Raw genomic sequence first — 55,652 nt, forward strand, 5'->3', positions numbered from 1 at the left:
CGACGCCAAGGGCCAGCACATCGCGAACCTGCTCGCGCTCGAGCCGGGGGAGCAGATCGCGCAGATCCTCGACATCCGCGACTACGAGGCGGCCCGCTACCTGGTGCTCGCCACGCGCGACGGCCTCGTGAAGAAGACGGCCCTCTCGGAGTACGACACGAACCGCTCCGGCGGCATCATCGCGATCAAGCTGCGCGACGGCGACGAGCTCGTCTCGGCGCTCCTGGTCGAGGAGGACAGCGACGTGCTGCTGGTCTCCCGCAAGGGCATGTCGATCCGCTTCACCGCGTCCGACGAGGCGCTGCGCCCGATGGGCCGCTCGACCTCCGGAGTCCGCGGCATGTCGTTCCGCGGGGAGGACCGCCTCCTCGACGCCAACGTCGTCAGCGACGAGGGCTTCGTCTTCGTGGTCACCGAGGGCGGCTACGCCAAGCGCACCGCGGTCGACCAGTACCGCCTCCAGGGACGCGGCGGGCTGGGCATCAAGGTGGCCAAGCTCGAGGAGAAGCGCGGCGACCTCGTGGGCGCCATCATCACCGGAGAGGACGACGAGGTGCTCGTCGTGCTCGCCAGCGGCAAGGTGGTACGCTCTGCGGTGGCCGAGGTACCGGCCAAGGGTCGCGACACCATGGGAGTCGTCTTCGCACGATTCGCTGAGGACGACCGCATCATCGCACTCGCCAAGAACACCGAACGCAATCTCGACGCCCAGGACGAGGATCCCGACGCCGCGGCGCCGGCCGAGTCCGCCCCGGTGTCGGAGGAGGATGGGTCCGTAGATGAGTAGCACCGTCGCCGAGAAGCTCGCCAGGAAGTCCGCGAAGAGCCCGGCGGCGAAGCAGGTCCGCCTGAAGCTCGTCTACGTCGACTTCTGGTCGGCCGTGAAGCTCTCGTTCCTGCTGGGCCTGACGCTCGCGATCATCACGATCGTCGTCGTCTACCTGGTCTACACGGTCCTGGCTCAGACGGGAGTGTTCGACGAGGTCAACGGCCTCGTGCAGGACATCGCCGGCGCGGAGGCGTTCGACCTCAACACGATCATCTCGCTGCCGCAGGTCATGGGCTTCGCGATCGTCGTCGCGGTGCTGAACACCATCGTCACCACCGCGCTCGGCGCGATCGTGGCGCTGCTGTACAACCTCAGCGTCAAGATCACCGGCGGCCTCCTGGTGGGCTTCACCAACCAGTAGGGCGCACGGTCCGGCCGATTGGGATTCCTGCTCGATGTCGGGTAGAGTCTCCTCTGGCCATTCCGGGGGTATAGCTCAGGCGGTTAGAGCGCTTCACTGATAATGAAGAGGTCCCAGGTTCAAGTCCTGGTACCCCCACCCGGTCCGAACGGCCCGTCACCTCGCGGTGGCGGGCCGTTCGACTCTCGGAGACGGATCGTCCCGTCTCCGGCCCGGGGCCTTAGCTCAGTTGGTAGAGCGCCTGCTTTGCAAGCAGGATGTCAGGAGTTCGAATCTCCTAGGCTCCACACTTCCTCCCCTCTCGCGGGTGCTCCCCTCACAGGCCCTTCTGGTCTCCGGGCCCACGGCACTCCGGGTCCTCCGCCGTCGCGGGGTCACCGTGTCGAGGTCTTCGGCGGCCTCTCCTGTCGCCCGCCGCGCGGCCGTGCGATCGAGGTCGCCACTCGGACGGCCGAGCCGCCCGCTCAGCGGTCCACGCAGGCGAGGCCGAGGAACTGCTGGACCGAGAGGGTCTCGGACGTGCCGTCGCGGATGTCGCCGACGATGATCTCGCCGACGGAGAGCGTGTCGAACTGCTCGGCCGTGAAGACGACCGGGCGGGCGAGCACGGAGCGGTCGGTCGCGTAGGCGCCCAGCGAGAGGTCGACGCCGAGCGGGAACCGCTCGATCACCGTGTCGGCCGGCCAGACCGTGGATCCGGAGAGGTCGGTCGCGCCCAGTTGCGTGACCGGTGACGGGGAGACCCAGCGGGTGACCCTCCGCAGCCCGTCGCCGATGGTCAGGGGGGCGGAGTCGGAGGCGGCGAGGTCGAGGCCGTCGACGGATCCCGAGCACACGACGACGACGCCGAGGACCTCGCCGCGCTCGCCGCCCCGTCCGAGCCCGACCGCGGCCGTGGTCACCGGCTCCTCGGAGGCGCATCCCGAGAGCGCGAGGGCGCCGAGCAGAACGACGGTGCTCGCGAGCGCAGCGCGACGGTGCATGGGTCCTCCCGCGGCCACCCTACGCGGGCAGGGCGAGGGCCAGAGCGGCGAGAGCCTGCGGAAGGGAGGGAGCGCCCTCCGCTCGGAAGACCACCTCTCCGGCCGTGTCCCGCACGACGACCGTGGGGGTCGAGCGGATGCCGGCGGCCTCGGCCTCGACGGGGTGGAAGGCCACGTCGCGCTCGCGGATCTCGGCGGCGGGGACGAGCTCCGCGGCGCGCTCCAGCACCGAGCGCGCGGCATGGCAGGCGCCGCAGAAGGCGGAGGTGTAGAGCTCGACGATCACGACGAAGGGAACGCCGGGGCGCGGCCGGGGATTCCCGGGCACCGTCAGCGGAGGAGCCAGGCCTCGTTCATGGTGAGGGCCGCGTCGACGAGCTCGACGCGCTCCAGCTCCTCGACGTCGCTCAGGGGGAACCAGGCGGCGGCGTCCGTGGAGCCGTCCACCTCGTGCGTGAGCTCGCCGCCCACGATGCGGGCGCGGTAGACGACGCGGATGGCGTGCAGGGGGCCGGCCTCGGGATCGCTGCGCCGGTGCGCGGGGATCACGTGCGAGTCCACGCCGATGAGGGCCTCGAGCTCGGCACGGTAGCCCGTCTCCTCGAAGATCTCGCGGACCGCGGCGTCGGCGGGCGACTCGCCCTCGTCGATCCCGCCGCCCGGAAGCGTCCAGGCCGACCAGGGGCCCTGGCTCCAGTGCGCGAGCAGCATCCGCTCACCGTCGATGATCACGCCGTACGCGGCGACCCGGATGTCCACCGCAGAAGCTTAACCCGGGCATGCGAAGGGGCCGGACCCCCTGAGGGGCCCGGCTCCAGCGACGAGAACGTCAGGAAGCGGTCGAGGCCGCGTTCTGCGCGGCGCTCTGCGGCTCGTCCTCGGCGACCCACAGCTCGTCGTCGGCGCGGAACGTCTGCCAGACGGCGTAGCCGATGCCGCCGACGGCGACCAGCGCGGCGCCGATCGCGAAGACCGTGCCGACCTTGCTCTTCTTCTTCGGGGGAGTGGTGAGCTCCTCCCAGCGCGCCTTCGAGATCTCGGCGAGCTTCGCGCGGTTCTTCGAGTCCTTGGCAGCCTCGAAGGCGGCGGCGGCCGTGCCGCCGACAGCGGCGAAGGTCGGGACGACCTTGTGCTTGTAGGCGTGGCGGGCCGAGGAGTACGTGCCCTCGACGGCCGAGACGCCGTTGTCGTAGACCGGCTTGACGCGCGAGTCGTACGTGTCCTTCACGAAGGGGACGAGCTCCTTCTTGGCGTACTTCGACGCGTGGCGGCGGCTCTTCTCGAGCACGGAGGCCGCGTGCGCCAGCACCTCCTGCTGCTCGCCCCAGACCGCCTCGGCGTTCTTGCGAAGACGCTTGAGGTCCTTCTTGTGCTTACGTGACAGACCCATGTTGGTCCTCCATCGGCTACGAGCAGCGAACGCCTCAATACTGCCACTCATCGATCGGCGTCCGCATCGCGCACCCAGCGCATTGACACCGGGCGTTGCAGGGGCCTACAGACGCGCTGTGCGAGAATCCGAGCATGCCTTTGCACACCGCAGTCGCGACGTTCCACACCAACAAGGGCGACATCGTCGTCAACCTCTACGGGAACCACGCTCCCAAGACGGTCCGCAACTTCGTCGGTCTCGCGACCGGCGACATCGAGTGGACCCACCCCGCCACAGGTGCGAAGACGAAGGAGCCGCTCTACAACGGCACCGTCTTCCACCGCATCATCCCCGACTTCATGCTCCAGGGCGGCGACCCGCTCGGGCAGGGCATCGGCGGCCCGGGCTACCAGTTCGACGACGAGATCAACTCGGAGCTCGACTTCACCCAGCCCTACATCCTCGCGATGGCGAACGCCGGCAAGCAGGCGGGCCGCGGCACCAACGGCTCGCAGTTCTTCATCACCGTGGCGCCGACGACCTGGCTCCAGGGCAAGCACACCATCTTCGGCGCCGTCGCCGACGAGGAGTCGAAGAAGCTCGTGCAGTCGCTCTCGGCGGTCCCCACCGACGGCCGTGACAAGCCGCTCGAGGACGTCGTGATCGAGAGCGTCGAGATCACCGAGGTCTGATCGCCTCATCCACCACTCATTCGAGGGCCGGGTCCGTCAGGGCCCGGCCCTCGTTCTCCCCGGAGGCACGTCCGTGACCCAGGTCCCGCCGAGCAGCACCTACTCCTGCTACCGACACCCCGACCGGCAGAGCTTCGTGCGCTGCCAGCGGTGCGGCCGCACCATCTGCGGCGAGTGCCAGACGCCGGCTCCGGTCGGCGTGATCTGCCCGGACGACATGGCGCAGCAGCGCGCCACCGCACCGCGCACCCGCGGTCCCCTCCTCTCCCGCGTGCGGGCCATGACCCGTGCCGACCAGCCGACGGTGACCTACGCGATCATCGCGCTCTGCATCGTGCTGTGGATCGTCGAGATCCTTCCCTTCGTCGGCGGGCCGGCGGTCAACGCGCTCCTGTACGCCCCCGCCTACACGCTCCCCGGCTTCGGCGCCGGCTTCGAGCCGTGGCGGATGCTCACCTCGGTGTTCCTCCACAGCACGTCGCTCTTCATCGTCATTCCGTTCCACCTGGTGCTGAACATGTACACGCTGTGGGTGTTCGGCATGGTGCTCGAGCGCATGCTGGGCCGCGGGCGCTACCTCACCCTCTTCCTCCTGAGCGGTTTCGCCGGATCGGTGGGCGTCCTGCTCCTCGCGAACCCGTTGACCCCGGTGATCGGCGCCTCCGGTGCGATCTTCGGGCTGATGGGCGCGTACCTGGTGATCCTCCGGCACCTGGGCGGTCAGGCGTCGCAGCTGCTGGTGCTGGTCGGACTGAACCTCGTCATCGGCTTCCTGCCCGGGATGAACGTGGCGTGGCAGGCGCACGTCGGCGGTCTGGTGGCCGGCGCGCTCATCGGGCTGGTCTTCACGAAGACCCGGCAGCGCGCCCAGCGGCGCACGCAGAACCTCCTCGTCGGGCTCATCGGAGTCGGACTGGTGGCGATCACCGCGGGCGCCTACGTCCTCGGCTGATCCCGTCCCCTCCCGCAGCGGCGGGTCCGGCAGTGCCTCGCGCACTCCCGGGCCCGCCGCTTCGTCGTTCCCGCGGTGACCGTCTCCACCGCTGTCCACAGGTGCTCTCAACAGGTGGGGAGGAAGTTATCCACAGAGTTGTTAACACTGGGGAGAACGTCCCGGGTGTCCTCCTCGGGAGGAGGATCCGGGGACGGCGGCGCGTCCGAGAACCGGCGGGCTGGTGCCGATCGGGGCCCTCCGCGCCTCGAGCAGGCCAGCGCGTCGGAGACCGCGGAGTTCTCCACAGGAGATTCCACAGCTGGGGATAATTACAGCGGTGTAGTTCTCCGGCGGACGGCCACCAGGGCCGTCGCCTCACGGTCGTCGTCGCGGTGCAGCGAGGTGGCGAACCCGGCCGCCTGGAACGCCGAGGCACTCGCAGCGGCCTGATCCGCGCCGACCTCGATCACGACGACGCCGTGGGGTGCGAGCCACGCTCCCGCCTCCTGAGCGATGCGGCGGTGCAGGGCGAGCCCGTCCGACCCGCCGTCGAGCGTGAGCATCGGCTCGTGCACCCGGGCCTCCGGCGGCATGAGCGCGATCGCGGCGGTGGGGACGTAGGGGGCGTTGACGACGACGACGTCGATCCGCCCGCGCTCGCTCCCGGGGAGCGCGTCGAAGAGGTCGCCCTCGTGGACGTCGGCGCGGCCTGCGAGCGTGCGGCGCGCGCAGGCGACGGCGGCGGGGGAGAGGTCGGCCGCGAGCAGGCGGACGTCCGGCCGCTCCTCGGAGATCGACCGGGCGAGGGCGCCGGATCCGCAGCAGAGGTCGAGCAACACCGCGCCGTCCGGGAGGACCTCCAGGGCGCAGTCGACCAGCCACTCGGTGCGCACGCGGGGCACGAAGACGCCGGGTGCGACGGGGACGCGCAGGCCGCGGAAGGCGACCCAGCCGAGGATCTGCTCGAGGGGCTCGCCCGTCTCGCGGCGACGGAGCAGCAGCTCGAGGTCGGAGGGGGAGTCGGCGGCCTCCTCGAGCAGGCCCGCCTCCTCCTCGGCGAAGACGCAGCCGGCGGTGCGCAGACGCTCCACCGACGACGAACGCCCCGTCGGCGGACCGGACGGGGCGTCGTTCACGACTGGGGGAGGCTCAGCGCCAGCGCGTCGTCATCAGGAAGCCGATGAACGCGATGCCGAAGCCGATCAGGATGTTGAGGTTGCCGAGATCGGGGATCGGCAGGGTGCCCTGGCTCACGTAGAAGACGATGATCCAGGCGAGTCCGAGCAGCATGAAGCCGAACATCACCGGCTTGAACCAGACCGGATTCGGTGCGTTCTCGCCGGTCCGGGCCTCGTCGCGCTCGGGCTTCGGGCTCTTCGTCGCTCGTGCCATGCCGACCACTGTACCTGGCGGAGGCTCCGGGCCGGGAGCACCGGGGCTGCGCGGGTGCTGTGCGGACTCGCGGAGCGGCCGGTGCAGGCGCTCGAGTGGTCCCATCGGCCCTCCTCAGGCGGCGACTCGGGAGGGCTCTCCACAGGTCCGGATCATGCGCCACAGCCGGTCACGGCTCGCGCCTAGACTCGTCGCATGACCGCCCAGAACCCCGACGGGGCGGCTCTGCGGCCGCGAGCGAAGCGACGGAGGGCCCGCCCGGTCCGACGACTCTCGTTCTTCGGAGTCGTCGGCGAGCTCCTGATGACCGCCGGCGTCCTGGTCCTGCTCTTCCTGGCCTGGCAGCTCTGGTGGAACGACGCGGTGATCGCGGGCCGGCAGACGACGCAGGCGGCGGAGCTCCGCGAGACCTGGGGCGACTCCTCGCCGGCCCCGCAGCCGACCGAGGCCGCCCCGGCGGAGCCGGTCGTCGCGTCGGTCGCCGCCCTCGACACCTCCTTCGGCAACCTCTACATCCCCCGCTACGGCGAGGGGTGGGTGCGCACGATCGCCGAGGGCATCGACGCCGGGAACGTGCTCGACGAGGGGAGCATCGGCCACTACCCCGGGACGCAGATGCCCGGCCAGGCCGGCAACTTCGCGCTCGCCGCGCACCGCAGCGCGTACGGCGGAGGCATGCACTTGATCGACGAGCTCCAGCTCGGCGACCCGATCTACATCGAGACGGCGGACGGCTGGTACACCTACCGCTTCCGCAACCTCGAGTACGTCCAGCCCTCCGACGTCCAGGTGATCGACCCGGTCCCGTGGACTCCGGACGCGGCTCCGACCGACCGCCTGATCACGCTGACGAGCTGCAACCCGCTCTACTCGACGGCCGAGCGGATCATCGCGTACGGCGTCTTCGACTCGTTCCAGCCGCGGTCCGCGGGGGCCCCCGCCGAGATCGCCGCCTCGCTGGCTGAGGAGGGCTGACCGTGTACGCAGCGCTGTGGCGGCTCCTTCCCGGGCCGTGGTGGGTCCGCCTCCTGATCGTCCTCGTCCTCGTCGCGGCGGTCCTGGTGGCGCTCGACGAGTGGGTGTTCCCCTGGGTGCAGTCGCTCGTGCTCGACCGGAACGTGACCGTCGGCTCGTGACCGCCGGCGCGGCCCCGCGGATCCTGGTCGTCGACCACCACGACAGCTTCGTCTTCACGCTCGTCTCGTATCTCCGCGAGCTCGGTGCCGAGGTCGACGTGGTCGAGGGCGACGACCTCGGGACCACGGCGCTCCTGGCTCGCGCGGAGGAGGCGGACGGGGTCCTGGTCTCTCCCGGGCCGGGCCGTCCTGAGGACGTCCCCGCGTCGACGGCGCTCGTGCAGCGGGCGGAGGCGACCGGGCGGCCGCTGCTCGGAGTCTGCCTCGGCCACCAGGTGCTCGCCCATGCTCTCGGCGCCCGCGTCACGGAGGCGCCGGAGCTGCTGCACGGCCGGACGTCCGCGGTCCTCCACGACGGAGATCCGCTCTTCGACGGCCTGCCCTCCGGATTCGCCGCGATGCGGTACCACTCGCTCGCGGTCGACGGTGAGAGCCTTCCCGAGGAGCTGCGGGTGACGGCGCGGACACCGGAGGGAGTGGTCATGGCCGTCCGGCACCGGAGTGCTCCGCTCGTGGGCGTGCAGTTCCATCCGGAGTCGGTCCTCACCGAGGGCGGGCGGCGCCTTCTCGAGAACTGGCTGCGCGAGGTGAGGCCGGGCGGAGCGTCCGTATCGGCCGACGACACGCCCGGACTCTCGATCCCGGCTCGATGAATTGGAATTCGCCGGGCTTATCGGGCTCGTTATCGAGTCGAGAGCATTGAGAATGATCAGTGTCGGTCGTCCCCCGAACGGGGATGAAGCCCTGAGCGCGTTCTCACGCAGAAAACCGCCATGTGACGGCTAACTGGTCGTGCGCCGAGGAGTCCGCCCTGACAGGGTATGAGCGCGACCTTGTCCACCCCCTTGCGCACCCCCCGATCAGGTGGCGGGATTTGACGGGCTCCCGGCGGAGGATGCGGCCCCTTTTCCCTGCATAATCAGAGGGCGTCGACAGGGGGTCGGCGCCACAAGAGAAGTCCGGGGGGACCAGATGGTCGCATCGATCTCCTGGGCTTTCTCGGGAATCCGAGAGCTCGAGAATCTCGGACCGCGCATCGTCGTCAAACCCGGCACCGTTCCGAGCATCACCGGTTCGGGATTCGGCACCGCCGATCTGAGCGTCGTGCTGATGACGGTCTCGCCGCTGCGCGTCCTCCGCGGGACGTGGCCGGCCGACGACACCTCCTTCCTCACCTTCAGCTTCCTCATCGACGGCTTCGTGCGCATGGTCGCCCCGGACCGAACGGTGCTGCTGCGTCCGGGGTCGATCTCGTACCAGCAGGGGACGACGACGTTCACGACCGAGTCGACGACTCCGGCCACGATCCTCCACCTCTCGCTGCGCGCCGACGAGATGCGCCGCTACGGCTTCGACACGTCGGCCCCGGTCTACGCGCTCGATCCCGACGCCCGGTCCACCCGCGCCGCATACGCCTTCACGACCGCCTTCGCCCTCGCGGCGGAGTCCGGGACGGGGCTGCCCGGTGAGGGCGAGGTCACCGGCTTCGCCCATGTGGTCAAGCAGCTCCTCACCAGCGCGTTCCTCGCGGCGGCGAGCTCGCAGCCCGGCACCACGAGCGTCCGGGCCGCCACGCTCGGGCGCGCGCGCACGGTCATCGACCGGACGCACCGCACGCCGCGCTGCACCCCGGAGGCGGTGGCCGACGCGGTCAACGTGTCCACCCGCTCCCTCCAGCGGCTCTTCGAGGACGCGGGCACCACGGTCGCGAGCGAGATCGAGCGCTCCCGGGTCGCCAGCGCCGTGGAGCTCCTGCGCCGCCGCCCGCGGGAGGTCCCGCTCGAGGCGATCGCCGCCGCGTCCGGATTCTCCTCGGCGGACCACCTCCGCCGTGCGCTCAAGCGCCGCGAGGGGCTCACCCCGAGCGACATCCGCGGCAGGATCGCACGCCCCGCCGACGGATCGGCAGGCGGCGAGGTCGTGCGGCTCCAGCCCCCGCTCGCCGACGCGCGCCGGGCGTAGCCGTTCACCTCGGGGCTGTCGGCCTCGCGGAGCATCGACCCGACGAGCAACGTCCGGACGAGCCCTTCTCGGCGCGCAGAGCAGCGGCCCGGCCTCCACCGGGCGCCGTCGGTCGACGCCGCAGCCGCAGCGGGCTGCAGGCCGGGTCAGCCCGCGCAGTATCCGAGCTGGACGGTTGATCCCTGCGGGACGTCGCCCGGAGCCAGGGACTGGGTCGTGATGGGCGGGTTCGCCCGGGTCGCGTCGCAGGTCTCGTCCGGGACCTCGACCCCCACGAGTTGCAGCTTCTCGGAGGCGAGGGTGGCCAGCGCGCTGCTGAGGGACGTCCCGACGAGGTCGGGGAGCGTGACCTGGCCGGAGGAGACGGTGAGGTCGACCGGCGTGCCCGGGGCGACCTGCTGGCCCGCTCCGGGGGAGGCGGAGAGCACGACGTCGCCCGGGACGGTCGGCGAGTTCTCGCGGGTCTGAGAGCCCTCGACGAAGCCGACGGCGGTGAGCGCGTCGATGGCCTCGGCGAGGCTCTGCCCGACGGTGTCCGGCACGGCGACGGGCTGGGGGCCCTGGGACACGACGATGCGGATGACCGTCTCGGGTGCGACGATCGTGCCCGAGCCCGGATCCGTGCGGATCACCTCGCCCTCGGGGACGGTCGAGCTGTACTCCGCGACCTGGCTCGGCACGAGATCGAGCTCGGTCAGGGTCGACTGGGCGCTGTCGTAGGTGGTCTCGGTGAGGGTGGGGACCTCGCGCGACTGCGACGGCAGCGTCGACGCGGGCTGGAGCGTCAGCACCCAGATCACGAGTGCGGCGACGATCACGGCCAGCACGACGATCGAGGACCAGATCCAGAGGACCGGCGGGCGGCGCTGGGTGCGGACGATCGAGTTGTCCTCGGCCAGCTGGCGGAGGGCGAGCTCGGAGTCGTTGACTCCGCCCTGGCTGCGGGCCGCGAAGAGCGAGGTGGTCAGCTCGTCGATCGGGCGGTGGTCGGGGAGGCGTCCGGCGGCGGCGTCGCGCAGGTCGTCGCGGAACTCCGCAGCTCCCTGGAAGCGCTCGTAGCGGTCCTTGGAGAGTGCTCGGGCGACGACCGCGTCGAGTGCGGGGGTGACGGCCGGGTTGATGGAGCTCGGCGCCGGCGGCGTCTCGCTGACGTGCTGGTAGGCGACGGCCACCGGGGTGTCGCCGCGGAAGGGCGCACGGCCGGTGAGGAGCTCGAAGAGCACGATGCCGGCGGAGTAGAGGTCGCTGCGGGCGTCGACCTGCTCGCCCTTCGCCTGCTCGGGGGAGAAGTAGGCCGCGGTGCCGAGGATCGCCGTGGTCTGAGCGACCGTGGCGGCGGAGTCGGAGACGGCGCGGGCGATCCCGAAGTCCATCACCTTCACCTGGCCCGACGGGGTCAGCATGATGTTGCCGGGCTTGATGTCGCGGTGGACGACGCCTGCGCGGTGCGAGTACTCGAGGGCGGTGAGGATGCCCTCCGTGATGCGGACGGCCTCGTCCACGTCGAGGGGGCCCTCGGCGATCAGGTCCTTGAGGAGGCGGCCCTCGATGTGCTCCATGACGATGAAGGGCCGGCGCGACTCGGCGCCGTTGTCGTCGAGCGAGACCTCCTCGCCCGCATCGAAGACCCGGACGATCGTGGGGTGCGACATGCGCGATGCGGACTGCGCCTCCTGGCGGAACCGCAGGCGGAAGGCGGAGTCGGAGGAGAGGGAGAGCTTCAGCTCCTTGATGGCGACGGTGCGGCCGAGCCGGGTGTCGGTGCCGAGGTACACCTCGGACATCCCGCCGCGGCCGAGCCGGGGCCCGACCTGGTACCGTCCCGCGATCAGGCGACCCTCATCCGTCACGCGCACGCTCCCGCCCTGTACTTCCGTGTGGTGCGGCCCCGAGGAGCCACGGCAAGTGTACCTATGGGCCCCTGGTGTTCCGGGCGGGGGCGCGACGCGACGGCCGCGAGGCGCCGGGCCGGAGCGGTGCCCCGGCCCGGCGCGCCGCCGCTACTCGGAGGGGGTGGGCGTCGAGGTGGCCTTCGAGGTGGGGGTCGGCGCCGGGGTCGGAGCCGGTTCCTCGACGGTGACGGAGAGGGTGGGCGAGGCCGCCGACTCCGACTCGCCGCAGAGCACGGTGTACGTGACGTCGATCGTGCCCGCCGTGGTGCCGGCCTGGATCGTCGCGGTCGTCGAGTTCGACGGGTTGGTGCTCGTCACGCTCGCGCCCTCACCGGTCGCGGTCACCCGGTAACCGCTCACGGAGGTTCCGCTCGGGCACTGGTTGTAGTTGCTCCAGGTGACGTTGAACGTCGCGCCCGCCTCGACGCTGGAGGCGGCGGGGGTGACGGTCGGCACGGCGGTCGGTGCGTCCGGGGTCGCGACCTCGGTGAAGACGGAGACCTCGATGGTCGTGCCCTTCACCACGTTCGCGGTGGGGTTCACGTCCTCGACGAGTCCGACCTGCTCGGCGGTGGGGGCGCTCGGACCGTCCGCGCGGCGGACGCCCATGCCCAGGGCCTCGAGCTCGGTCTCGACGTCGTCGAAGGAGCGCCCGACGTAGTCGGCCTTGTCGATGACGACCGTGTTCGAGGTCGGCGTCGGCGTGGGACTCGGAGTCTCGGACGGCGTCGGCGACGGGGCCGTGCTGGTCGGCGCGGTGGGGGAGGCGGCCGGGTCGCTGCTCCCGCCGGTCGTCAGGGCGAAGATCGTGCCCGCGATGACGACGGCGAGGATCACGATGAGGGCGATCAGCGGCCAGGTCCAGGGGCTGCGGCGACGCGGCTCCTCGGCCGGCTCGAGCGGCTCCTCGATCGGCACGAACGGAGCGGCGGCCGCGGCCGCGGGCGCGCCGGAGGGCAGCACCGTGGTCGCCTGCGTCGCGCCCTGGTTGGAGGGGAGGACCGTGGTCGCCTGCGTCGTGGGGAGGTCGCTGAGGACCGCGGGGACGGCCAGCGCCGCTCCTCGCACGTCGCCCGAGCGCAGCGCCTGGGCCGCTCGCGCGAGGTGCGCGGCGGTGGCGGGGCGGTCGGCCGGCTTCTTGGCGATGCAGGAGTAGACGAGGTTGCGCACCGGCTCCGCGACCGTGACCGGCAGCTCCGGCGGGGTGTCGTTGATCTGCGCCATCGCGATGGCGACCTGCGACTCGCCCGTGAAGGGGCGGCGCCCGGCCAGGCACTCGTACGCGACGATGCCCAGCGAGTAGATGTCGGTGGCGGGGGAGGCGGGCTGGCCGCTCGCCTGCTCCGGGGACAGGTACTGGACCGTGCCCATGACCTGCCCGGTCGCCGTCAGCGGGACCTGGTCGGCGATGCGCGCGATGCCGAAGTCGGTGATCTTGACGCGGCCGTCCGGCGTGATGAGCAGGTTGCCCGGCTTCACATCGCGGTGCACGAGGCCCGCGGCGTGCGCGGCGTGCAGGGCGAGCGCGGTCTGCGCGACGATGTCGAGGACCTTGTCGGTCGAGAGGACGCGCTCGCGCTCGAGGACGGTCGAGAGCGCCTCGCCGGGGACGAGCTCCATGACCAGGTAGGCCGAGCCGTCCTCCTCGCCGTAGTCGTAGACGTTGGCGATGCCCTCGTGGTTGACCAGCGCCGCGTGGCGGGCCTCGGCGCGGAAGCGCTCGAGGAAGCCGGGGTCGCCGAGGTACTCGTCCTTCAGGATCTTGATCGCGATGGTGCGGCCGATGACCAGATCGGTCGCCTGCCACACCTCTCCCATGCCGCCGATGGCGATCCGGGACTGCAGCTCGTAGCGTCCTCCGAAGGTGAGGCCTGTCGTGGGTCTCATTTGTTCAGCACCGCCTCTAGTACCTGTTGTCCGATGGGTGCGGCGATCAGGTTGCCGTACCCGGTCTGGCCGAGCCCTCCACCGTTCTCCACGAGCACGGTGATGGCGTACTGCGGGTCGTCCGCAGGCGCGAAGCCGGTGAACCAGAGGGTGTACGGGTCGTCCCCGCCGTTCTCGGCGGTGCCGGTCTTACCGGCCACAGTGACGCCCCCTATTGTTGCATTCGTCGCCGCGCCGCCCTGGACGCTGGCGACCATCATCGCCTTGACGGCGTCCGCGGTCTGCGTGCTCACCGCCCGGCCGAGCGACTTCTCCTGGAACTGCTGCAGCACGCTGAGGTCCTGCGAGCGGATCGAGTCGACCAGGTTCGGCTGCATCACCTCGCCGCCGTTCGCGATCGCCGCGGAGACCATGGCGATCTGCAGCGGCGTCGCGCGCACCTCGTACTGTCCGAAGGCGGTGAGGGCCGTCTGGGCGTCGTCCGTCTTCGTCGGGTAGGTGCTCGCCTCGACCGACATCGGGATCTCGAGCTCGGTGTCGAAGCCGAACTTCTCGGCCTGCGAGCGGATCGCGTCCGCTCCCAGCTGCACACCCATCTCGGCCATCGGGACGTTGCAGGAGAGCGAGACGGCGGTGGCCAGCGTGACCGTCTCTCCGGAGCCGCAGAGACCGCCTCCGGAGTTGATCACCTGCGACGAGGAGCCGGGCAGCGTGTACGACTCGACGTTGGGGAAGCTCGAGTCGGCGGTGAAGCGGCCGGACTCGAGGGCGGCCGAGGCCACGACGAGCTTGAAGACGGAGCCGGGCGGGTTGAGCGAGCCGCCGATCGCACGGTTCACGAGGGGCTCGGAGGAGTCGTCGTTCAGCGCCCGGTAGGCGGCGAGGACGTCGTCGGTGTCGTGGGAGGCCAGCGCGGTGGGATCGAAGGTGGGCTTCGAGACCATCGCGAGGATGCGTCCGGTGGCCGGCTCCGTCACGACGACGGCCCCCGTGTAGTCGCCGAGCGCGTCGAAGGCGGCCTGCTGGGCGACCGGGTCGATCGAGAGCTCGACCGACGCTCCCTTCGGGTCCTGGCCCGTGACGAGGTTGTTGATCTCGTCGAAGAACTGCGAGTTCGAGGTGCCCGAGAGGTAGTCGTTGAGCGTGCGCTCGATGCCGGTGGTGCCCTGGTTCAGAGTGAAGTAGCCGGTCACGGCGGAGTAGAGCGGGCCGTTCGCGTACTGCCGCTGGAACTTGTAGAGGTCGTCCGACGGCGTCGAGGAGGCGATCGGCTGACCGCCGGCGAGGATCGCACCGCGCTCGGTCGAGAAGCTCTCGTAGAGGGTCCGCGTGTTGCGGCCGTCCTCGTCGAGGGAGTCGGCCTGGATCACCTGAATGGTGGTGGTGGAGAGGAAGAGGGCCACGAACATCGTCAGCACGACGAGGCTCACCCGTTTGAGTTCTCGGTTCATCGACGGATCACACCACCAGACGAGGCTGACTGCGGACTGTGTCGGACAGGCGCAGCAGCACCGCCACGATCATCCAGTTCGCCACGAGGGAGGAGCCGCCGGCGGCGAGGAACGGCGTGGTCAGGCCGGTCAGCGGGATGACGCGGGTGACGCCTCCGATGACGATGAAGCACTGCAGGGCGATCACGAACGAGAGGCCGACTCCCAGGAGGCGCCCGAAGTCGTCCTGCCCGGCGAAGCCGATGCGGAACCCGCGCGAGACCAGCAGGAGGTAGAGGCCGAAGATCGCGAAGAGCCCGGCGAGGCCCAGCTCCTCGCCGAGGCTGGCGATGATGTAGTCGGACTGCGGGACCGGCGTGAGATCCGGCATCCCCTGGCCGAGGCCCGTGCCGAGCAGCCCGCCGTGCGCGAGGCCGAAGAGGCCCTGCACGAGCTGGTAGCTGCCGCCCGGATCCGCCCCGTAGCGCTCGGCGCTGAAGGGCTCGAGCCAGTTGGCGAAGCGGTTGCCCACGTAGTCGAGCGTCTGGCTCGCCAGCAGCGCGCCGCCGAGGAACAGGCCGACGCCGATGAGGACCCAGCTGGTGCGGCCGGTCGCGACGTAGAGCATGACCAGGAACAGGCCGAAGTAGAGCAGCGCCGTCCCCAGGTCGCGCTGGAAGACGATGACGCCCATCGTGACCGCCCAGACCACCAGGATCGGGCCGAGGTCGCGCAGGCGCGGGAAGCGCATCCCGAGGACGGTGCGGCCCACCATCGAGAGGGAGTCGCGGTTGCGCACGAGGTAGCCGGCGAAGAAGACCGCGAGGGCGATCTTGGCGATCTCGCCGGGCTGGAAGCTCGCCACGTCGCCGATCCCGATCCACACACGCGCGCCGCTGACCTCGCGGCCGATGAAGGGCAGGAGCGGCAGCAGGAGCAGCACGATCGCCGCGAACCCGGCGACGTAGGTGTAGCGGAACAGCACGCGGTGGTTGCGGATGACCAGCAGCACCACGATCGCCGCCACGACGGCCAGGGCGCTCCAGAAGATCTGCCGCACCGCCACCGACTCCCAGCCGGTCGCGCCGTCGGCGATGTCGATCCGGTAGATCTCGGCGACCCCCAGTCCGTTCAGCACGGTGGCGATCGGGAGGAGGAAGGGGTCGGCCGCCGGGGCCGCGAAGCGCAGCACGACGTGCACGGCGAGCACGAGCGCCGAGAGGCCGGCGCCCAGCGAGACCAGCGTGGTGTCGATCGAGCCGAGGGCGCCGAGCTGCACGAGCACGATCGCGCCGGCGTCGATGAGGCATGCGCCGATCAGGAGCAGGAGCTCGAGATTGCGCAGCTTCTGGCGGAAGAAGCCCTGCCGCTCGGGGGCGGGGCGGGCGGTGGCCGTGGCGGCGTCCGTCATGGTGCTCCGTTCGCGTCCGTGAGGCGCTCGACGATGTCGACCGCGCCGGCGTAGGAGTCGGCGCTGATCGTCTGCTCCAGCTGCTCGACGTCGTAGGCGCGGAGGGAGTCGAGCGGGATTCCCGTGTCCTCCTTCACCTCCGAGAGCGAGAGCGGGCCGACCGACTGCTGGATGCCCTGGTAGATGATCACGGTGTCCCCGTCGGTGCCGACGTAGAAGCGCGACTGCGTCCAGTCGTAGGCGAAGAGGATCCCGAGGAATCCGATGATCAGCACGAGGGAGAGGCCGACGAGCCAGGTGATGCGGCGGCGCAGGTGCCGGCGGCGGTCCTCCTCGATCAGCTCGTCGAGGTAGTCCTCGGACGCGGGCTCGAAGTGGGTGGGGCCCTGCGCGGCGGGAGCGCGGGTGTGCAGGCGGATGCCGGGGATCCGGACGCGGTTCTGCGAGTCGTCGGTGCTGAAGGGCGTGGGCGCGGCGGCGGATCCGACGACGACCGGCTCCTCCACGGGGGCGAGGATGCGCGCGGTGTCGCCCGCCCCGGGGATGTCGAGGACGACGACGGTGACGTTGTCCGGGGCGCCGTGCGAGAGGCTGTCGCGGATCAGGCGGTCGGCCACCTGCTGCGCGGTCTCGTCGCGGCTGAGCTCCTTGAGGATCTCGTCGTGCGGGACGACGCCGGAGAGGCCGTCGGAGCAGATCAGCCAGCGGTCGTGCGGCTCGGTCTCGAGCGTGAGCGTGTCGATCTCGGGGTTGGTGTGCACGTCGCCGAGGACCCGCATCAGGACGGAGCGGCGCGGATGCGTCATCGCCTCCTCCTCCGTGATGCGGCCGGAGTCGACGAGGCGCTGCACGAAGGTGTGGTCCGTCGTGACCTGCTCGAGCCGGCCGTCGCGGAGGACGTAGATGCGGGAGTCGCCGATGTGCGCGATCGCCACCGACTCGCCGACGCGGGCGATCGCGCTGACGGTGGTGCCCATGCCGGTGAGCTCGGGGTGGTCGACCACGGCGTCGGCCAGCAGGGTGTTGGCCGCCAGCAGGGTGCGCTTGAGCTCGTCCTCGGCCTCGTAGGTGGAGGCGTAGACGCGGTCCGCCTCCGCGATGCGCTTGATCGCGATGGAGGAGGCGACGTCGCCGCCCGCGTGGCCGCCCATGCCGTCGGCGACGACGAAGAGCTGCCGGCCCGCGTAGCCGGAGTCCTGGTTGTTCGAGCGGATCCTGCCGACGTGCGAGACGGCGGCGCTCTCGCGCACCGCGCCGTGGCCGGAGCCGCTCTCCGGAGTGGGGGCCACGCGCTACGACCGCCGCAGTTCGAAGGTGGTGGTGCCGACCTTCACGGGCGTGTCCAGCGGCACCTTGGTGGGCGCGCCGACGCGGCGGCCGTCGAGGAAGGTGCCGTTGGTGGAGTCGAGGTCCTGGATCATCCACTCGTCGTTCCAGAGGAGCAGGCGCGCGTGGTGGGTCGAGGTGTAGTCGTCGCGGATGACCAGCGTCGACTCCGCGGAGCGGCCGATCGTCAGCGGGTCGCCGGTCAGCTCGAGCTCGGTGCCCCGCTTGGGGCCCGAGGTGATCACGAGGCGCTGCGCCGTGTGGACCGTGGCGGCGCCTCCCTGCTCGGCGCGCTCGGCGGCGGCCTCTCGGCTCCTCCGGGCCGAGGGGGCCGACGGAGAGGCGGGCTGCGCGGGCGTGGGAGCCGCGGCGGCCGCGGCGACCACGGGCTGGGCCGCCGTCACGAACGGGGCCTCGGGGGACGCGGCCTGCGCGCCGGGCGGCAGCTTGCGCACGCGCTGCCCGAACAGGTCGGAGCGCAGCGCGTAGACGATGCCGAACACGAAGAACCACAGCAGCGCGAGGAACGCGATGCGCAGGAGGAAGAGAGTGAGCTCGCTCATAGCCGGTCGTCCCAGAATCCCTCGGAACCGCGTCCGGCTGCCCTGCCGGACGACGGGCGGTCGGTGCGTGCGGGCGCGGAGCCCTGCACGACGCGGTAGACGATCGAGGTGCGCCCGATCGTGATGGTCTGCTCGGGGGCCAGGGGCGCCTGCGTGACGGGCCGGCCGTCGAGCTTGGAGCCGTTCGTGGACCCGAGGTCGTGCACCTGGGCGCGGGAGCCGTCCCAGAGGATCTCGACGTGCTTGCGGGACGTGCCCGAGTCGTCGACGGTGATGTCGGCGTCGCTGCCGCGGCCGATGACGGTGCGCGCCTTCGTGATCGGGTGGCGCCGGCCGTCGATGTCGAGGACGGGAGTGTAGGCGACGGTGCCCTTCACGCTGCGGGAGTCGACCTCGACCATGCCGTCGCTGAGCGCCGGATCGACGGCGAGGGAGATGTCGATCGGGCCGGGGAAGCGGAAGCCCTGCTTGGTGGCGTGCTCGGTGGCGACCGTGGTGAGCTCGTCGATCAGCGTGGCGCCGAGGCGGTGCATCCGGTCGAGGTCGGTCGCGGACATCCGCAGGACGAGGCTGTTGGGGACGAGGATGCGGTCGCGGCTGACCACGGCGGCGGAGGTGTCGAGCTCCCGGCGGAGGGCGGAGGCGAGCTCGACCGGCTGCAGACCCGACTTGAAGGTCCGCGCGAACGCGCCGTTGACGACGCGCTCGAGTCCCTTCTCGAAGTTGTCCAGTATGCCCACAGTCTTCCGATCTTCCGGTTCTTCGCCTTCTCGGCGGTCGCGCACGGATCGAGATGTCTGCGCGCCCGTCGCCGCTTCCTCTTCTTGGTCTGCGCCGCGCACGGCTACGGGCATGTTACTGGGATGGTCTGGATGCGCGATCCTCCGCAGTGGTTTCGCGGCCGGACTGCCGTGTGCGCGCTCTCACCGGGGCGGCTCGGCGGCGGCTCCCGGGGGAGCGGCGGCCCGGGACGGTGAGCGCCGGTTCGGCTCGGGGGCCGGGGGATGCTACGATTTCTCGTCGGCGCTTCGGTGCCGCTGGTGAGCGCGAGTGGCGGAATAGGCAGACGCGCACGGTTCAGGTCCGTGTGCCCGAAAGGGCGTGGGGGTTCAACTCCCCCCTCGCGCACCAGAGTTCACGAGAACCGGAGTTCGAGAGAACCAGAGGAGAAGCCCCCGATCGGATGTCCGGTCGGGGGCTTCTCCCGTTCCCGGGTGCGGTGCGCTCCGGGGCGGGCTCCTGTCGTGTCGTTCTCGCGGACGGCGTCCCGCGGAGGGGCGGTGTTCACCGGGAGGTCGGCGCGAGGTCGTCCGGCGCGGGCACGCTCGCGGGGTGATCGCCCTCCGTGCCGACGTGTCCGCCCTCGATACGCAGGCGCTGCCCGAGCTGCTTCGACGCCTCGGCCGGCACCGGAGCGTGCAGGTGGGGGAGTGCCAGTGGATCGCGGTGCTGCCCGGATCGGGCCCGGTGCTGCTGACCTCCGGCGACCGGCTCGTACTCGACCTGCTGATCGAGCGGCGCGCGCTGCTCCCCGTGGTGATCGACGCGCTCGAGGCGGAGCTGCGCAGCGGCGGCTTCCGCGAGCGGATCGCGCTGAGCTGGAGCACGCCGGACACGGTGCCCGTGCCGCTGCGCTGACGAGCCGCGGTCAGCGGCGGGTGAGCTCCACGACGGGGATGGTGCGGGTGGTGCGCTTCTCGTAGTCGAGGAAGCCGGCGGAGGCGGTGGTGAAGCGTGCCCAGCCGGCGTCGCGCTCCTCCCCGGCGAGGACGCGCGCCCGGACGTCGACGGTGCCGTCGTCGGGGGTCTCGATCGCCAGGTCCGGGTGGGCGATCATGTTGTGGAACCAGGCGGGGTGCTTCGGCGCACCGGCGGCGGACGCGGCGAGCAGCCAGACGTCCTCGGAGGGGTGCAGCGCCATCAGCGGAGTCACGCGCTCCTCGCCGGAGCGGGCGCCGCGGTGGTGCACCAGCACGAGGCTCCTCCCGAAGCCGCCCGTGGTCACGGTCCCGCCGTTCGCGCGGAACTCCTCGATGATGGTGTCGTTCCAGTCGGCCATGCTCGTCCTCCTCGACGCGGTGCCGGCACTCGAGTGCCGGGGTCAGGCGCGGGCGCCCAGGGCGTCCTCGCGGCTGCTGCTCCCACCCGGCGGCTGCGCGCCCCCGGTGACGGCGGCAGGATCCGCCAGCGCCCGCCGCCAGGGTAGCTCCGCGGCGCCGACGAGTTCCAGCCTCGAGCGCAGGGCGGCCCGCTCGATCCGCACGCCGCGCGCGAGGTCGCTCAGGGCCCGGGCGGAGACGCGGGCGGCGAGGCGCTCGCGGTCGACGGTGAGCAGCGAGCCGAGGAAGCCGCCGAGCACGACCGCGGTGGGGTTGAAGAGGTTGATGTAGGTGGACAGGCCCTCCGAGAGCAGGTCGACCTGGCGGGCGACCTCGCTGAGGACGGCGGGGTCGCGGGAGGTGCCCAGGGCGATGTCGAGCTCGTCCTGGTCGAGGACGCGGGCGCCGAGGACGTCGAGGAGGGAGCGCATCCGGACCTCGGCCTCGAGGCAGCCGCGCCGGCCGCAGCCGCAGAGGCGGCCGTTCGTGGCGACGAGGGTGTGGCCCAGCTCGGCCGCGAATCCCGAGGAGCCCTGGAGCGGGACGCCGCCGATGATGACTCCTCCGCCGATGCCGCCCGCGCCGCCGGTGACGTAGACGACGTCGGCCACGCCGTGCGCGGCTCCGAAGAGGGACTCGCCGATGGCGCCGAGGGTCGCGTCGTTGCCGACGGCGACCGGGAGGTCGAGGGCGCGGCTGAGCTGGGTGGCGAGGTCGACGTCGCGCCAGCCCAGGTGCGGGGCGCGGTGGACGAAGCCGGAGTCGGCCTGGACGAGGCCGGGGACGGCGACGCCCGCGCCGACCAGCGTGCGCAGCGACTCCCGCTCGGAGCGGAAGCCCTCGACGATCCCGGTGACGACGCGGACCACCGTGGCCGGGCTCGCGGGCTTGGGGGTGTCGAAGCGGACGCGGCGCAGCAGCTCGCCGTGCAGCCCGACGAGGCCGACGATGATCGCGTCGGTGTCGAGGTGGACGCCCACGGCCGCGAACCGGTCGCCGGGGACGACGGTGGCGCTGGGGCGGCCGATGCGGCCGTCGGGCGCGGTGGTCTCCTCCGCCACCCAGCCGAGCTCGCTCAGCTCGCCGACGAGGTTCGCGACGGCGGAGCGGTTCAGCCCGGTGAGGCGGCCGAGCTCGGCGCGGCTGGTGGGACCGGAGCGGTGCACCAGGGTCGCGAGGCTCGCGAGGTTCGTGCGGCGCAGCAGCGCGTTGCTGGAGGCTCCGACTGCTCCTGCCATGATCGCCTGCCTGTCGCTGGACCCCGACGGGTCTCGGATGCACTCGGGCGCGGCTCCCCCGAGGGAAAGCCGCGCCCGAGAACTGTAGAAGAGAAGGACGAGGAGCGCCGCTGGGCGGCGCCCGGCGTTCGCCTAGCGGCCGCCGGCGCGGCGCTTGTTGAAGATGTCGAACGCCACCGCGAGCAGGAGCACGAAGCCCTTGATCGCCATCTGCCAGGCCGCGTCGACCGAGAGGATGGACAGGCCCATGTTGAGCACTCCCATCACGAGTCCGCCGATGACGGCTCCGACGACGGTGCCCACGCCTCCCTGGACGGCGGCGCCGCCGATGAAGACCGCGGCGATCGCGTCCAGCTCGTAGTTCTGTCCGGCCGAGGCGACCGCACCGCCGGCGCGGGCGGTGCTGACGATGCCCGCGACTCCGGCCAGTGCGCCCATGTTGACGAAGATGAAGAAGTTGACCCACTTCGTCTTGACGCCGGACATCATCGCGGCGAACAGGTTGCCGCCCATCGCGTAGATGTGGCGGCCGAAGACCGTCCGGCCGAGCACGAAGCTGTAGGCGAGGATCAGCACGGCGAGCACGATCAGGATGATCGGGGTTCCGCTGTAGCCGGCGAGCAGCCAGGAGAGGGCCATGATCGCGATGACGGCGATGGCCGACTTCGCGACCAGCGAGCCGATGGGCTCGCGGGGCAGCTCGAGGCGGCGGAGGGTCGCGCGGCTGCGGAGCTGCTGGGCCACGAGGACGACGCAGACGATCAGGCCGAGGACCAGGGTGAGCGCGTCGCGCCCGGCGATGCCGCCGAGGACGCCCGGCAGCCAGCCGGCGCCGATCGCGGTGAACTCGGTGGGGAGGCCGTTGATCGTTCCGCCGGTGAGGAGGACGAGGGTGAAGCCGCGGAAGATCAGCATGCCCGCGAGGGTCACGATGAACGCCGGTATGCCGACGAAGGCGACCCAGAAGCCCTGCCATGCTCCGACAGCGGCGCCGGTGACGAGGGCGACGACGACGGCCGCCCACCAGGGCAGGCCCCAGTTGTTCATCGCGATCGCCGAGATGGCGCCGACCATCGCCACTACCGAGCCGACCGAGAGGTCGATGTGGCCGGCGATGATGACCATCACCATGCCGATCGCGAGGATCAGCACGTAGGCGTTCTGCTGGATCAGGTTGTTGACGTTGCCGGGCAGGAGCAGGCGCCCGCCGGTCAGCACCTGGAAGAGCAGGACGATGATGGCCAGCGCGGCGAGGATGCCGTACTGCCGGAGGTTGATGTTCAGCCGGCGCGAGCGCTTGGGCGGGGTGGAGGGCGTGTTGGCGGGCGTGTCCGCCGGCGCTGTGGTGGTCGTGGCGCTCATCGGGCCTGTTCCTTTCCGGCGGTCATGTAGTGCATGAGGTGCTCCTGGGTGGCGTCGGCGCGATCGATCTCGCCCGTGATCCGTCCCTCGGAGATGGTGTAGATGCGGTCGGCGAGGCCGATCAGCTCGGGCAGCTCGGACGAGATGACGACGACCGCCTTGCCCTGGGCCGCGAGCTCGTTGATGATCCCGTAGATCTCGTACTTGGCTCCCACGTCGATGCCGCGGGTGGGCTCGTCGAGGATCAGCACGTCGGGACCGGAGAAGATCCACTTCGAGAGGACGACCTTCTGCTGGTTGCCGCCGGAGAGCTTCCCCGTGACGGCCGAGACGGTCGGCGCCTTGATGTTCATCTTCGATCGGTACGAGTCGGCGACCTTGTACTCGCGGTGCTTGTCGATCACGCCGAGCCGGGCCAGGCGCGAGAGCGCGGCGGCCGAGACGTTGACGGTGATGTCGCCGATGAGGTTGAGCCCGTAGCGCTTGCGGTCCTCGGTCGCGTAGGCGAGGCCGTTGCGGATGGCCTCGTCGACGGTGCGGGTCTGGATCTCCTCGCCGTCCTTGTAGACGCGGCCGGAGATGCCGGTGCCGTAGCTCCTCCCGAAGATGCTCATCGCGAGCTCGGTGCGTCCGGCACCCATCAGGCCCGCGAAGCCGACGATCTCGCCGGCGCGGACGGTGAAGGAGGCGTCGTCGACGACCACGCGGTTGATGTCGACCGGGTGGTGGACCGTCCAGTTCTCGACGCGCAGCTTCTCCTCGCCGATCTGCGGGTCGCGCGGCGGGAACATGCTGTTGAGGTCGCGGCCGACCATCGCGCGGATGATCCGGCTCTCGGACGCCTCCTCGCCGGCCATCGGGAAGCTCTCGATGGTGCGGCCGTCGCGGATGATCGTGACGGTGTCCGCGATGGCGCGGATCTCCTTCAGCTTGTGGCTGATGATGATGCAGGTGATGCCCTGCTTGCGGAGCTGGTCGATCAGGCCGAGCAGGTGGTCGCTGTCCTCGTCGTTGAGGGCGGCGGTGGGCTCGTCGAGGATGAGGAGCTTCACCTCCTTGGCGAGGGCCTTGGCGATCTCGACGAGCTGCTGCTTGCCGACGCCGAGCTCGAGGATCTTGGTCGCGGGGCTCTCGGCGAGGCCGACGCGGGCGAGCAGCTTGGCCGCCTCCGCGTTGGTCGCGTTCCAGTTGATGACGCCGCGGGTCGACTTCTCGTTGCCGAGGAAGATGTTCTCGGCGATGGAGAGGTAGGGGCTGAGGGCGAGCTCCTGGTGGATGATCACGATGCCGTCGGCCTCGCTGTCGTTGATCGACCGGTACTGCGCCTCCTCGCCCTCGAACTCGATGGTGCCCTCGAAGCTGCCGTACGGGTACACGCCGGAGAGGACTTTCATCAGGGTCGACTTGCCGGCGCCGTTCTCGCCGCAGATGGCGTGGACCTCGCCGGGCTGGACCGAGAGCGAGACGCCGTCGAGGGCGCGGACGCCGCCGCCGAACTCCTTGACGATGTCGCGCATGATGAGGATGGGACTGGCCAACAGGGCCTCACTTCGTTGGGGGGGAGTGGTGTGCGGACGGGGAGGCGGGGGCGGGGAGGATCGCTCCTCCCCGCCCCCGCCCGACGGATCAGAGTCCGACGTCGCCGGCCTTGAGGAAGCCGGAGTCGACGAGGACCGACTGCACGTCGTCCTTCGTGACGACCTGCGGCTCCAGCAGGTAGGACGGGACGACCTTCTCGCCGTTGTCGTAGGTCTCGGTGTCGTTGACCTCGGGCTCCTCGCCCGCGACGATCGACTGCACCATCTGGAAGACGCGGTCGCCGAGGGTGCGGGTGTCCTTCCAGACCGTCATGGACTGCTCGTCGGCGAGGATCGCCTTGACGTTGGCCTTGTCGGCGTCCTGGCCGGTGATGACCGGGTAGTCGGCGCCGGGGGTGTAGCCGGCCGACTTCAGCGAGGCCTCGATGCCGATGGCCAGGCTGTCGTTGGGGGAGAGCACGACGTCGACCTTCTGGCCGCCGGTGTAGAAGGACGAGAGGCGGTTGTCCATCTCGGACTGCGCCTTGTCGGAGGCCCAGCCCTGGATGCCGATCGAGGCCCAGTCGTCGTCCGACGCGGGCGACTTGCCCGAGGGGACGGTGAGCTTGCCGCTCTCGATGTAGGGCTGCAGGACGTCCCACGCGCCGGAGAAGAAGAACTTCGCGTTGTTGTCGTCGGGGCTGCCGGCGAAGGGCTCGAGGGTGAAGGGACCCGCGGCGTTCTTCAGGTCGAGGGTCGACTCGATGTACTGGCCCTGGAGCTGGCCGACCTTGTAGTTGTCGAAGGTCGCGTAGTAGTCGACGTCCGCGGTGCCGTTGATGAGACGGTCGTAGGCGATGACGGTGGCGTTCTGCTTCTTCGCCTCGGCGAGGACGGGCGCGAGCGCCTCGCCGTCGATCGCGGCGATGACCAGGATCTTGGAGCCGCCGGCGATCTGGTTCTGGATCTGCGAGATCTGCTGATCGGTCTTGTTGTCGGCGTACTGGAGGTCGACGGTGCAGCCGTCGCCCTCGAGCTGCGACTGGAGGCCTTCGCCGTCGTTGATCCAGCGCTCGAGGCTGCGCGTGGGCATCGAGATGCCGACGGTGCAGTCGCCTTCCGCGCCGGCGCCGGCAGCGGCGCCTCCGGAGTTGGCGGGGCTCGCGGAACAGGCCGCGAGGCCGAGGGAGATGATGCCGGCGGCGGCCAGCGTGGTGATGCCGCGGGAGAACTTCATGGAGTGCATTCCTCTCTGAAAGCAGTGTCCGAGGGAGAGGACGACAAGAGGCGTGCACGTGTGGCGCACGTCGTCGTGTCGTCGCCCGGGAGGGCGGGAGAGCCCCGAGGGGCTTTGTCCACGGAGAGAACATATTCCTTCGATCGGGGGGAGTAAAGCGCGGGCGGCGAATTTGTCCAGGCGATGCCGAAATGTGATCTTCGGGACGTCGACCCCCGCCGTTGCTGGGGGAGAACGCTCTCACCGCTCGGCTCCCGCCCGGCTCGCGCCCCTCCGCCGGGCGCCCGCCGCCGTCCGCGTGAGGGAAACGCGAGGACTCCGGGCCGGGCCGTAGGGGAACCGTGAGGACCGCTCCGAGGGGCCCCCGCGAGGTGTTGCATCGCTTCCTGTGCCGCTTCCCGGCAGGCGTCCGGTCCCGGGCGTCGTCCGCTCCCCGGATGGAGTCCTCCGTGCTCGACCTCGCCTACCTCCTCGGCGTGCTCGCCCTCTTCTCGCTCATCGCTCTCGCTGCGAAGGGGGTCGAGCGGCTGGGCGGACCGCCCCCCTCGGCGACCCGCGGGACCCGCGAGAAGGAGGCGGGCCGGTGATCGTCTTCGACGCCCTCGCGGCCGTGCTGGCGCTCGCCGCCGTCGTCTACCTCGTCGCGGCCCTGATCCGACCGGAGCGCTTCTGATGGATCCGCTCCTCGCCGTCCTCCAGGTCGCGACCGTCGGCCTGGCCGTCGCCCTCCTCCACCGCCCCCTCGGCGACCACATGTTCCGCGTCTACACCTCGACGCGCGACCTCGCCCTCGAGCGCGGCGTCTACCGCCTCATCGGCGTCGACTCCGCGGGCGAGCAGAGCTGGCGCGCCTACCTCCGGGCCGTGCTGGCCTTCTCGCTCGTCGGCGTGCTCCTGCTCTACGGGATGCAGCGCCTCCAGGCGGTCCTGCCCGGCTCCCTCGGCCTGCCCGCGGTGCCGGAGGGGCTGGCGTTCAACACCGCCGTCTCGTTCGTCACCAACACCAACTGGCAGTCCTACTCCCCGGAGGCGACCCTCGGCTTCGCGGTGCAGCTCGGCGGCCTCGCCGTGCAGAACTTCGTCTCGGCGGCCGTGGGCCTGGCCGTGGCGGTGGCGCTGATCCGCGGATTCGCGCGCCGCTCCTCCGGAACGCTCGGCAACTTCTGGGTCGACCTCGTGCGCGGCACGCTGCGCCTCCTGCTGCCCCTCGCGGTGGCGGCAGCGGTCGTGATGATCGCGGGCGGCGTGATCCAAAACCTGAACGGCCCGCTGACGGTGACCACACTCACCGGCGGCGAGCAGAGCATCCCGGGCGGCGCGGTGGCCTCGCAGGAGGCGATCAAGCTGCTCGGCACCAACGGCGGCGGCTACTTCAACGCCAACTCCGCGCATCCGTTCGAGAACCCCTCGGCGTGGGTGTCGCTGCTGCAGATCGTGCTGATCCTCGCGATCCCGTTCTCGCTGCCGCGCACCTTCGGCCGGATGGTCGGCGACGTGCGGCAGGGGCGCGCGATCCTCGCGGCGATGGCGACGATCTTCGTCGTGTCGCTCGCGGCCCTCACCGCGCTGGAGGCGGCGGGCGGCGGATCCGCGGCGCAGGCCGCCGGAGCCGCGATGGAGGGCAAGGAGACGCGCTTCGGCATCGCCGGCTCCGCCCTCTACGCGACCGCCTCGACGCTCACCTCGACCGGCGCCGTCAACGCGATGCACGACTCCTTCACCGCGCTCGGCGGCATGCTGCCGATGCTCAACATGATGCTCGGCGAGGTCGCCCCCGGCGGCGTCGGCTCGGGCCTCTACGGGATGCTCGTGCTCGCGGTGCTGGCCGTGTTCGTCGGCGGGCTGCTGGTCGGCCGGACGCCCGAGTACCTGGGCAAGAAGCTCGGCCCGCGCGAGATCAAGCTCGCGAGCCTCTACATCCTCGTGACGCCGACGCTCGTGCTGGCCGGCACGGCCCTGAGCTTCGCGATCCCGGCGGTGCGGGAGGACGTGGAGAGCACGTCGATCCTGAACCCCGGGCTGCACGGGCTCTCGGAGGTGCTCTACGCCTTCACCTCCGCGTCCAACAACAACGGCTCGGCGTTCGCGGGGCTGACGGCGAACACGCCCTGGCTCAACACGGCGCTCGGCGTCGCGATGCTCCTCGGCCGCTTCCTCCCGATCCTGCTGGTGCTCGCCCTGGCCGGCTCGCTCGCGGCGCAGTCGCCGGTGCCCTCCAGCGCCGGCACGCTGCCCACCCACCGGCCGCAGTTCGTCGGCCTCCTCGTGGGCGTCACGGTCGTCGTGACCGCGCTCACCTACTTCCCCGTACTCGCGCTGGGCCCCCTGGCGGAAGGACTGCGACTCCGATGACCACTGCACTGACCGAGGCCCCCGCGGAACCCGCGCGCCCCACCCGCGCCGCCCTCGGGCCGCGCCAGCTCGCCGCTGCCCTCCCCGGAGCGCTGCGCAAGCTCGATCCGCGCCTGATGTGGCGCAACCCCGTGATGTTCATCGTCGAGGTCGGCGCCGTGCTGACCACGGTGCTGGCGATCGCCGAGCCGTTCCTCGGGGGGCCGGAGGAGTCGGGCGGATCCACGGTGCCCGTCACCTTCACGGCCGGCATCGCGATCTGGCTCTGGCTCACCGTGGTGTTCGCGAACCTCGCGGAGTCGGTGGCCGAGGGCCGCGGCAAGGCCCAGGCCGAGAGCCTGCGCGCCACCCGCACCAGCACTCCGGCCCGGCGCGTGGCCGACTACGACCCCGCGGACCCCTCCGCCCTGTCGGCCCGCCTGGTCGAGGTCTCCTCGGCCGAGCTGCAGCTGGGCGACGTGGTCGTGGCGGAGGCGGGCGACCTCGTCCCCGGCGACGGCGACATCGTCTGGGGCATCGCCTCCATCGACGAGTCGGCGATCACGGGCGAGTCGGCGCCGGTCGTCCGCGAGAGCGGGGGCGACCGCAGCGCGGTGACGGGCGGCACGCGAGTGCTCTCGGACCGGATCGTGGTGCGCATCACCTCGCGGCCGGGCGAGACCTTCGTCGACCGGATGATCGGCCTGGTCGAGGGCGCGTCGCGGCAGAAGACGCCGAACGAGATAGCGCTCGACATCCTCCTGGCGAGCCTCTCGATCGTGTTCGTCGTGGTCGTGCTGACCCTGAACCCGATCGCCTCGTTCGCGGGAGCCTCCGTGAGCGTCCCGGTGCTGGTCGCCCTGCTCGTCTGCCTCATCCCGACCACCATCGGCGCCCTCCTCTCGGCCATCGGCATCGCCGGCATGGACCGGCTCGTGCAGCGCAACGTGCTCGCGATGTCCGGCCGGGCGGTGGAGGCGGCGGGCGACGTCACGACGCTCCTGCTCGACAAGACGGGGACCATCACCTACGGCAACCGCCGCGCGGTGGCGTTCCTCCCGCTCGACGGAGTGGCGCAGGCCGCCCTCGTCGACGCGGCCGCCTCCTCCTCGCTCAGCGACCCGACACCCGAGGGGAAGTCGATCGTCGACCTCGCGGGCGACTCGGGCCGTCCCGCCGTCGAGCCCGCTCAGGCCGCCGTGGTGCCGTTCACCGCGCAGACCCGGATGAGCGGGCTCGACCTCCCCGACGGCTCCTCCATCCGCAAGGGCGCCGGCTCGGCCGTGCGCGCCTGGGTGGAGGAGGAGGGGCCGCTGCCGTCCGCGGTCGCGGCGCGCCTCACGGTGCTCGTCGACGGCGTCTCGGAGAGCGGCGGCACGCCCCTGGTCGTCGCGGTGAAGGACGGCCACGGCGCCCGCCTGCTCGGCGTCGTGCACCTGAAGGACGTGGTGAAGGACGGGCTCGCCGAGCGCTTCTCGGAGCTGCGCGCGATGGGCATCCGCACCGTGATGATCACGGGCGACAACCCGCTGACCGCGAAGGCGATCGCGGCGGAGGCGGGAGTCGACGACTACCTCGCCGAGGCGACCCCCGAGGACAAGCTCGCCCTGATCCGGCGCGAGCAGGAGGGGGGCGCGCTGGTCGCGATGACCGGCGACGGCACCAACGACGCTCCGGCCCTCGCGCAGGCCGACGTGGGCGTGGCGATGAACACCGGCACCTCGGCGGCGAAGGAGGCGGGCAACATGGTCGACCTCGACTCCGACCCCACCAAGCTCATCGACATCGTGCGGATCGGCAAGCAGCTGCTGATCACCCGCGGCGCGCTCACCACGTTCTCGATCGCGAACGACGTGGCGAAGTACTTCGCGATCATCCCGGCGATGTTCGCGGGGGTCTTCCCCGGGCTCGCGGTGCTGAACGTGATGCAGCTGCACTCGCCGGCCTCGGCGATCCTCTCGGCGATCGTGTTCAACGCGCTGGTGATCGTCGTGCTGATCCCGCTCGCGCTGCGCGGAGTGGCGTACCGCCCGGTCGCCGCCTCGCGCATCCTCAGCCGCAACCTCCTGGTCTACGGGTTGGGCGGAGTGATCGCTCCGTTCCTCGGGATCAAGCTCGTCGACCTGATCGTCGCCGCGATCCCCGGCTTCTGACCCGCCCGTCCCGACCACCGAAGACAGAGAGAAGAGACCATGTTCCGTCCCTACGGTGTCGCGCTGCGCGCGATGATCGTGCTCACCGTGCTGCTGGGAGCGGCGTACCCGCTCGCGGTGCTCGGGATCGGGCAGCTCGCCCTGCCCGCCCAGGCGAACGGCTCGCTGCTGCGCCAGGACGGCGCGGTGATCGGCTCGTCGCTGATCGGCCAGTCGTTCACGGACGCCGACGGAGCGCCCCTGCCGGAGTGGTTCCAGTCGCGTCCCTCCGCCGCGGGCTACGACGCCGCGGCCTCGACCGGCAGCAACCTCGGCCCCGAGAACGCCGACCTGGTCGCGTCCGTCGAGGAGCGCCGGGCCGCGATCGCCGCCTTCGAGGGCGTCGACCCGGCCGCGGTGCCGGCCGATGCGCTGACCGCCTCCGCCTCGGGGCTCGACCCCGCGATCAGCCCCGCCTACGCGCAGCTGCAGGCGCCCCGCGTCGCCGCCGCCCGCGGGCTCGACGTGAGCGCCGTGCGCGCGCTGGTCGAGGAGCACACCGCGGGCCGCGAGCTCGGGTACCTCGGCGAGCCGTCGGTGGACGTGCTCGAGCTCAACGCCGCTCTCGCGCGGCTGTGACCGCTCCGGTGGCGCCTCCGGCTCGTAGAATCGCGATCGGCTCGTCGGGACCGTCCGATCGAGCGGATCGACGCCGGTCCCGCGAGCCCGGGACGCCCCGGAGCCGCGAGCACGAGGGGAGGCCGGGAGCATGACGAAGGGCCGCCTGCGCGTGCTCCTCGGAGCCGCGCCCGGAGTGGGCAAGACCTACACGATGCTCGAGGAGGGCCGCCGGCTCGCTGCCGAGGGCCGCGACGTCGTGGTGGCCGTGGTCGAGACGCACGGCCGCTCCGCCACCGCCGCGATGGTCGAGGGGCTGGAGGTCGTGCCGAGGAGGGCCGTCGAGCACCGCGGCGTGCTGCTCGACGAGATGGACCTCGACGCGGTGCTCGCCCGCCGGCCCGACGTCGCGCTGGTCGACGAGCTCGCGCACACCAACGCCCCCGGCTCCCGGCACGAGAAGCGCTGGGAGGACGTGCGGACGCTCCTCGACGCCGGCATCACCGTCTTCTCGACCGTGAACATCCAGCACATCGACTCGCTCAACGACGTGGTGCACGCGATCACCGGAGCGCCGCAGCGCGAGACGATCCCGGACGCGGTCCTCCGCGCCGCCGACCAGATCGAGGTCGTCGACCTGGCGCCCCAGGCGCTGCGCGACCGCCTCGCCGACGGCCGCGTCTACCCGCCCGAGCGCATCGACGCGGCGCTGTCCAACTACTTCCGGCTCGGCAACCTGACCGCCCTGCGCGAGCTCGCGCTGCTCTGGCTCGCCGACGAGGTCGACAGCGCGCTCCGCGACTACCGCGTCGAGCACGGCATCGACAGCACCTGGGAGGCGCGCGAGCGCGTGGTCGTGACCCTCACCGGCGGGCCGGAGGGGGAGACACTGCTGCGGCGCGGCGCGCGGATCGCGGCCCGCGCCTCCGGGGGCGACCTGCTCGCCGTGCACGTGGTGACCCCCGACGGCCTCCGCACTCCCCGGCCGCACGTGCTCGAGGCGCAGCGGGTGCTGGTCGAGAAGCTCGGCGGCAGCTACCACCAGGTGGTCGGCGAGGACGTGCCGCGCACGCTGGTCGAGTTCGCCCGCTCGGTGAACGCGACGCAGCTGGTGATCGGCGTGAGCAGGCGGGGCCGTCTCGCCTCGGCGCTGACGCCCGGCACGGCGTCGACGGTGATCTGCGAGTCCGGCAACATCGACGTGCACATCGTCAGCCACTCCGCCGCCGGGCGCACCGCGGTGCTGCCGAGGCTCGACGGGGCCCTGACGCTGCGGCGCCGCCTCCTGGGACTGGCCCTCGCCCTCGTGGGCGGCCCGCTGGTGACCTGGCTGCTCTCGAGCCTCCGCAGCGACGAGTCGATCACGAGCGACGTGCTCTCGTACCAGCTGCTGGTGGTGGTGGTCGCGCTGGTCGGCGGGCTCTGGCCGGCCCTCTTCGCGGCCGTGCTCTCGGGGCTGACCCTCGACTTCTTCTTCGTCGATCCGCTCTACACGATCACCGTCGACGAGCCTCTGCACGCGCTGGCCCTGGTGCTCTACGTGCTCAACGCGGCGCTCGTCAGCGCCGTGGTCGACCGCGCGGCCCGGCGGGCGCGGGCCGCCAAGCGCTCGGGGGCGGAGTCGGAGCTGCTGGCGACGATCGCCGGTGGCGTGATCCGCGGGCAGGGGGCGCTGCAGGCGATCCTCGAGCGCTCGCGCGAGGCGTTCGGGCTGACCGGCGTGCGGCTGCTGCGCGGCGGCGAGCTCGTCGCGGCCGACGGCGAGCCGCAGCCGGAGGGCGATCCCGCGCGCATCGCGGTGGGCGAGGGCGCGGTGCTCGAGCTGCACGGCCGCGAGCTGGAGGGGAGCGAGCGGCGACTGCTCCAGGTCGTCGCCGCCCAGCTGGACTCGGTGCTCGAGAACGCGGCCCTCAGCGAGACGGCCAGCTCCCTCGCTCCGCTGGCCGAGACCGACCGGGTGCGCAGCGCCCTGCTGTCGGCCGTCAGCCACGACCTGCGCCGGCCCCTCGCCGCGGCCACCGCGGCCGTCAGCGGACTGCGCTCGCCCGAGGTGGTCTGGAGCGAGCGCGACCGGGAGGAGCTGCTCGCCACCGCCGACGAGAGCCTCACCGTGCTCGCCGCGCTGGTCACCGACCTGCTCGACGTGACGCGGCTGGAGGCGGGGGCGCTCGCCGTGGCGCTCGCCCCGCTCGACGCCGCCGACGTGGTGCTCCCCGCGCTCGACGAGCTCGGGCTCGGTCCCGGCGAGGTCGACCTCGACCTCGATCCGGAGGGCCCGGCGCTGCTCGCCGACGCGGTTCTGCTGCAGCGCGTCGTGGTCAACCTGCTCGCGAACGCCGTCCGCTACGCGCCGCCCGGGACCCGGGTGCGCGTGGCCGCCAGCGCCTTCGGCGGGAGCGCGCAGCTGCGGATCGTCGACCACGGCCCCGGGGTGCCCGAGGAGCGCCGCGCCGAGATCTTCGTGCCGTTCCAGCGACTCGGCGACGACGACAACCTCACGGGCCTGGGCCTCGGCCTCGCGCTCTCGAAGGGGTTCACGGAGGGGATGGGCGGCACGCTCGAGACGGAGGACACTCCGGGGGGCGGGCTGACGATGGTGGTGACGCTGCCGCTGGCGAAGGAGACTGCTGTCGCTGCTCCTGCGGCTCACGTCGCTCCCGCCGCCCCGCACGACGGCGGGTCGGGCGCCGCCCCGCACGAGGACTCCGGAGGAGCCGCATGAAGATCCTGATCGCCGACGACGACCCGCAGATCCTGCGCGCCCTGCGCATCACCCTCACCGCCCGCGGATACGACGTGGTGACGGCCGGCGACGGCACCGAGGCGATCAACCGCGCGGTGGACGAGCATCCGGACCTCTACATGATCGACCTCGGCATGCCTCGGCTCGACGGGGTCGAGGTCATCCACGGACTGCGCGGCTGGACGAGCGCGCCGATCCTGGTGGTGTCGGGGCGGACGGGCGCGGCCGACAAGGTGGGCGCGCTCGACGCCGGCGCGGACGACTACGTCACCAAGCCGTTCTCGATGGACGAGGTACTCGCGCGCATCCGAGCCCTCTCGCGGCGGGTGCAGCCGGCCGACGGCGAGCCGCTGGTCGTGATCGGCGAGGTGACCGTGGACCTGGTGGCCAAGAGCGCGACGCGGGACGGCGTCTCCGTGCGGCTGACTCCGACGGAGTGGCAGGTGCTCGAGATCCTCATCCGCAACGCGGGCAAGCTGGTCACCCGCCGATCGCTGCTGGCCGAGATCTGGGGCCCCGCGCACGTCACCGACACCGGCTACCTGCGCCTCTACCTCGCGCAGCTGCGCAAGAAGCTCGAGCCCGACCCCGCGCATCCGCGGCACCTGCTGACCGAGGCGGGCATGGGCTACCGCTTCGTGCCCTGACCGGCCTCTACTCAGCGGGGGAACCCCGGACCGTCGAGGGGGCCCGCTGGTCGTGGCTCCCGCGACGGTCCGGGATCGCCGGGCAGGTCACCAGTCGTGGACGGTGCCGTCGGCGAGGCGGTTGAAGGGCAGGTACGCGCGCACGTAGGGGTACTTCCCGGCGGCGTCGACGTCGAGCTCGACGCCCAGCCCGGGGGCGTCGCCCGGGTGCAGCCGTCCCTCGCTCCAGGTGAACGACTGCTGGAAGACGCTGTCGGTCCGCTCGCCGTGCTTCATGTACTCCTGGATCCCGAAGTTGTGGATCGCCAGGCCCAGGTGCATCGCGGCCGCCATGCCCACCGGGGAGACGTCGGTGGGTCCGTGCATCCCGGACTTGATCTGGTACTGCGCGGCGTGGTCGAGGATCCTCCGGAGGTGGGAGACGCCTCCGGTGTGCGTGACCGCGCTGCGGATGTAGTCGATCAGCTGCTCGCGGATCAGGAGCTGGTAGTCCCAGACGGTGTTGAAGACCTCGCCGATCGCCAGGGGCGTGGTGGTGTGCTGCCGGACGAGGCGGAGGGCCTCCTGGTTCTCGGCGGGCGTGCAGTCCTCGAGCCAGAAGAGGTCGTACGGCTCGAGGGACTTGCCGAGGGCCGCGGCCTGGATCGGTGTCATCCGGTGGTGGCCGTCGTGGAGGAGGGGGAGCCCCGGCCCGAACTCGTTGCGGACGGCCTCGAAGACCCGGGGGACGTGGCGCAGGTAGGCGCGGGTGTCCCAGTCCTCCTCGGTCGGCAGGCCGCCGCGCTGCGCCGGCTCGTGGTCGTAGCGCACGCCTGTGTTGCCCTCGAGGACGGCGTTGGAGGCGATGCCGTAGATCGAGGTCAGCCCCGGCACCGCGGTCTGCACGCGGATCGCGCGGTACCCCTGCTCCTGGTGCTCGCGGATGCTGTCGAACAGCTCCGCGTCCGTCCGCCCGGACGCGTGGCCGTAGGCGAGCAGGCCGGTGCGGGACGCGCCTCCGAGCAGCTGGTAGAGCGGCATGCCCGCGGCCTTGCCCTTGATGTCCCAGAGGGCGGTGTCGACCGCCGCGATCGCCGCCATCGTGACCGGCCCGCGGCGCCAGTAGGACGACCGGTAGAGGAACTGCCAGGTGTCCTCGATGCGCGAGGCGTCGCGGCCGAGGAGCAGCGGCACGACGTGGTCGGCGAGATAGGAGACCACGGCGAGCTCGCGGCCGTTGAGGGTCGCGTCGCCGAGGCCGGTCAGCCCGTCGTCGGTCGTGAGCTTGAGGGTGACGAAGTTGCGGTCGGGACTGGTGACGACGACCTCGGCCTTGTCGATCTTCATGGGATGCCTTTCGTGGTGGGGGATCGGGTCAGGGGTTCCGGCCGGGAGCGCGGTCCATCGAGAACGCGGCGGTCGAGAGGCCGGGCGCCACGGGCGCGGCCTGCCCCGTGCTCTCGCGGCGCTCGGCGATCTCGGCGACGATCTGCGCGTGCCGGCGGTCGGTCAGCGGGTAGAACGCCATGATCAGCACCGCGAGCAGGGCCGCGACGGCCGGGATGAGGCCGGCGGCGGCGCGGATGCCCCACTCGGCGTGCTCGCTCTGCTCCGCGGCCCCGGCCACGTAGCCGCCCCAGGCCAGCGCGTACGCGGCGAGGGCGCCTCCGACCGCCTGGCCGGTCTTGCGGGTGAAGGAGAACAGGGCGTAGATCGTGCCCTCGGAGCGGATGCCGGTCTTCCACTCCCCGTACTCGACGGTGTCGGCCTCGATCGCCCAGACGAGCATGTTGACGAGCTGGATGCCGACGTAGGCGAGGACCAGTCCGCCGAAGCCGACCGCCACCGCGTCGCCCGGGGCGAGGAAGACGACCGTTCCGCCGCTGATCAGGACCCCGACTCCGGCCATGTAGGCGTTGCGCTTGCCGAACCGCCGCACGATCGTCGGGACGAGGGCGGCCAGGCCGAAGGTCAGGGCGAGCTGGATCAGCGACATCGCGGCGTAGAGCTGGACCGATCCGAGCACGTCGCGCAGGTAGTAGAGCTGCACGGTCTGGAGCGCGAGCGTCCCGGTGAGGAACAGGAACGAGCTGAGGCAGAGGAAGAGCAGCGGCCGGTTGGAGCGGAGGGTCGTCATGCTCTGACGGAACGTGACGTGCGCGACGTCGCGCTGGACCCGCTCCTTCGCGGTCAGGATCGTGAAGAGGTAGAGCGCGGAGCCGACGACGACGAAGCTCAGCGTGACGATCGAGAAGAGCGACTGCAGATCGGCGCCGGGGACGACCAGCGGGGCCATGAAGGTGCCGAGCCCGGCCCCCACGATCGCGCCGCCGATGGCGCGGGCGCTGGCGAGCTTCGCGCGCTCGGTGCCGACCTGCGTCATCGCTCCGGCGAGCGAGCCGTAGGGGATGTTGACGAGGCTGTAGGCGAGGCCGAGCGCGGCATAGCTCAGGTAGGCGTAGAGCAGGGTTCCGCTCTCGCCGATCTGCGGGACGGAGAAGGTCGCGGCCGAGAGCAGCAGGAGCGGGACCGACCCGAACATCAGGAAGGGCCGGAACTTGCCGAAGCGCCTGCTGTAGGTGCGGTCCACGACCCGGCCGGCGAAGACGTCGGCGAACGCGTCGAAGATCCGCACGACGAGCAGCAGCGTGCCCGCCGCGGCCGCGGAGATCCCGGCGACGTCGGTGTAGTAGACGAGCAGGAACATCGTGGCGGTGGTGAAGGCGAGGTTGTTCGCCGTGTCGCCGGCGCCGTAGCCCACGATGCTCAGCTTGGAGAGCTTCTCAGCGGCGGGCGCTCCGGGCGCGGTGGTGCGGGGGGTCATGCGGGCTCCTTTACCCGGGCGCGGACCCGTCGGGGATCCGCGCCGCATCGAGACGGTGCGAGGGTGGCAATCGGTTGCCGACGGTGCCGGAAGGCACCGCGCGGAGAGGCGGGGTGGAGGTCTAGGCCGCCTGAGCGGCGACCGCGGCGACGAGGGCCGGGTCGTCGACGAGGCGCGGGTCGACGAGCCGCAGCAGCGCCTCGAGGGGCCGGGCGGAGCCGAGGGCGCGGTCGAGGGCGGGGCGCTGCGCGTCGGGCAGGCGGTCGCCCTGGAGCAGCAGTGCGATCCAGTCGGCGACGGCACGGAGGGAGGCGGCTCCGCCGTGTCCGCCCGCGCGCTCGGCGAGGAGCACGGGCGCGATCCGGATGCGGAGCTTGGCGGTCGCGTCGGCGCCGATCTGCTCGAGCCGGTGCTCGATCCGGGGGTTGCCGAAGCGCTCGAGGAGGGCGGCGCAGTAGGCGTCCGCGTCGAGACCGGCGGGGAGGCCGGCCGCCGCCTCCGCCCAGAACGCCTCGACGGCGCTCCGGCAGGCGGGGTCGGCGATCGCCTCCGCGACGGTGGCGAGGCCCCGCCGGCGGCCGGTGGCGGCGAGGAGCGTGTGCGCGCCGTTGAGGAGTCGCAGCTTGCGCCGCTCGAAGGGCTCGATGTCGTCCACGAAGCGGGCTCCGGCGCGCTCCCAGGCGGGTCGGCCGGCGGGGAACCCGCCGCAGAGGACCCAGTCGCGGAACGGCTCGGTCACGACGGACGCGGCGTCGCTGATGCCGGTGAGCTCGGCCGCCGCCTCCCGGTCCGCCGCCGTGGTGGCCGGGGTGATCCGGTCGACGGAGGTCGACACGAACGAGACGGTGCGGTCGATCCAGTCGGCGAGCGACGGGTCGAGCCGCTCGGCGAGCAGGAGCAGTCCACGGCGCACGAGAGGGCCGTTGCCGGAGAGGTTGTCGCAGGGGACGACGGCGAGCGGGCCGGAGTCGGCGTCGCGCCGGGCGGTGAGGCCGAGGAGGAGGCGGCCGAGCGCGGTCGTCGGCGCTCCTCCCGATCGGAGGGCGGCGAGGTCGCTCCGGACGGCGGGGTCGTCCAGGTCGGGGCCGCCGTCCGCGGCGAGACGGTACCCGGCCTCCGTGATCGTCAGCGTGACGATCGCCGTCCCTGGAGCCGCGACGAGCTCGACGAGACGCGCGACGTCCGCGCCGTCGACCGCCTCGACGATGCTGCCCACGACCGTCGCCGAGTCGCCCTCCGGTCCGCGCTCGATCAGCGTGAACAGGCCGTCCTGCGCGGCGAGCTCCTCGGCCGCGCGGGGGCTCCGGCCGGTGAATGCGGCGATGCCCCACTCGTGGTCGTCGTCGACGGCGTGCGTGTACCAGGCCTGATGCGCTCGGTGGAAGGCGCCGAGGCCGAGGTGGACGATGCGGACGGGAGCCGCCGGCAGGCCCGCGGACGCGCGATCGAAACCGCCTCCTCCGCCGTGCCCGCTCACAGCTTGAAGACCTTCCGCGGCTGGGCGTCGACGAGGTCCAGGATGACGGCGCTCGCCGTCTCGGAGTCGATGCGCCCCTCGGCGACCAGGCGCGCGAGGAACGCGGCGTCCAGCCTCCGCGCCATGTCGTGACGGGCCGGGATGGAGAGGAACGCGCGGGTGTCGTCGATGAAGCCGGAGCTCCGCGAGAAGCCGGCGGTCTCCGTCACGGCGGCGCGGAAGCGCAGCACCGCGTCGGGCGCGTCGAGGAACCACCACGGCGCTCCGAGGAACACCGACGGGTAGTAGCCGGCGAGGGGAGCGAGCTCGCGCGAGTGGGTGCTCTCGTCGATCCCGAAGAGGACGAGGTGGAAGCCCGGCGCGTTGCCGAGCTCCTGCAGCAGCGGGCGGAGGGGCTCGGCGAACCGGGTCGCGACGGGGATGTCGTGGCCGGTGTCGGGGCCGAAGCGCTCGAAGGTCGGCCGATCGTGGTTGCGCAGCACGCCGGCGTGGACGGTCATCACCAGGCCGTCGTCGACGCTCATGCGGGCGGACTGCAGCAGCAGGTGGCCGGCGAGGACGCGGCTGCCCTCGGCGTCGATCGTGCCGGCGCGGGCGCGGGCGAAGAGGGACTGCGCCTCGGCGGGGTCGAGGTCGACGGTCAGCGGCTCCAGCACTCCGTGGTCGGCGGAGACGGCGCCGTGGTCGAGGAAGTGCCGGCGCCGGGCGCGGAGGGCCTCGAGGAATCCGGGGAAGCTGGACTCCTTCGTTCCGGTGGCGGCGGCCAGGGCGGCGACGCGCTCGGGCCAGCCGGGGGTGGAGGGATCGAGGTAGGCGTCGGGGCGGAAGGTCGGCAGCACGCGGCCCGGGAACGCCGGATCCTCCGCCAGAGCCCGATGGACGGCCAGGTCGTCCAGCGGATCGTCGGTCGTCGCCAGCACCTCGATCCCGAACCGCTCGAAGAGCGCCCGCGGGCGGAAGGCGTCGGACGCCAGCCGGGCCCCGATCGCCGCGAAGAGGGCGTCGGCGGTGGAGGCGTCGGGCTGCTCGGTGATGCCGAACTGCTCAGCGAGGATCGACTGGAGCCAGTAGCCCGAGGCGGTTCCCGCGAAGATCCGCCAGTGCGCGCAGAACGTGCGCCACACCTCCTCCGGGCCGGCGAGGCGCTCGCCTCCCGGGATGCCGAGATCGCCGAGGTCGATCCCGGCGGAGTGGAGCAGACGGGTGACGTAGTGGTCGTGCCGGAGGAAGAGCTCGGCCGCGTCGGCGAACGGGCGGTCCTCGAGCAGGAGGCGCGGATCCACGTGCCCGTGCGGGGAGAGGATCGGCAGGTCGGCGACGCTCGAGTGGAGGTCGCGGGCGATCGCCCGGGTCGTCGGGTCGATCGGCAGGAGTCGGTCGGGATCGTTCAGCAGCTTCGTCGGCACGGGGCCATCCAAGTATGGGTGCCGGGGAGTGTCAACCGATTGCCAAGACTGTCGCACCGGTTGGCGCGCCGGGGCGCGGACCGGGGTCAGGAGTCGCGGCGGGGTCCCGTCGAGGCGCGCGGGACGAACTCCGTCGGCAGGTCGTCGGCCCGCTCCGGAGCCTCCTCGTCGCCGAGCACCCGGCGGACCGCCCGCTCGCCCATCCGGCCCAGCGGTGCGCTGATGGTCGACAGCGGCGGCGAGGTGAAGTCGCTGCCGAAGATGTCGTCGAAGCCGATGATGCTGAGCTGCTCCGGGATCGCGACGCCCGACTCCTGAGCCGCGCGCATCAGTCCGATGGCGACCAGGTCGTTGTAGGCGATCACCGCGCCGACGCCGGAGGCGGTCACCCTCGCGAGCGCGCTCCTCCCGCCCTCGAGGGTCGAGACGCCCGGCCCGATCTCGACGACCGTCATGCCCCGCTGCGGAGCGCGGTCGAGGAGGAGCTCCCATCGCGCGGCGCTCATCCACGAGTCGGGCGGACCGGCGATGAAGGCGAGGGAGCGGTGGCCGAGGGCCGCGAGGTGGTCGAGCGCGGCGTCGATCCCGGGGGCGAGATCGGGCACGATCCCCGCGACGCCGGGGACCACGCGGTTGAGGACGACGACCGGGATGCGCCCGGCCAGCGCAATGATCTCCTCGTCGCTGAGGCGGGTGCTGACGAGGACGAGCCCGTCGGTGGAGGCGGCGATGCGGTCGGCCGCCTCGGCCTCGCGCTCCCCGGACTCCTGCGACTCGGCGAGGATCATCGTGAAGCCGCGGAGCGACGCCGCCCGCTCCGCTCCGCGCACGGCGGGGAAGAAGGCCGGGTTGGTGATGTCGGCCACCAGCAGCCCGAGGGTCGAGGTGCGGCCCGTCGGCAGCGCGCGCGCCATCGGGTTGAGCCGGTAGCCCAGCTCCTTCGCGGCGGCGCGGATCCGCTGCTCGGTCGCGGCGTTCAGCCGTCCGGGCGTGCTCAGCCCGCGGGAGACGGTGGAGGGGGCGACGCCGGCGAGTCGGGCGACGTCGTAGATCGTCGTCGCGGAGCGGCCGCGGCGTCTCGCGGCGGAGGGGCCGGTGGGCGCGTCTTCGCTGGGCACGATCGCGGTCTTCTCTCGAGGGGCACGGCGGCGGACGGGGCGCCGTCCGCCGCCCATGCTGCCACAGGGCCGAGAAGCCCGCCCGGCCCGTCGCTCGCGTCCGGGTCGGGCCGGATCGGGGAGCCCGCGCTCCGGGAGGCCGCCGTCGCCGGTCGGCCGCCCACCGCTCCGGCCCCTCCAGCGCGGGTCCGCGCGGCTCCGCCCCGTCAGCTCCGCTCCGGGAACGCCCCCTCCTCGCGGATCCGCTCGTTGAGCGCCGCCAGGAACACGCCCTCGTCGAGGTCGAGCGGTACCTCGCGTCCCGTCCAGCTCGAGTAGTGGATGGCGTTGGCGAGCCGGACCCCGAGGATCCCTTCCGCCCCGGGTGCGAGCAGCGGCGTGCCGTGCAGGATGCTGTCCGCGAAGTCCTGCAGGACGGCCGTGTGCTGCTCGCCCCAGACCGACGCCGACTCGATCCGCTCCGTCGTGGAGAGGCCCGCGGTGTCGTAGCGACCGCTGAGCAGGAGGCCCACGTCCTCGGCGCTGAGGGCGGCGCTGACCTCGCGCTCGGGGGCGTTCAGCCGGGTGATCGTCGCGACCCGGGAGTCGTCGACGACGATCCGGCCGCGGTCGCCGATGATCTCGAGGCGGTCGGTGCCGATCGGGTCGTGCGTCGTGGTGACCAGCACGCCGGTCGTGCCCCCGCCGAAGTCGGCGAGCACCGTCACCTCGTCCTCCACCGCGATGTCGCGGCACCGCCCGTAGCCGGCCTTGGCGACCACCGACTCCGGCACTCCGCACAGCCACTGCCACAGGTCGAGCTGGTGGGGCGCCTGGTTGACCAGGACGCCTCCGCCCTCGCCTCCCCAGGTCGCGCGCCACGCGCTCTGGTCGAAGTAGGCCTGCGGCCGCCACCAGGTCGTGATGATCCAGTTCGAGCGCAGGATCCGGCCGATCCCGCCCTCGTCGACGACCTCCTTGAGCCGGCGGTAGAGCGGGTTCGCCCGCTGGTTGAACATGATCGCGAAGCGCTGACCGGGACGGGCGGCGGCGGCCTCGTTCAGCTCCGCGACCTGCGCGGCGTAGACGCCCGCCGGCTTGTCGACCAGCACGTGCAGCCCGTGCTCGAGAGCGTCGATGCCGATCCCGGGGTGGAGGTAGTGCGGAGTGCAGACGACGACGGCGTCGACCTCCCCGCTCGCGAGGAGGGAGCGGTGGTCGGCGTGGAAGGACGCTCCGGGTGCGAGCGCGGCGGCCGCCGCCTCCCGGGCGGGGTCGACGTCGGCGACGGCGGTGACGACGAGGTCGCGCACTCTGCCGTCGGCGAGGAAGCGGGCGTAGGAGGAGCCCTGGGCGCCGAATCCGATGATGCCGAGGCGGACGGTGGTCATGGGAGGAGTCCTTCGTTCGGGGTGGAGTGGGGGATCCGCGCGGGCGCGCTCGGGGCGTAGGCGGCCTGGACGATCGCGAGCGACCTCGCCGCCTCGCGGGGCGAGATCCAGAAGGGCTCGTCCTCGCCGAGGCGGGCGTAGAAGTCGTGCACGAGCAGCTCGTGCGAGGCGCCCCAGTACGAGCGCCCGCCGGATCGGCGCTCCGTGTCCGGGACGACCTCGACGGATCCGTCGTCGCGCCGCACGGTGAGGGCACCGCGCAACGAGACGGTGGCGCGCTCGGTGCGCAGGCGGAGCTCGACCGGCTCGTCCCACGCGTTCGCCACGGTCGCGTAGAGGACGCTGCGCGCGCCGGAGGCGTGGGTGAGCACCAGGTCGGCGGTGTCCTCGACCTCGATCGGAAGCAGGCGCGTGGAGGCGGAGCCGCTCACCGCGACCACCTCGCCGAGGAGCCACTGCAGGAGGTCGACGGTGTGGATCGCCTGGTTCATCAGCATCCCGCCGCCGCCCTCGGCCCGCATCCCGCGCCAGGGGCGGTCGAGGTAGTAGCCGGGAGCGCGGTGCCAGAGCACGGTCGCGGCCGCACCTGTCACGGCACCCAGGGAGCCGGACGCCAGCAGCTCGCGGAGGCGCTGCACGGGCGGGTTGTAGCGGTTCTGGAAGCAGACGCCGATGCGCGCCCCGCCCCGCTCGGCCGCGGCGATCACCTGCTCGCCCTCGGCGACGGAGGAGGCGAGCGGCTTCTCGAGGAGCACCGCGACGCCGCGGTCCAGGGCCGCGACCGCCAGCGCGGCGTGCGTGCTGTGCGGAGTGCAGACGTGCACGACGTCGGGGCGGACGGAGTCGAGCATCCGGACCGCCTCGGGGAAGCCCGGCACCGCGTGCCTCTCGGCGGCCGCGGCGAGCCGGCCCGGGTCGGTGTCGCAGACCGCCACCAGCTCCGCGCCGGGTGCGGTGCCGATCGCCGCGAGGTGGACGGAGGAGATGTCGCCGCAGCCGATCACCGCCGCGCGGACGGTCATCGCAGGTCGATCCCGAGCGAGGAGGCGAGCCCCCGGAAGGCCCGAGCGGCCACTCCGAACGACTCGGGGCCGGAGAATCCGCCGAGGGCGTCCGTGATCGCGAGGTGCGGCTCCAGCGAGGCGACGCCCGTCCAGCCGTCGTCGCGCAGGGCGGTGAGCGTCTCGCGCAGCTGGCCGTCGCCCTCGCCGGCGGGCACCACGGTGCCGGTCGCGGCCACCGCGTCCTTCACCTGCAGGTAGTCGACGTAGGGCCGCAGCGCCGTCCAGCCGTCGTCGAAGGGCCGCACCCCGCACTGCACGAAGTTCGCGTTGTCCCAGGCGAGGCGCAGGGCGGGCGAGCCGACGGACTCGACCAGGTCGAGGATCCGCTCGGGGACGTCGCCGTAGATGTCCTTCTCGTTCTCGTGCAGCAGCACCACGCCCTCGCGCTCGGCGCGGTCGGCGAGCATGCGCATGCGCAGCAGGACGTCGTCGCGGATGCTCTCGACCGGCACTCCCTCGCCCCGGTAGAACGAGAAGACGCGGATGCTCGGCGTGCCGAGGGCGTGCGCGGCGCGGATGACGCGGTCGAGGCGCGCGACCTCGAGCTCGGGATCGAGGGCGACGTCGACCTTGCCGATGGGCGAGGCGACGGCCGAGACGGACTGGCCGCCGCGCTCGAGCACGGCGGCGAGGCGGGCGAGGCGCTCGTCGTCGAGGTCGACGACGTTCCGGCCCCAGGCGCTTCGCACCTCGATGCTGTGCGCGCCGAGCGCTCGGAGGACGGCGACCTGGACGACCGGGTCGGGGTCGATCTCGTCGCCGAAGCCGGAGAGGGTCCAGGGTGCGGGGTTCGCGGGTGCGGGGGTCGCGGGTGCGGTGGTCACGGTGCGTGCCTCGTTCTCGTCGTCGGGAACCGGCGGGCAGGAGCGCCGCCGTGCCACGACCATACGCGTATTGGCAACCGATTGACAAGATCGGAGGCGCGCCTCTACCGTCGGGGGCGTTCCGGGCCGCGGAGACGCCGGCCCCCACCGCGACCGGGAGGACTGCCGTGACCAGGATCGGCGTGCAGGCGATGATGCTGAAGGACGCGTTCGCCTCGGCGGGCGCCTTCGCGACGCTCCGGGAGGTCCGAGCGATCGGCTACCGGTCGGTGGAGATCTCGCAGATCCCGCTGACGGCGGCCACCGTGGCCGAGCTGCAGCGGGCGCGGGACGAGCTCGGCGTCGAGATCGCGGCGATCTCGGCGGGCCTGGCACCGGGGGACTCCCCGGGCGCCGCGCTCGAGGGCGGGCTCGCCGGGATCGTCTCCGACGCCCGCGCGCTCGGCACGCGCACGGTCCGGATCGGCATGCTGCCCGCCTCCGCGGCGGTCTCGCCGGCCGCTCTGCTCGACTTCGCCGACCGCTGCCAGGCCGCCGCGGCGAGGCTCCGCGACGACGGGCTGCGGCTGCTGCTCCACAACCACCACCACGAGTTCGCGCGGCACGGCGGCCGCCTCCTGCTCGACGTCGTCGCCGACCGGGCTCCGCTGCTGGGGCTCGAGCTCGACGTGCACTGGGTGCAGCGGGGCGGGCTCGATCCCGTGACGACGCTGCGCCGGTACGGGGAGCGCGTCGCCCTGGTGCACCTGAAGGACTACCGGGTCGGGCCGCCCGCCGACATGTCCGGCGGGTGGTCCGTGCACGCCTTCACCTCGAACGTGCAGTTCGCCGAGGTGGGGGAGGGAAACCTCGACTTCCCGGGGATCATCGGGACGAGCCTCGCGCTCGGCGTCGACCACCTCCTCGTCGAGCAGGACGAGCGCTACGGGCGGAGCGCGCTCGACTGCCTGCGGACCTCGCACGCGAACCTCGTCGCGATGGGCTTCTCGGACCTGTTCTGAGGAGCGGCCGAGGCTCCTCCCCAGGGATCGGAGCGGCCCGTTCTCCACCGCTCAGGGGCCCGGGTCCCCGCCGCGTCGGGCGCGACGGCATGCTCGACCCGTCGACGGAGGAGGTGGTGGCGGTGGTCGTTCCGGACAGTGTGCTCGGCGTGACGGCGCTCGTCGCGCTGGTGCTGTCCGGGGTGCTCCACGCCTCCGTGCGGGTCTGGGCGGCGGGGTCCCGCTGGACGACCGCACGGTCTCCGCGCGCCTGTTCAGGGCGGTCCTGGTGATCATCGCGCTCGACACGGCGTACCTCGTCGTGGCCGGCGAGGAGCTCTTCGCATCCGGGCGCAGCCCCGGAGAAGAAGCAGCCGGATCCGCCGGGGTCCGCCTCCGCTCCGCGGAGCGGAGGACAATGGAGGGACCCCCAGCGAAGGAGACCACCGTGGATCAGCCGCGCATGAACGTCGAGTCGTTCAACCTCGACCACCGCACCGTCGCAGCGCCGTACGTGCGCCTCGCCGACGCGAAGACGCTGCCCGGAGGCGACCACCTCGTCAAGTACGACGTGCGCTTCACCCAGCCCAACCGCGGGCACCTCGAGATGCCCACCGTGCACTCGCTCGAGCACCTGTTCGCCGAGAAGTCCCGCAACCACTCCGACCGCGTGATCGACTTCTCGCCGATGGGCTGCCAGACCGGCTTCTACCTGCTCCTCTCGGGCGAGCCCGAGCTCTCCGAGGTGCTCGGCCTGGTCGAGGCGACGCTCCAGGACATCACCGAGGCCGACGAGGTCCCGGCCGCCAACGAGACCCAGTGCGGCTGGGGCGCCAACCACTCCCTCGAGGGGGCGCAGGAGGCGGCGCGCACGTTCCTCGCGCACCGCTCGGAGTGGGAGACGGTCACCGCGTGAGCACGGCGATCGTCCTGGTCGCGATGGACGAGGAGGCCGCCCCGTTCCTCGCCGCCGCGACCAGCGCCTCCGAGCCGCGCGCCGTCGGCAACGCGCTGCAGTGGGAGCTCGAGCTCGACTCCCGCGCGGTGCTGCTCGTCCGCACCGGCATCGGCCTCGTCAACGCGGCCGGCGGTCTCACCGCAGCGATCCTTCGGGAGGCCGGCGAGCGGCCGCTCGTGGTGAGCGCGGGGACCGCCGGCGGCCTGGGCGCCGACGTCCGCGTGGGCGAGGTCGTGATCGGCGCCGAGTACGTGCAGACCGACGCCGATGCGCGGGCGTTCGGCTATGCGCTCGGGCAGGTCCCGGGGATGCCCGCCCGCTACTCCGGGGACGACGCGGCGCTCGCCGCGGAGCTCGAGCTGCTGGAGGGGCCGCCGGTGCGCCGCGGCCTGATCGTCTCGAGCGACGTCTTCGTCTCGAGCGCCCACGTGGACCGCGTGCGGAACGACTTCCCCGGCGCGCTCGCCACCGACATGGAATCCGTCGCCCTCGCGCAGACGGCGCACGTGCACGGGCTGCCGTTCGTCTCGGTCCGCGGGATCTCGGACCTCTGCGCCCCCGGCGAGTTCGAGGCGCACGTCGACGACGCGGCCGATCGCTCCGTCGCCGTGGTGCGGGCGCTGCTGCGCGGGCTCGGCGACCGGGACTGATGGACGGGCGGCCCTCCGCGACAGCGCGGAAGGGCCGCCCGGCGGTCAGTCGTTGCCGACGTGCTGGTCGCCGGCCTCCTGGGCCTTGTCGACCTGGCCGGCGAACTTCCCGCCGGTCGCGGAGTCGGCGGCGTCGCCCGCCTTGTCGAGTCCCTTGTCGGTCAGCTCCTCGCCCTTGTCGCTGTTCACGGCGTTCTTCGCCTTGTCCGCGAGTCCTCCGAGATCCACCATGGGGTCGTTCCTTCCGTCGATGAGCGCCCGTCGAGCAACGGGCCGCCGCCAGTCTCCGCCGCTCGGCGAGGATCTGCGCGGGGTTGCGTCTCACGGCCGCGCCGAGGACGATGCGCCTCCGGCCCGGCCCGTCAGCCCGCTGCGCCGAGCCCCGTCACCGCACCGGCGATCGCCGTCGTCTCCTCGCCGTCCGGCCAGCGCAGCCGCACGCCCGGCTCCGTGACGACGCTCCCCACCGCGGCCGTCGCGGTCCAGGGTGTGCCCATCCTCGACTCCCCCCGCCGGTCGGCGGTGATCATCGCGAAGCCGGGGAAGCAGCCGAGCCAGTCGGCGGTGCCGGCCGCCTCGGGGACGGGGACCGCCGCGAGGTCGATCACCGCTCCTCCTCCGCTGGCCTCGGCGAGCATGCCGACCGTCCCCACCAGCCCGGCCATGCTCACGTCCTTCGCCGCCCTCGGCCGCGCGAGTCCGACGGAGGCGGCCATCGCCCGGAGCTCCTCCGCGCGCCGGGACGACGTCGAGTCCCACTGGGCGCCCGCGAAGCCGGGCCGCCAGCCGCCGCCGAGGTCGGCCGTCAGCGAGAGCTCGTCGCCCGGAGCGGCCGCGCCCGGCACCGGCGCCGCGGTACGGCCGAGACCGGTGACGCTCAGGGCCGCCGGCACTCCGAGCTGGGTGTGCCCGCCGAGCACGGGGACGCCCCAGGCGGCGGAGGCGGCCCGCAGACCGCTCACGATGCGCGCGGCGGCGGCCGCGTCGCGAGCGCCGATCGCGTCCATCAGCCCGATGCCGGTCGCGCCCATCGCGGTGAGGTCGTTGACGTTGACCAGCACCGAGCACCACCCCGCCCACTCCGGGTGGCGCTCCACCATGGACGGGACGATCGCGTCGCAGACGGCGATCAGGTCGCTGCCCGGGACCGGTGCTCCGTCGTCGCCGACGAAGCCGGCCCCACCGAGGCCCCCCTCGGCCGCCAGCGGAGCCAGAAGGGCGCCGAGGGCCGCCTTGGCCGCGGTGGCCGCCCGGTCGAGCCGGTCGACCGGCCAGCGCATCCGGGCGTGCTCGACTCGGGCGACGGTGCTCGTGCCGATCCTCCGCCAGCCGAGCCGCCGGAACAGCACCTCGTTGCGCAGCTGCACCGAGGCCTCGAAGCGGAGCACCCCGCGCGCCTCCGCCTCCGCGCAGGCCGCGCGCACGAGGGCGGCACCGATCCCGGAGCCGCCCCGCGCCTCGCGCGCCACCACCAGGCGGCTGCCGGTCCACCAGCCCAGATCGCGTCCGCCGCCGACAGGCGCGATCCGGACCCCGCCGAGCACCGCGCCGTCCGGAGCCACCGCGACGAGCACCACCGAGCGCGGATCGTCGTCGGCGTCGTCGTGGTCGTCGCCCGCGAACAGCCCCTGCTCGGCGACGAAGACCTCGCGCCGCAGGGCCCGGTGCGCGGCGAGCTCGCGCTCCTCCGCCCGCACCACCGTGAACGCAGGCGCGACCCGAACACCCTCGAGGATCGAGAGCTCCACCATCAGGCGCCGGCCGTCTTCAGGACGCCGCAGGCCCCGCACGCCGCGCAGCCCGCACTCTGCCCGCTGCTCAGCATCCCGGCCTCGATCAGGAGCGCGGCGACCTCGGCGCTGACCCGCTCCAGCAGTGACCCGGCCGGCGGGAGCACGTGGTCGACCTCGGTCGCCAGGGTCCCGCGCAGCGGACGGAAGGGCACCACGAAGGGGTAGACCCCCATCCCGATCAGCTCGCGGGCGCTCGTGACCAGCTCGTCCGGGTCCTCGCCGAGGCCCACCAGGAGGTAGGTCGAGACCTGGTTGCGGCCGAAGATCCGCACTGCCTCGCGCCACGCCCAGCGGTATTCGTCCAGGCTGACCCGCGCCTTGCCCGGGGTCCAGCGCTGCCGCACCGCGTCGTCCATCGACTCCACGTGGATGCCGATCGAGACGGCGCCCGCGTCCTTCAGCGCCTGCAGCGCCGAGACGTCGGAGGGCGGCTCGCACTGCACCTGGATCGGCAGCCCGGGGACCGCCGCGAGCACCGCGCGGACGCAGCGCGCGAGGTGGGCCGCTCCGCGGTCGCGGCCCTTGGAGGTGCCGGTGGTCATCACCATCTGGCGCACGCCGTCGAGGCGGACCGCCGCCTCCGCGACCTCGGCGAGCTGGGCCGGGGTCTTGACCGCGATGGTCGCACCGGCTTCGAGCGAGGCCTCGATCGCGCAGAAGCGGCAGCGCTCCGCCTCGTCATAGCGCATGCAGGTCTGGACGACGGTGGTCGCGAGGATGTCACGGCCGTGCAGCCGGGCGATCTTCTCGTAGGAGACGCCGTCGGCGGTGTCGAGATCGTAGAAGCGCGGGCGGCGGACGGCAGTCACGTCCAGGCCGATGTCGGCGCCCTCGAGCAGGAGGCGGTTCCCGCTCACCACGTAGGGGCTGTCGGGGTTCACCGGGATCGCGGCGCCCAGGCCGCCGAGCATCACGTGCCCGTCGTCGCTCGGGCCGGCGCCGGCCTCGCGGTGCACCGGTGCCTCGACGCGGATGCCCTGCAGGGCGATGTCGACGCGAGTGCGGAGGGCGGAGGGGCCGGTGCGGCGGATCCCGGTCGAGTGCGCCCCGCCCGGGGAGTGCGCCCCGCCGACCGGGTGCGGGCCGGCGGCCGGGTGCGCCGCACCGGTTGCCGGCGGCGAGGACGCGGGGGAGGGACTGCGGAGATCGGTCACGAGGACTCCTTCGTGGCACCGCGGAGCGGGCCGGACGGGCCGCGCACAGCGGCGGCCGGGATGTCGGTGCGGTCGTCTCACCCCCCAGTCAAGGCGCCTCGTGTTTCGCCCTCGTGACGGGAGGAACGCGGTCTCGTTACGGATCCGCCGTCACGGGAGCTTCTTCCGGTGGAAACCACTCCGAAACATCCCGGCCGTTGACTGGACGCGTTCCACTCCGCACCACTGCTCCACCCCGGCGGACGTCGTCCCGCGTCGTCTCAGCGCATCCCGCCGGAGCCATGCACTCGCACGCCGCTTCGGCGGACCGACACCAGGAGGAACCATGTCCGTCTCCCAGGAGATCGAAGACCAGGTCAGCGCCAACATCGAGATGTCGCGCTCCGAGATCGCCCACCCGGCGCTCCCGAAGGGCAGCAACCTCTACGGCTCCACCAAGGTCTTCCCCGACTACCAGGCCGAGCCCGGGGAGTCGTACCTGACCCTCGTGCACGGCATCGCCCACGAGTCCTCGGTCAGCTTCGTCGCAGTGCTCCAGGCCACCCGCGCGGCGCGGAAGGGCTACGAGTCCGCGCTCTACTTCTACGGGCCCGGCACCATCAACGCGATGGCCACCCGCGGCTTCCCGACGGTCGGCGACTCCGGATTCCCCGGCGAGCAGAACCTCAACAACGCCATCGAGACCTTCATCCAGGAGGGGAACCGCGTCTTCGTCTGCCGGTTCGGCATGGCGCTCCACGGCCTCCGCGAGGAGGACCTGATCGAGGGCTGCATCCCCTGCCACCCGCTCGACGTGCAGGACGCGCTCATCCACTACGCCCGCAAGGGCGCGATCATCAACTCCACCTACAACCTGTAGGCGATCGCGATGACCCTCGTCGGATCGGTCGCGGCGAACTTCACCCGCGACCTGGATCAGAACTACGCGCTCATCGCCTCCCTGGCCGAGGAGGCCCGCGAGAGGGGAGTGCGCTTCCTGGTGCTCCCCGAGGCCGCGATCGGCGGCTACCTCTCCTCGCTCGGCAACCACGGCGACACGGTCGCCACCACCCGCCGCTCCCTCCCGCCGGCGGTGCGCCTGGACGGGCCGGAGCTGCGGCGGGTGCAGGAGATCGTCGGCGACCTGGTGGTGGCGATCGGCTTCTGCGAGCTCGACGACGACGGCGAGACCCGCTACAACGCGGCCGCGCTCCTGGACGGCGGGCAGGTCTACGGCAGCTACCGGAAGGTGCACCAGCCGCTGGGCGAGCACCTCTCGTACTCGCCGGGCCCGGGCTACGGCACCTTCGAGACGCCGGTCGGCCGGGTGGGCCTGCAGATCTGCTACGACAAGGCGTTCCCCGAGGCGGCGCGGTCGATGGCGCTGGACGGCGCCGAGATCATCGCCTCGCTCTCGGCGTGGCCGGCCGCTCGGACGGCGACGGCCGAGAACCTGCAGGAGGACCGCTGGACGTACCGGTTCAATCAGTTCGACATCGCCCGCGCCCTCGACAATCAGGTGTTCTGGCTCGCCTCGAACCAGTCGGGGACCTTCGGCTCGCTCCGCTACGTCGGGAACGCGAAGGTCGTCGATCCCGGCGGCAACGTGCTCGCGACGACGCTGCTCGGAGCAGGCATGGCCGTCGCCGACATCGACGTGCGCGGCGCCTTCGAGGCGATGCGCGGCGGGATGTTCCACCTGCGCGACCGGCGGCCCGACGCCTACGACATCGACCGGGTCTGGAACGGAGGACTCGTCCATGCCTGAGATGACCTTCCACGTCCGCTGGCCGGACGGCTCGGAGGAGCGCTGCTACTCGCCGAGCCTGGTCGTGCACGAGTTCCTCGGGACCGGGACCGCCTACTCGCTCGAGGACTTCGTCGCCCGTTCGAGTGAGGCGCTGCGCATCGCGTCGGACCGGGTGCGGGAGCGGTTCGGGTTCGCCTGCACCTCCGCGATGCAGCAGGAGTCCGACATCCTCCGCACGGCGCAGCGCTTCGAGGGCGGCACGGTCAGGGTGCTCGCGATGGAGCCGCCCGCTCCGGCCGGGCAGCGGGTGCGGCCGTGAGCGCCGCTATCGAGCCCGGGCGCCACGTCGAGGTCGCGGTGGTCGGAGGCGGGCAGGCCGGGCTCTCGATCAGCCGGCACCTGGTCGACGACGGCATCGAGCACGTCGTGCTCGAGCGCGCGACCATCGGCCACGACTGGATCGACCGCCGCTGGGACGCCTTCACCCTCGTCACGCCGAACTGGCAGTGCCGCCTCCCCGGGTACCCCTACGACGGGCCGGACCCGGACGGATTCATGACGCGCGACGAGGTGCACGCGTGGGTGCGCCGCTACGCGCAGAGCTTCGACGCCCCCGTGGTCGAGGGCGTGGAGGTGAGCCGGCTCCGCGAGCGCGCCGGGGGAGGTTTCGAGCTGATCACGAGCGCGGGCGCGATCACGGCCGACCAGGTCGTCGTGGCGACCGGCGGCTACCACCGCCCGGTCCTCCCCGCCGTCGCCGCGCGGCTGCCGTCGGACGTGCTGCAGCTCCACTCCGCCGACTACCGCTCGCCGGAGGCGCTCCCGCCCGGCGGCGTGCTCGTCGTCGGCTCCGGGCAGTCGGGCGCGCAGATCGCCGAGGACCTCTTCCTCGCCGGGCGCGAGGTCCACCTCGCCCTCGGCAGCGCGCCGCGGGTGGCGCGCTTCTACCGGGGCCGCGACTGCGTCGCCTGGCTCCAGGACATGGGCGTGTACGACGTGCCCGTCCACGCGCAGGTCGGCGGGCTCACCAAGCGGGAGTCGACCAACCACTACGTGACGGGGCGCGGGGGCGGGCGGGACATCGACCTGCGCGCCTTCGCCCGCGACGGGATGCACCTCTACGGCCGACTGGCCGGGGTGGAGGGGTCCCGGCTGCGCTTCGCCCCCACGGCGGAGGCGTCGCTCGACTACGCGGACTCGGTCGCGGAGTCGATCAAGGACGACATCGACCGCTACATCGCGGCGCACGGCATCGACGCTCCCGAGGAGGACCGCTGCCGTCCGGTCTGGCGGCCGGAGTCCGAGGCGACCGGGCTCGACCTCGCGCGCATCGGCAGCGTCGTCTGGGCGGTCGGGTTCCGCTCCGACTATCGCTGGGTCGAGATCGGCGTGTTCGACGGCGCCGGCCATCCCACCCACCAGCGCGGAGTGACGAGCGTGCCGGGCCTGTCGTTCCTCGGGCTGCCGTGGCTGCACACCTGGGGGTCCGGCCGCTTCGAGGCGATCGCCCGCGATGCGGGGCACCTGGCGGAGGAGGTCCGGCGAGTGCGCGAGGCGGGGCGCTTCGCTCGGGAGCGCGAGCCGGATCTCGCCGGATAGCCTCCTCGCATGACGGAGACGGTGATGGGTGCGGTTGCAGCGCACTTCGGTCGCGACATCGACCGCACCCTCGCCAAGCTCGCCGGCATCATCGCTCACGCCCGCGAGCGCTCGGTCGACCTGCTCGTGCTCCCGGACGCGACCCTCGGCGGCTACCTGCTCGACCTCCAGCACCCCGGGCCGGACCTGCCGCCGAGCCTCGAGCTCGATGGGCCGGAGGTCGCCCGCGTGGCCGAGCTGGCGGGCGATCTCACCGTGTGCTTCGGGATCGCGGAGCGCGCGCTCGAGGGCGGTCGCGAGGTCCGCTACGACACCGCGGTCTGCGTGCACGGCGGGCGCGTGATCGGCACGCACCGCAAGGTCCACCTGCCGCTGGGCGAGTCCGAGGCGTACCTGCCGGGTCGCGGCTTCGCCGCCTTCGACTCGCCGATCGGGAGGATGGGGATGCTGATCGACTTCGACAAGACCTTCCCGGAGTCCTCGCGCTCGCTGGCCCTCGACGGCGCGGAGGTGCTGGCCTGCCTCAGCGCGTGGCCCGCGAGCGTGACCGACCGCTCCGATCGGATCCGCAACGACCGCCAGGCCCACCTGTTCGATCTCTACGACTGCGCCCGCGCCGCCGAGAACCAGGTCTACCTCGTCTCCTCGAACCAGACCGGCGTGCTCGGCGGCCTGCGGTTCCTCGGGCAGGCGAAGGTCGTGGATCCGGCGGGAGAGATCATCGCGAAGACCTGGGCGAAGGGCGGGCTCGCGCTCGCCTCCGCTGACGTCGCCGGCTCCGTCGCCCGCGCCCGCCGCACGATGCACCACCTCCGCGACCGCGCGGAGCACGCCTACCGGAGCTGAGATGCGGATCTGCCTGCTGACCTACTCCACCCGGCCGCGCGGCGGGGTGGTGCACACCCTCGCCCTCGCCGAGGCGCTCGCGCGCGCCGGACACGACGTCACGGTGCGCACGCTCGCCCGGGGCGGCGACGACTCCTTCTTCCGCCCCGTCGATCCGTGCGTGACCGTGCGGGTGGTGCCCTTTCCGCACCGCGAGGGCGAGCCGGTCGGCGCCCGCATCGTCCGGTCCATCGCCGCGATGGCCGAGGCCCTGCGGGGCGAGGACGCCCCGGTCGTCCACGCGCAGGACTGCATCTCGGCCAACGCGGCGCTCGCCGCCGGACTCGCGCCGATCCGCACGATCCACCACCTGGACGACTTCACCACCCCGGAGCTGCGCGCCTGCCACGACCGCGCCGTCCGGCTCCCCCGGGCCCGGCTGTGCGTGTCCGCTGCGGTCGCCGAGGAGGTGCGCGCCGGCTGGGGGCTGCTGCCCGACGTGATCCCGAACGGTGTCGACGCGGCGCGGTTCGCGGCCGCCGTCGACGATCCGCTGACCGGGGGGTGGCGGGCCGAGCTCGGCCCGTACCTCCTCGCCCTCGGCGGCATCGAGCCGCGGAAGGGCAGCATCGAGCTGCTCGAGGCGTGGGCTCTGCTGCGCGAGCGCGGCCACGACGTCGCGCTGGTGTTCGGCGGCGGCGAGACCCTGTTCGACTACCGCGAGTACCGGGCCGCCTTCGACCGGAGGGCGGCCGAGCTCGGGATCGCTCCGGTGATCCTCGGCACCGTTCCGGAGGAGAGGCTCGCTCCGCTCGTCGCCGGCGCCTCCGCGCTGGGCTTCGTCTCGGTGAAGGAGGGGTTCGGGCTGGCGGCGATGGAGGCGCTCGCCGCGGGGGTGCCGGTCGTGGCGCGGGAGCTGCCGGTGATCCACGAGGTGTTCGGGGACGCGGTCCGCTACGGGCGGGACCCCGCCTCCTTCGCCGACGCGCTGGAGGAGGCCCTGACGCTGCCCTCGCCGGACGGCCGGGCCCTGGCCGCCTCGCACTCCTGGGACGACGTCGCGGCCGCGCATCTGCGGTTCTACGAGCGGGTGCTCGACGGCTCGGTTCAGAGCTCAGGAGGAACTCCTCCGGACGGGCCGGGATCCGCGCGAGCAGGCGTGCCCGGATGACTCCGTCCTGCCGCCTGGACACGATCGGGCGCCGCCGGTGACCCGCCGGTCGATCTCGCGCATCGTCACCGGTCTCGCCGACACCGATCCCGACCGGATCGTCGCCGTGGCCGACGAGGGCGCGCTGACGGCGGGGGAGCTCGACCGCGAGAGCACCCGCCTCGCCCGCGCCTACCGCGATCTCGGCGTCCGGACCGACGACCTCGTCACCGTCTCGCTCTCGAACTCGCTGGACGCGCTCGTCGTCTGCGCGGCGGTCTGGAAGGCGGGCGCCGTGCCGCAGCCGGTCTCGACCGGGCTGTCGGCGGCGGAGCGCGCCGAGGTGGAGCGGATCGCGCGGCCGGCGCTCGTCATCGGCGCGCCCTCCTCCTCCGCTGTCCCGTGGCGCGCGGGCGACTGGCGGCCCGGGCCGGAGGTGCCGGCCGGCTCGCTCGAGGACCGGTGGGCCTCGTCCTGGAAGGCGCCCACCTCCTCCGGCAGCACGGGGCGGCCGAAGGTGGTGCTGGCCGCGGGCCCGGCGCTGCTGGATCCGGACGCGCCGGTCGCGCCGTTCCTGCCGCGCGAGGGCGTGCAGCTGGTGAGCGGCCCGCTGATGCACTCGGCGACCTTCACCTACGCCTTCCGCGGGCTGATGACC

At 72.4% G+C, this 55,652-nt stretch carries 55 protein-coding genes and 3 tRNA genes (2 of these 58 cut by a window edge); 29 read left to right on the forward strand and 29 right to left on the reverse strand.

Features of this window, described 5'->3' with window-relative positions; translation table 11 throughout:
* From gyrA to C5C95_RS03815, 4 genes are all read left to right on the forward strand, one after another.
* On the forward strand, positions 1-787 hold the 3' end of the coding sequence (gene gyrA, locus C5C95_RS03800) for a DNA gyrase subunit A (RefSeq protein WP_104222674.1). Its footprint begins 1,814 nt before the window's first position; the window shows 787 of its 2,601 coding nt (coding positions 1,815-2,601); its start codon lies beyond the left edge, outside the window; its stop codon occupies positions 785-787.
* Entirely contained in the window at positions 780-1,190 is a 411-nt protein-coding gene (locus C5C95_RS03805) for a DUF3566 domain-containing protein (protein WP_104222673.1), read from the forward strand. The genes gyrA and C5C95_RS03805 overlap by 8 nt, the downstream gene beginning before the upstream one ends.
* A gap of 64 nt (positions 1,191-1,254) precedes the next feature.
* Positions 1,255-1,328, forward strand: a tRNA-Ile gene (locus tag C5C95_RS03810).
* A gap of 76 nt (positions 1,329-1,404) precedes the next feature.
* Positions 1,405-1,477, forward strand: a tRNA-Ala gene (locus C5C95_RS03815).
* A 177-nt stretch (positions 1,478-1,654) separates the two neighbouring features.
* Here the strand turns inward: C5C95_RS03815 and C5C95_RS03820 are convergent.
* The 4 genes from C5C95_RS03820 to C5C95_RS03835 all read right to left on the reverse strand — a co-directional run bounded on the left by C5C95_RS03820 (position 1,655) and on the right by C5C95_RS03835 (position 3,563).
* A complete protein-coding gene (locus tag C5C95_RS03820) occupies positions 1,655-2,173 on the reverse strand; it encodes a hypothetical protein (protein WP_104257944.1) in 519 nt (172 codons plus the stop codon).
* Between the two features lie 19 nt (positions 2,174-2,192).
* Complete coding sequence (locus C5C95_RS03825; protein ID WP_258059325.1) at positions 2,193-2,501, reverse strand: thioredoxin family protein; 309 nt, start codon at positions 2,499-2,501, stop codon at positions 2,193-2,195.
* A 2-nt stretch (positions 2,502-2,503) separates the two neighbouring features.
* On the reverse strand, positions 2,504-2,932 hold the full coding sequence (locus C5C95_RS03830; RefSeq protein WP_104222671.1) for an NUDIX hydrolase: 429 nt from the start codon (positions 2,930-2,932) through the stop codon (positions 2,504-2,506).
* A 70-nt stretch (positions 2,933-3,002) separates the two neighbouring features.
* Complete coding sequence (locus C5C95_RS03835; protein ID WP_104247539.1) at positions 3,003-3,563, reverse strand: hypothetical protein; 561 nt, start codon at positions 3,561-3,563, stop codon at positions 3,003-3,005.
* A gap of 134 nt (positions 3,564-3,697) precedes the next feature.
* On the opposite strand from C5C95_RS03835, the gene C5C95_RS03840 reads away from it, so the two are divergent.
* Positions 3,698-4,237: a peptidylprolyl isomerase gene (locus tag C5C95_RS03840; RefSeq protein ID WP_104222669.1), complete on the forward strand. Its 540-nt coding sequence runs from the start codon at positions 3,698-3,700 to the stop codon at positions 4,235-4,237.
* 73 nt (positions 4,238-4,310) lie between these two features.
* The gene (locus C5C95_RS03845) at positions 4,311-5,189 is read left to right on the forward strand and encodes a rhomboid family intramembrane serine protease (protein WP_104222668.1); all 879 of its coding nucleotides are present in this window, start codon (positions 4,311-4,313) and stop codon (positions 5,187-5,189) included.
* A 311-nt stretch (positions 5,190-5,500) separates the two neighbouring features.
* Here C5C95_RS03845 and C5C95_RS03850 read toward each other — a convergent pair whose 3' ends face one another.
* Positions 5,501-6,307, reverse strand: coding sequence for a putative protein N(5)-glutamine methyltransferase (locus tag C5C95_RS03850; RefSeq protein WP_181074904.1), 807 nt, complete (start codon positions 6,305-6,307; stop codon positions 5,501-5,503).
* 13 nt (positions 6,308-6,320) lie between these two features.
* Positions 6,321-6,563, reverse strand: coding sequence for a cell division protein CrgA (locus tag C5C95_RS03855; protein WP_104222667.1), 243 nt, complete (start codon positions 6,561-6,563; stop codon positions 6,321-6,323).
* Between the two features lie 195 nt (positions 6,564-6,758).
* Here C5C95_RS03855 and C5C95_RS03860 point away from each other — a divergent pair, with 195 nt between their 5' ends.
* The 4 genes from C5C95_RS03860 (at position 6,759) to C5C95_RS03870 (ending at position 9,661) form a co-directional block, all read left to right on the forward strand.
* Complete coding sequence (locus C5C95_RS03860) at positions 6,759-7,538, forward strand: class E sortase (protein WP_104323847.1); 780 nt, start codon at positions 6,759-6,761, stop codon at positions 7,536-7,538.
* A gap of 2 nt (positions 7,539-7,540) precedes the next feature.
* Positions 7,541-7,699 carry a hypothetical protein gene (locus C5C95_RS17320; RefSeq protein WP_167299010.1) on the forward strand — a complete coding sequence of 53 codons (159 nt, stop codon included), beginning with the start codon at positions 7,541-7,543 and terminating at the stop codon, positions 7,697-7,699.
* Positions 7,696-8,352, forward strand: coding sequence for an aminodeoxychorismate/anthranilate synthase component II (locus tag C5C95_RS03865; protein WP_104222665.1), 657 nt, complete (start codon positions 7,696-7,698; stop codon positions 8,350-8,352). Before C5C95_RS17320 ends, C5C95_RS03865 begins: the two co-directional genes overlap by 4 nt.
* A 319-nt stretch (positions 8,353-8,671) precedes the next feature.
* On the forward strand, positions 8,672-9,661 hold the full coding sequence (locus C5C95_RS03870; RefSeq protein ID WP_104323848.1) for a helix-turn-helix domain-containing protein: 990 nt from the start codon (positions 8,672-8,674) through the stop codon (positions 9,659-9,661).
* A gap of 146 nt (positions 9,662-9,807) precedes the next feature.
* Here C5C95_RS03870 and pknB read toward each other — a convergent pair whose 3' ends face one another.
* The 7 genes from pknB to C5C95_RS03905 form a co-directional block, all read right to left on the reverse strand.
* A complete protein-coding gene (gene pknB, locus C5C95_RS03875; RefSeq protein WP_104222663.1) occupies positions 9,808-11,511 on the reverse strand; it encodes a Stk1 family PASTA domain-containing Ser/Thr kinase in 1,704 nt (567 codons plus the stop codon).
* Positions 11,512-11,661: 150 nt separating this feature from the next.
* Positions 11,662-13,440: a serine/threonine-protein kinase gene (locus tag C5C95_RS03880; protein ID WP_104222662.1), complete on the reverse strand. Its 1,779-nt coding sequence runs from the start codon at positions 13,438-13,440 to the stop codon at positions 11,662-11,664.
* Positions 13,437-14,891, reverse strand: coding sequence for a penicillin-binding protein 2 (locus C5C95_RS03885; RefSeq protein WP_104232999.1), 1,455 nt, complete (start codon positions 14,889-14,891; stop codon positions 13,437-13,439). Before C5C95_RS03885 ends, C5C95_RS03880 begins: the two co-directional genes overlap by 4 nt.
* Positions 14,892-14,898: 7 nt before the next feature.
* Positions 14,899-16,281, reverse strand: coding sequence for an FtsW/RodA/SpoVE family cell cycle protein (locus C5C95_RS03890; protein ID WP_104225777.1), 1,383 nt, complete (start codon positions 16,279-16,281; stop codon positions 14,899-14,901).
* On the reverse strand, positions 16,278-17,570 hold the full coding sequence (locus C5C95_RS03895) for a Stp1/IreP family PP2C-type Ser/Thr phosphatase (RefSeq protein ID WP_258072615.1): 1,293 nt from the start codon (positions 17,568-17,570) through the stop codon (positions 16,278-16,280). The genes C5C95_RS03890 and C5C95_RS03895 overlap by 4 nt, the downstream gene beginning before the upstream one ends.
* A 3-nt stretch (positions 17,571-17,573) precedes the next feature.
* Positions 17,574-18,170, reverse strand: coding sequence for an FHA domain-containing protein (locus C5C95_RS03900; protein ID WP_104222659.1), 597 nt, complete (start codon positions 18,168-18,170; stop codon positions 17,574-17,576).
* Positions 18,167-18,910 carry a DUF3662 and FHA domain-containing protein gene (locus tag C5C95_RS03905; protein WP_104323849.1) on the reverse strand — a complete coding sequence of 248 codons (744 nt, stop codon included), beginning with the start codon at positions 18,908-18,910 and terminating at the stop codon, positions 18,167-18,169. Before C5C95_RS03905 ends, C5C95_RS03900 begins: the two co-directional genes overlap by 4 nt.
* Positions 18,911-19,214: 304 nt before the next feature.
* Here C5C95_RS03905 and C5C95_RS03910 point away from each other — a divergent pair.
* Positions 19,215-19,301 (forward strand) — tRNA-Leu (locus C5C95_RS03910).
* Positions 19,302-19,502: 201 nt separating this feature from the next.
* Positions 19,503-19,808: a hypothetical protein gene (locus C5C95_RS03915; protein WP_104323850.1), complete on the forward strand. Its 306-nt coding sequence runs from the start codon at positions 19,503-19,505 to the stop codon at positions 19,806-19,808.
* A gap of 10 nt (positions 19,809-19,818) precedes the next feature.
* On the opposite strand, the gene C5C95_RS03920 is transcribed toward C5C95_RS03915, so the two are convergent.
* From C5C95_RS03920 to chvE, 5 genes are all read right to left on the reverse strand, one after another.
* Positions 19,819-20,229 carry a nitroreductase/quinone reductase family protein gene (locus tag C5C95_RS03920; protein WP_104238014.1) on the reverse strand — a complete coding sequence of 137 codons (411 nt, stop codon included), beginning with the start codon at positions 20,227-20,229 and terminating at the stop codon, positions 19,819-19,821.
* Between the two features lie 42 nt (positions 20,230-20,271).
* A complete protein-coding gene (locus C5C95_RS03925; RefSeq protein WP_104323851.1) occupies positions 20,272-21,507 on the reverse strand; it encodes an ROK family transcriptional regulator in 1,236 nt (411 codons plus the stop codon).
* A 132-nt stretch (positions 21,508-21,639) separates the two neighbouring features.
* Positions 21,640-22,869, reverse strand: coding sequence for a multiple monosaccharide ABC transporter permease (gene mmsB, locus C5C95_RS03930; protein WP_104291955.1), 1,230 nt, complete (start codon positions 22,867-22,869; stop codon positions 21,640-21,642).
* Positions 22,866-24,386 (reverse strand): multiple monosaccharide ABC transporter ATP-binding protein, encoded by a 1,521-nt coding sequence (gene mmsA, locus C5C95_RS03935; RefSeq protein WP_104222653.1) that lies wholly within the window; start codon positions 24,384-24,386, stop codon positions 22,866-22,868. The genes mmsB and mmsA overlap by 4 nt, the downstream gene beginning before the upstream one ends.
* Before the next feature lie 109 nt (positions 24,387-24,495).
* Entirely contained in the window at positions 24,496-25,623 is a 1,128-nt protein-coding gene (gene chvE / locus C5C95_RS03940; RefSeq protein WP_374952918.1) for a multiple monosaccharide ABC transporter substrate-binding protein, read from the reverse strand.
* A gap of 437 nt (positions 25,624-26,060) precedes the next feature.
* On the opposite strand from chvE, the gene C5C95_RS17325 reads away from it, so the two are divergent.
* The 7 genes from C5C95_RS17325 (at position 26,061) to C5C95_RS03970 (ending at position 34,094) form a co-directional block, all read left to right on the forward strand.
* On the forward strand, positions 26,061-26,210 hold the full coding sequence (locus C5C95_RS17325; protein ID WP_167299012.1) for a hypothetical protein: 150 nt from the start codon (positions 26,061-26,063) through the stop codon (positions 26,208-26,210).
* Positions 26,207-26,296 (forward strand): K(+)-transporting ATPase subunit F, encoded by a 90-nt coding sequence (kdpF, locus tag C5C95_RS03945; protein ID WP_068209492.1) that lies wholly within the window; start codon positions 26,207-26,209, stop codon positions 26,294-26,296. Before C5C95_RS17325 ends, kdpF begins: the two co-directional genes overlap by 4 nt.
* The gene (gene kdpA / locus C5C95_RS03950) at positions 26,296-27,975 is read left to right on the forward strand and encodes a potassium-transporting ATPase subunit KdpA (protein ID WP_104268826.1); all 1,680 of its coding nucleotides are present in this window, start codon (positions 26,296-26,298) and stop codon (positions 27,973-27,975) included. Before kdpF ends, kdpA begins: the two co-directional genes overlap by 1 nt.
* On the forward strand, positions 27,972-30,107 hold the full coding sequence (kdpB, locus tag C5C95_RS03955; protein ID WP_104323852.1) for a potassium-transporting ATPase subunit KdpB: 2,136 nt from the start codon (positions 27,972-27,974) through the stop codon (positions 30,105-30,107). Before kdpA ends, kdpB begins: the two co-directional genes overlap by 4 nt.
* 39 nt (positions 30,108-30,146) lie before the next feature.
* Positions 30,147-30,725 (forward strand): K(+)-transporting ATPase subunit C, encoded by a 579-nt coding sequence (kdpC, locus tag C5C95_RS03960; protein WP_104323853.1) that lies wholly within the window; start codon positions 30,147-30,149, stop codon positions 30,723-30,725.
* Between the two features lie 130 nt (positions 30,726-30,855).
* A complete protein-coding gene (locus tag C5C95_RS03965; protein WP_104323854.1) occupies positions 30,856-33,426 on the forward strand; it encodes an ATP-binding protein in 2,571 nt (856 codons plus the stop codon).
* Positions 33,423-34,094: a response regulator gene (locus C5C95_RS03970; RefSeq protein ID WP_104222647.1), complete on the forward strand. Its 672-nt coding sequence runs from the start codon at positions 33,423-33,425 to the stop codon at positions 34,092-34,094. The genes C5C95_RS03965 and C5C95_RS03970 overlap by 4 nt, the downstream gene beginning before the upstream one ends.
* Positions 34,095-34,181: 87 nt before the next feature.
* Here C5C95_RS03970 and manD read toward each other — a convergent pair whose 3' ends face one another.
* The 8 genes from manD to C5C95_RS04010 all read right to left on the reverse strand — a co-directional run bounded on the left by manD (position 34,182) and on the right by C5C95_RS04010 (position 44,156).
* The gene (gene manD, locus C5C95_RS03975) at positions 34,182-35,420 is read right to left on the reverse strand and encodes a D-mannonate dehydratase ManD (RefSeq protein ID WP_104323855.1); all 1,239 of its coding nucleotides are present in this window, start codon (positions 35,418-35,420) and stop codon (positions 34,182-34,184) included.
* A 28-nt stretch (positions 35,421-35,448) separates the two neighbouring features.
* A complete protein-coding gene (gene uidB, locus C5C95_RS03980) occupies positions 35,449-36,897 on the reverse strand; it encodes a glucuronide transporter (RefSeq protein ID WP_104257955.1) in 1,449 nt (482 codons plus the stop codon).
* Positions 36,898-37,018: 121 nt separating this feature from the next.
* Positions 37,019-38,374 carry a mannitol dehydrogenase family protein gene (locus C5C95_RS03985; RefSeq protein ID WP_258072616.1) on the reverse strand — a complete coding sequence of 452 codons (1,356 nt, stop codon included), beginning with the start codon at positions 38,372-38,374 and terminating at the stop codon, positions 37,019-37,021.
* A complete protein-coding gene (gene uxaC / locus C5C95_RS03990) occupies positions 38,371-39,780 on the reverse strand; it encodes a glucuronate isomerase (RefSeq protein WP_104323856.1) in 1,410 nt (469 codons plus the stop codon). Before uxaC ends, C5C95_RS03985 begins: the two co-directional genes overlap by 4 nt.
* Before the next feature lie 86 nt (positions 39,781-39,866).
* Positions 39,867-40,898 (reverse strand): LacI family DNA-binding transcriptional regulator, encoded by a 1,032-nt coding sequence (locus C5C95_RS03995; RefSeq protein ID WP_181027190.1) that lies wholly within the window; start codon positions 40,896-40,898, stop codon positions 39,867-39,869.
* A gap of 206 nt (positions 40,899-41,104) precedes the next feature.
* Complete coding sequence (locus C5C95_RS04000; RefSeq protein WP_104261422.1) at positions 41,105-42,268, reverse strand: Gfo/Idh/MocA family protein; 1,164 nt, start codon at positions 42,266-42,268, stop codon at positions 41,105-41,107.
* Positions 42,265-43,290, reverse strand: a complete 1,026-nt coding sequence (locus C5C95_RS04005; RefSeq protein ID WP_104247552.1) for a Gfo/Idh/MocA family protein — start codon at positions 43,288-43,290, stop codon at positions 42,265-42,267. Before C5C95_RS04005 ends, C5C95_RS04000 begins: the two co-directional genes overlap by 4 nt.
* A complete protein-coding gene (locus tag C5C95_RS04010; RefSeq protein ID WP_258063579.1) occupies positions 43,287-44,156 on the reverse strand; it encodes a sugar phosphate isomerase/epimerase in 870 nt (289 codons plus the stop codon). Before C5C95_RS04010 ends, C5C95_RS04005 begins: the two co-directional genes overlap by 4 nt.
* 167 nt (positions 44,157-44,323) lie before the next feature.
* On the opposite strand from C5C95_RS04010, the gene C5C95_RS04015 reads away from it, so the two are divergent.
* From C5C95_RS04015 to mtnN, 3 genes are all read left to right on the forward strand, one after another.
* Positions 44,324-45,157 (forward strand): sugar phosphate isomerase/epimerase, encoded by an 834-nt coding sequence (locus C5C95_RS04015; RefSeq protein WP_258063580.1) that lies wholly within the window; start codon positions 44,324-44,326, stop codon positions 45,155-45,157.
* Positions 45,158-45,554: 397 nt separating this feature from the next.
* Positions 45,555-46,052, forward strand: coding sequence for an S-ribosylhomocysteine lyase (locus tag C5C95_RS04025; RefSeq protein WP_308470742.1), 498 nt, complete (start codon positions 45,555-45,557; stop codon positions 46,050-46,052).
* Entirely contained in the window at positions 46,049-46,744 is a 696-nt protein-coding gene (gene mtnN / locus C5C95_RS04030; protein ID WP_258072617.1) for a 5'-methylthioadenosine/S-adenosylhomocysteine nucleosidase, read from the forward strand. Before C5C95_RS04025 ends, mtnN begins: the two co-directional genes overlap by 4 nt.
* A 45-nt stretch (positions 46,745-46,789) precedes the next feature.
* On the opposite strand, the gene C5C95_RS04035 is transcribed toward mtnN, so the two are convergent.
* The 3 genes from C5C95_RS04035 to C5C95_RS04045 all read right to left on the reverse strand — a co-directional run bounded on the left by C5C95_RS04035 (position 46,790) and on the right by C5C95_RS04045 (position 49,691).
* On the reverse strand, positions 46,790-46,975 hold the full coding sequence (locus C5C95_RS04035) for an antitoxin (RefSeq protein ID WP_104222638.1): 186 nt from the start codon (positions 46,973-46,975) through the stop codon (positions 46,790-46,792).
* A 131-nt stretch (positions 46,976-47,106) separates the two neighbouring features.
* Positions 47,107-48,495, reverse strand: a complete 1,389-nt coding sequence (locus tag C5C95_RS04040; protein ID WP_104250269.1) for an MSMEG_0567/sll0787 family protein — start codon at positions 48,493-48,495, stop codon at positions 47,107-47,109.
* On the reverse strand, positions 48,495-49,691 hold the full coding sequence (locus C5C95_RS04045) for an MSMEG_0568 family radical SAM protein (protein ID WP_258063581.1): 1,197 nt from the start codon (positions 49,689-49,691) through the stop codon (positions 48,495-48,497). The genes C5C95_RS04040 and C5C95_RS04045 overlap by 1 nt, the downstream gene beginning before the upstream one ends.
* A 325-nt stretch (positions 49,692-50,016) precedes the next feature.
* Here C5C95_RS04045 and C5C95_RS04050 point away from each other — a divergent pair, with 325 nt between their 5' ends.
* The 7 genes in view from C5C95_RS04050 to C5C95_RS04080 are tightly spaced (at most 37 nt apart) and all read left to right on the forward strand, a layout consistent with a single transcriptional unit that may run on beyond the window.
* Entirely contained in the window at positions 50,017-50,550 is a 534-nt protein-coding gene (locus C5C95_RS04050) for an MSMEG_0572/Sll0783 family nitrogen starvation response protein (RefSeq protein WP_104222636.1), read from the forward strand.
* 9 nt (positions 50,551-50,559) lie between these two features.
* On the forward strand, positions 50,560-51,438 hold the full coding sequence (locus tag C5C95_RS04055) for a carbon-nitrogen hydrolase family protein (protein ID WP_104222635.1): 879 nt from the start codon (positions 50,560-50,562) through the stop codon (positions 51,436-51,438).
* Positions 51,431-51,739 carry an MSMEG_0570 family nitrogen starvation response protein gene (locus C5C95_RS04060; RefSeq protein ID WP_104222634.1) on the forward strand — a complete coding sequence of 103 codons (309 nt, stop codon included), beginning with the start codon at positions 51,431-51,433 and terminating at the stop codon, positions 51,737-51,739. Before C5C95_RS04055 ends, C5C95_RS04060 begins: the two co-directional genes overlap by 8 nt.
* On the forward strand, positions 51,736-53,019 hold the full coding sequence (locus tag C5C95_RS04065; protein ID WP_219812201.1) for an MSMEG_0569 family flavin-dependent oxidoreductase: 1,284 nt from the start codon (positions 51,736-51,738) through the stop codon (positions 53,017-53,019). The genes C5C95_RS04060 and C5C95_RS04065 overlap by 4 nt, the downstream gene beginning before the upstream one ends.
* A gap of 9 nt (positions 53,020-53,028) precedes the next feature.
* A complete protein-coding gene (locus tag C5C95_RS04070) occupies positions 53,029-53,865 on the forward strand; it encodes a carbon-nitrogen hydrolase family protein (protein ID WP_104222633.1) in 837 nt (278 codons plus the stop codon).
* Position 53,866: 1 nt separating this feature from the next.
* Positions 53,867-55,015, forward strand: a complete 1,149-nt coding sequence (locus C5C95_RS04075) for an MSMEG_0565 family glycosyltransferase (protein WP_104323858.1) — start codon at positions 53,867-53,869, stop codon at positions 55,013-55,015.
* A 37-nt stretch (positions 55,016-55,052) separates the two neighbouring features.
* Positions 55,053-55,652, forward strand: partial view of an AMP-binding protein gene (locus C5C95_RS04080; protein WP_104323859.1) — the 5' end (the start) only. It continues 879 nt past the right edge of the window; 600 of the gene's 1,479 nt are visible here — the first part of the coding sequence; the start codon lies at positions 55,053-55,055; its stop codon lies off the right edge, out of view.

The sequence above is a fragment of the Rathayibacter sp. AY1B7 genome (assembly GCF_002932735.1).
In the GTDB taxonomy this organism is placed as follows: domain Bacteria; phylum Actinomycetota; class Actinomycetes; order Actinomycetales; family Microbacteriaceae; genus Rathayibacter.

Coding starts and splice junctions, on each gene's coding strand:
- C5C95_RS04050 (WP_104222636.1), top strand. CDS start 50,017: ATGTCCGTCTCCCAGGAGATCGAAGACCAGGTCAGCGCCAACATCGAG.
- C5C95_RS04060 (WP_104222634.1), top strand. CDS start 51,431: ATGCCTGAGATGACCTTCCACGTCCGCTGGCCGGACGGCTCGGAGGAG.
- C5C95_RS03890 (WP_104225777.1), bottom strand. CDS start 16,281: ATGACGGACGCCGCCACGGCCACCGCCCGCCCCGCCCCCGAGCGGCAG.
- C5C95_RS04005 (WP_104247552.1), bottom strand. CDS start 43,290: ATGACCGTCCGCGCGGCGGTGATCGGCTGCGGCGACATCTCCTCCGTC.
- C5C95_RS03920 (WP_104238014.1), bottom strand. CDS start 20,229: ATGGCCGACTGGAACGACACCATCATCGAGGAGTTCCGCGCGAACGGC.
- C5C95_RS03835 (WP_104247539.1), bottom strand. CDS start 3,563: ATGGGTCTGTCACGTAAGCACAAGAAGGACCTCAAGCGTCTTCGCAAG.
- C5C95_RS04075 (WP_104323858.1), top strand. CDS start 53,867: ATGCGGATCTGCCTGCTGACCTACTCCACCCGGCCGCGCGGCGGGGTG.
- C5C95_RS03855 (WP_104222667.1), bottom strand. CDS start 6,563: ATGGCACGAGCGACGAAGAGCCCGAAGCCCGAGCGCGACGAGGCCCGG.
- mmsA (WP_104222653.1), bottom strand. CDS start 24,386: ATGCGCGACATCGTCAAGGAGTTCGGCGGCGGCGTCCGCGCCCTCGAC.
- C5C95_RS04035 (WP_104222638.1), bottom strand. CDS start 46,975: ATGGTGGATCTCGGAGGACTCGCGGACAAGGCGAAGAACGCCGTGAAC.
- C5C95_RS03885 (WP_104232999.1), bottom strand. CDS start 14,891: ATGAACCGAGAACTCAAACGGGTGAGCCTCGTCGTGCTGACGATGTTC.
- manD (WP_104323855.1), bottom strand. CDS start 35,420: ATGAAGATCGACAAGGCCGAGGTCGTCGTCACCAGTCCCGACCGCAAC.
- C5C95_RS04025 (WP_308470742.1), top strand. CDS start 45,555: ATGGAGGGACCCCCAGCGAAGGAGACCACCGTGGATCAGCCGCGCATG.
- chvE (WP_374952918.1), bottom strand. CDS start 25,623: ATGAAGTTCTCCCGCGGCATCACCACGCTGGCCGCCGCCGGCATCATC.
- C5C95_RS17325 (WP_167299012.1), top strand. CDS start 26,061: ATGGAGTCCTCCGTGCTCGACCTCGCCTACCTCCTCGGCGTGCTCGCC.
- C5C95_RS03880 (WP_104222662.1), bottom strand. CDS start 13,440: ATGAGACCCACGACAGGCCTCACCTTCGGAGGACGCTACGAGCTGCAG.
- C5C95_RS03840 (WP_104222669.1), top strand. CDS start 3,698: ATGCCTTTGCACACCGCAGTCGCGACGTTCCACACCAACAAGGGCGAC.
- C5C95_RS03860 (WP_104323847.1), top strand. CDS start 6,759: ATGACCGCCCAGAACCCCGACGGGGCGGCTCTGCGGCCGCGAGCGAAG.
- C5C95_RS03925 (WP_104323851.1), bottom strand. CDS start 21,507: ATGGCAGGAGCAGTCGGAGCCTCCAGCAACGCGCTGCTGCGCCGCACG.
- C5C95_RS04040 (WP_104250269.1), bottom strand. CDS start 48,495: ATGGTGGAGCTCTCGATCCTCGAGGGTGTTCGGGTCGCGCCTGCGTTC.
- C5C95_RS03965 (WP_104323854.1), top strand. CDS start 30,856: ATGACGAAGGGCCGCCTGCGCGTGCTCCTCGGAGCCGCGCCCGGAGTG.
- C5C95_RS04000 (WP_104261422.1), bottom strand. CDS start 42,268: ATGACCACCGTCCGCCTCGGCATCATCGGATTCGGCGCCCAGGGCTCC.
- C5C95_RS03870 (WP_104323848.1), top strand. CDS start 8,672: ATGGTCGCATCGATCTCCTGGGCTTTCTCGGGAATCCGAGAGCTCGAG.
- kdpC (WP_104323853.1), top strand. CDS start 30,147: ATGTTCCGTCCCTACGGTGTCGCGCTGCGCGCGATGATCGTGCTCACC.
- mmsB (WP_104291955.1), bottom strand. CDS start 22,869: ATGAGCGCCACGACCACCACAGCGCCGGCGGACACGCCCGCCAACACG.
- C5C95_RS03970 (WP_104222647.1), top strand. CDS start 33,423: ATGAAGATCCTGATCGCCGACGACGACCCGCAGATCCTGCGCGCCCTG.
- kdpB (WP_104323852.1), top strand. CDS start 27,972: ATGACCACTGCACTGACCGAGGCCCCCGCGGAACCCGCGCGCCCCACC.
- C5C95_RS03900 (WP_104222659.1), bottom strand. CDS start 18,170: ATGAGCGAGCTCACTCTCTTCCTCCTGCGCATCGCGTTCCTCGCGCTG.
- C5C95_RS04055 (WP_104222635.1), top strand. CDS start 50,560: ATGACCCTCGTCGGATCGGTCGCGGCGAACTTCACCCGCGACCTGGAT.
- uidB (WP_104257955.1), bottom strand. CDS start 36,897: ATGACCCCCCGCACCACCGCGCCCGGAGCGCCCGCCGCTGAGAAGCTC.
- C5C95_RS03805 (WP_104222673.1), top strand. CDS start 780: ATGAGTAGCACCGTCGCCGAGAAGCTCGCCAGGAAGTCCGCGAAGAGC.
- C5C95_RS04070 (WP_104222633.1), top strand. CDS start 53,029: ATGACGGAGACGGTGATGGGTGCGGTTGCAGCGCACTTCGGTCGCGAC.
- kdpA (WP_104268826.1), top strand. CDS start 26,296: ATGGATCCGCTCCTCGCCGTCCTCCAGGTCGCGACCGTCGGCCTGGCC.
- C5C95_RS03820 (WP_104257944.1), bottom strand. CDS start 2,173: ATGCACCGTCGCGCTGCGCTCGCGAGCACCGTCGTTCTGCTCGGCGCC.